At 72.0% G+C, this 57,671-nt stretch carries 40 protein-coding genes (1 of these 40 running past the window's edge); 21 read left to right on the top strand and 19 right to left on the bottom strand.

The window, feature by feature from the left end; all coding sequences use genetic code 11:
* A protein-coding gene (locus tag AB0I83_RS22825) for a discoidin domain-containing protein (protein ID WP_363305914.1) crosses the window boundary here: on the bottom strand, positions 1 to 2,871 show its 5' portion. It extends 1,416 nt beyond the left edge of the window; 2,871 of the gene's 4,287 nt are visible here — the first part of the coding sequence; it begins with the start codon at positions 2,869 to 2,871; its stop codon lies beyond the left edge, outside the window.
* A 397-nt stretch (positions 2,872 to 3,268) separates the two neighbouring features.
* Positions 3,269 to 4,453 carry a S8 family peptidase gene (locus AB0I83_RS22820; RefSeq protein ID WP_363305913.1) on the bottom strand — a complete coding sequence of 395 codons (1,185 nt, stop codon included), beginning with the start codon at positions 4,451 to 4,453 and terminating at the stop codon, positions 3,269 to 3,271.
* A gap of 348 nt (positions 4,454 to 4,801) precedes the next feature.
* On the opposite strand from AB0I83_RS22820, the gene AB0I83_RS22815 reads away from it, so the two are divergent.
* Positions 4,802 to 8,002, top strand: a complete 3,201-nt coding sequence (locus AB0I83_RS22815; protein WP_363305912.1) for an alpha-L-rhamnosidase — start codon at positions 4,802 to 4,804, stop codon at positions 8,000 to 8,002.
* 68 nt (positions 8,003 to 8,070) lie between these two features.
* Here the strand turns inward: AB0I83_RS22815 and AB0I83_RS22810 are convergent, their stop codons facing one another.
* From AB0I83_RS22810 to AB0I83_RS22795, 4 genes are all read right to left on the bottom strand, one after another.
* Positions 8,071 to 10,167: a beta-galactosidase gene (locus AB0I83_RS22810; protein ID WP_363305911.1), complete on the bottom strand. Its 2,097-nt coding sequence runs from the start codon at positions 10,165 to 10,167 to the stop codon at positions 8,071 to 8,073.
* A gap of 93 nt (positions 10,168 to 10,260) precedes the next feature.
* Complete coding sequence (locus AB0I83_RS22805) at positions 10,261 to 11,601, bottom strand: sugar ABC transporter substrate-binding protein (protein ID WP_363305910.1); 1,341 nt, start codon at positions 11,599 to 11,601, stop codon at positions 10,261 to 10,263.
* 162 nt (positions 11,602 to 11,763) lie between these two features.
* Positions 11,764 to 12,705: a carbohydrate ABC transporter permease gene (locus AB0I83_RS22800; RefSeq protein ID WP_363305909.1), complete on the bottom strand. Its 942-nt coding sequence runs from the start codon at positions 12,703 to 12,705 to the stop codon at positions 11,764 to 11,766.
* Between the two features lie 3 nt (positions 12,706 to 12,708).
* Positions 12,709 to 13,629 carry a sugar ABC transporter permease gene (locus AB0I83_RS22795; RefSeq protein WP_356532209.1) on the bottom strand — a complete coding sequence of 307 codons (921 nt, stop codon included), beginning with the start codon at positions 13,627 to 13,629 and terminating at the stop codon, positions 12,709 to 12,711.
* A 492-nt stretch (positions 13,630 to 14,121) separates the two neighbouring features.
* Between AB0I83_RS22795 and AB0I83_RS22790 the strand changes: the two genes are divergently transcribed.
* The gene (locus tag AB0I83_RS22790) at positions 14,122 to 15,108 is read left to right on the top strand and encodes a LacI family DNA-binding transcriptional regulator (protein ID WP_363305908.1); all 987 of its coding nucleotides are present in this window, start codon (positions 14,122 to 14,124) and stop codon (positions 15,106 to 15,108) included.
* 57 nt (positions 15,109 to 15,165) lie between these two features.
* Here the strand turns inward: AB0I83_RS22790 and AB0I83_RS22785 are convergent, their stop codons facing one another.
* From AB0I83_RS22785 to AB0I83_RS22770, 4 genes are all read right to left on the bottom strand, one after another.
* Complete coding sequence (locus tag AB0I83_RS22785; RefSeq protein ID WP_363305907.1) at positions 15,166 to 16,539, bottom strand: condensation domain-containing protein; 1,374 nt, start codon at positions 16,537 to 16,539, stop codon at positions 15,166 to 15,168.
* Positions 16,536 to 17,537, bottom strand: a complete 1,002-nt coding sequence (locus AB0I83_RS22780) for a beta-ketoacyl-ACP synthase 3 (protein WP_363305906.1) — start codon at positions 17,535 to 17,537, stop codon at positions 16,536 to 16,538. Before AB0I83_RS22780 ends, AB0I83_RS22785 begins: the two co-directional genes overlap by 4 nt.
* Before the next feature lie 98 nt (positions 17,538 to 17,635).
* Positions 17,636 to 18,142 carry a flavin reductase family protein gene (locus AB0I83_RS22775; protein WP_363305905.1) on the bottom strand — a complete coding sequence of 169 codons (507 nt, stop codon included), beginning with the start codon at positions 18,140 to 18,142 and terminating at the stop codon, positions 17,636 to 17,638.
* Entirely contained in the window at positions 18,139 to 19,146 is a 1,008-nt protein-coding gene (locus AB0I83_RS22770) for an LLM class flavin-dependent oxidoreductase (protein ID WP_363305904.1), read from the bottom strand. The genes AB0I83_RS22775 and AB0I83_RS22770 overlap by 4 nt, the downstream gene beginning before the upstream one ends.
* Positions 19,147 to 19,374: 228 nt before the next feature.
* On the opposite strand from AB0I83_RS22770, the gene AB0I83_RS22765 reads away from it, so the two are divergent.
* The 3 genes from AB0I83_RS22765 to AB0I83_RS22755 all read left to right on the top strand — a co-directional run bounded on the left by AB0I83_RS22765 (position 19,375) and on the right by AB0I83_RS22755 (position 24,450).
* Complete coding sequence (locus tag AB0I83_RS22765; RefSeq protein ID WP_363305903.1) at positions 19,375 to 20,622, top strand: condensation domain-containing protein; 1,248 nt, start codon at positions 19,375 to 19,377, stop codon at positions 20,620 to 20,622.
* A 103-nt stretch (positions 20,623 to 20,725) separates the two neighbouring features.
* Positions 20,726 to 23,188, top strand: a complete 2,463-nt coding sequence (locus AB0I83_RS22760; protein ID WP_363305902.1) for an ATP-grasp domain-containing protein — start codon at positions 20,726 to 20,728, stop codon at positions 23,186 to 23,188.
* Complete coding sequence (locus tag AB0I83_RS22755) at positions 23,185 to 24,450, top strand: ATP-grasp domain-containing protein (protein ID WP_363305901.1); 1,266 nt, start codon at positions 23,185 to 23,187, stop codon at positions 24,448 to 24,450. The genes AB0I83_RS22760 and AB0I83_RS22755 overlap by 4 nt, the downstream gene beginning before the upstream one ends.
* Positions 24,451 to 24,522: 72 nt before the next feature.
* Here the strand turns inward: AB0I83_RS22755 and AB0I83_RS22750 are convergent, their stop codons facing one another.
* From AB0I83_RS22750 to AB0I83_RS22725, 6 genes are read right to left on the bottom strand one after another with little or no spacing between them, the layout of a single operon-like run.
* Positions 24,523 to 29,157 (bottom strand): condensation domain-containing protein, encoded by a 4,635-nt coding sequence (locus AB0I83_RS22750; RefSeq protein WP_363305900.1) that lies wholly within the window; start codon positions 29,155 to 29,157, stop codon positions 24,523 to 24,525.
* Positions 29,157 to 32,627: an amino acid adenylation domain-containing protein gene (locus AB0I83_RS22745; protein ID WP_363305899.1), complete on the bottom strand. Its 3,471-nt coding sequence runs from the start codon at positions 32,625 to 32,627 to the stop codon at positions 29,157 to 29,159. Before AB0I83_RS22745 ends, AB0I83_RS22750 begins: the two co-directional genes overlap by 1 nt.
* Before the next feature lie 3 nt (positions 32,628 to 32,630).
* Positions 32,631 to 32,852 (bottom strand): MbtH family protein, encoded by a 222-nt coding sequence (locus AB0I83_RS22740; protein ID WP_356532231.1) that lies wholly within the window; start codon positions 32,850 to 32,852, stop codon positions 32,631 to 32,633.
* Positions 32,853 to 32,907: 55 nt separating this feature from the next.
* Positions 32,908 to 35,061, bottom strand: a complete 2,154-nt coding sequence (locus AB0I83_RS22735; protein WP_363305898.1) for an amino acid adenylation domain-containing protein — start codon at positions 35,059 to 35,061, stop codon at positions 32,908 to 32,910.
* Positions 35,058 to 35,846, bottom strand: coding sequence for a thioesterase domain-containing protein (locus AB0I83_RS22730; protein ID WP_363305897.1), 789 nt, complete (start codon positions 35,844 to 35,846; stop codon positions 35,058 to 35,060). The genes AB0I83_RS22735 and AB0I83_RS22730 overlap by 4 nt, the downstream gene beginning before the upstream one ends.
* Complete coding sequence (locus AB0I83_RS22725; protein ID WP_363305896.1) at positions 35,843 to 36,958, bottom strand: thioesterase domain-containing protein; 1,116 nt, start codon at positions 36,956 to 36,958, stop codon at positions 35,843 to 35,845. The genes AB0I83_RS22730 and AB0I83_RS22725 overlap by 4 nt, the downstream gene beginning before the upstream one ends.
* A gap of 201 nt (positions 36,959 to 37,159) precedes the next feature.
* Here AB0I83_RS22725 and AB0I83_RS22720 point away from each other — a divergent pair, with 201 nt between their 5' ends.
* From AB0I83_RS22720 to AB0I83_RS22705, 4 genes are all read left to right on the top strand, one after another.
* On the top strand, positions 37,160 to 38,155 hold the full coding sequence (locus AB0I83_RS22720) for a TauD/TfdA family dioxygenase (RefSeq protein WP_363305895.1): 996 nt from the start codon (positions 37,160 to 37,162) through the stop codon (positions 38,153 to 38,155).
* Positions 38,156 to 38,377: 222 nt separating this feature from the next.
* The gene (locus AB0I83_RS22715) at positions 38,378 to 40,294 is read left to right on the top strand and encodes an ABC transporter ATP-binding protein (protein ID WP_356532240.1); all 1,917 of its coding nucleotides are present in this window, start codon (positions 38,378 to 38,380) and stop codon (positions 40,292 to 40,294) included.
* Complete coding sequence (locus AB0I83_RS22710; RefSeq protein ID WP_363305894.1) at positions 40,287 to 42,077, top strand: ABC transporter ATP-binding protein; 1,791 nt, start codon at positions 40,287 to 40,289, stop codon at positions 42,075 to 42,077. The genes AB0I83_RS22715 and AB0I83_RS22710 overlap by 8 nt, the downstream gene beginning before the upstream one ends.
* The gene (locus AB0I83_RS22705; protein WP_363305893.1) at positions 42,074 to 43,402 is read left to right on the top strand and encodes a helix-turn-helix domain-containing protein; all 1,329 of its coding nucleotides are present in this window, start codon (positions 42,074 to 42,076) and stop codon (positions 43,400 to 43,402) included. The genes AB0I83_RS22710 and AB0I83_RS22705 overlap by 4 nt, the downstream gene beginning before the upstream one ends.
* 31 nt (positions 43,403 to 43,433) lie before the next feature.
* On the opposite strand, the gene AB0I83_RS22700 is transcribed toward AB0I83_RS22705, so the two are convergent.
* A complete protein-coding gene (locus AB0I83_RS22700; protein WP_356532243.1) occupies positions 43,434 to 44,267 on the bottom strand; it encodes an aminoacyl--tRNA ligase-related protein in 834 nt (277 codons plus the stop codon).
* Positions 44,268 to 44,365: 98 nt separating this feature from the next.
* Positions 44,366 to 46,021: a condensation domain-containing protein gene (locus AB0I83_RS22695; protein WP_363305892.1), complete on the bottom strand. Its 1,656-nt coding sequence runs from the start codon at positions 46,019 to 46,021 to the stop codon at positions 44,366 to 44,368.
* A gap of 165 nt (positions 46,022 to 46,186) precedes the next feature.
* Here AB0I83_RS22695 and sbnA point away from each other — a divergent pair, with 165 nt between their 5' ends.
* The 12 genes from sbnA to AB0I83_RS22635 are packed head-to-tail and all read left to right on the top strand — an operon-like array spanning position 46,187 to position 57,258.
* The gene (gene sbnA, locus AB0I83_RS22690) at positions 46,187 to 47,182 is read left to right on the top strand and encodes a 2,3-diaminopropionate biosynthesis protein SbnA (protein WP_356532246.1); all 996 of its coding nucleotides are present in this window, start codon (positions 46,187 to 46,189) and stop codon (positions 47,180 to 47,182) included.
* Between the two features lie 3 nt (positions 47,183 to 47,185).
* Positions 47,186 to 48,220 (top strand): 2,3-diaminopropionate biosynthesis protein SbnB, encoded by a 1,035-nt coding sequence (sbnB, locus tag AB0I83_RS22685; RefSeq protein ID WP_363305891.1) that lies wholly within the window; start codon positions 47,186 to 47,188, stop codon positions 48,218 to 48,220.
* Between the two features lie 37 nt (positions 48,221 to 48,257).
* Complete coding sequence (locus AB0I83_RS22680; RefSeq protein WP_356532249.1) at positions 48,258 to 49,208, top strand: ornithine carbamoyltransferase; 951 nt, start codon at positions 48,258 to 48,260, stop codon at positions 49,206 to 49,208.
* Positions 49,192 to 50,133, top strand: coding sequence for a ketoacyl-ACP synthase III family protein (locus tag AB0I83_RS22675; protein WP_363305890.1), 942 nt, complete (start codon positions 49,192 to 49,194; stop codon positions 50,131 to 50,133). Before AB0I83_RS22680 ends, AB0I83_RS22675 begins: the two co-directional genes overlap by 17 nt.
* Before the next feature lies 1 nt (position 50,134).
* Positions 50,135 to 51,550: an ATP-grasp domain-containing protein gene (locus AB0I83_RS22670; RefSeq protein WP_363305889.1), complete on the top strand. Its 1,416-nt coding sequence runs from the start codon at positions 50,135 to 50,137 to the stop codon at positions 51,548 to 51,550.
* Entirely contained in the window at positions 51,547 to 52,839 is a 1,293-nt protein-coding gene (locus AB0I83_RS22665) for a type III PLP-dependent enzyme (RefSeq protein WP_356532253.1), read from the top strand. Before AB0I83_RS22670 ends, AB0I83_RS22665 begins: the two co-directional genes overlap by 4 nt.
* Positions 52,840 to 52,873: 34 nt before the next feature.
* Positions 52,874 to 53,149 carry an acyl carrier protein gene (locus AB0I83_RS22660; protein WP_356532254.1) on the top strand — a complete coding sequence of 92 codons (276 nt, stop codon included), beginning with the start codon at positions 52,874 to 52,876 and terminating at the stop codon, positions 53,147 to 53,149.
* A 3-nt stretch (positions 53,150 to 53,152) separates the two neighbouring features.
* On the top strand, positions 53,153 to 54,016 hold the full coding sequence (locus AB0I83_RS22655) for a hypothetical protein (RefSeq protein WP_356532256.1): 864 nt from the start codon (positions 53,153 to 53,155) through the stop codon (positions 54,014 to 54,016).
* Positions 54,013 to 54,636 carry an acyl-CoA dehydrogenase family protein gene (locus AB0I83_RS22650; RefSeq protein WP_363305888.1) on the top strand — a complete coding sequence of 208 codons (624 nt, stop codon included), beginning with the start codon at positions 54,013 to 54,015 and terminating at the stop codon, positions 54,634 to 54,636. The genes AB0I83_RS22655 and AB0I83_RS22650 overlap by 4 nt, the downstream gene beginning before the upstream one ends.
* A complete protein-coding gene (locus tag AB0I83_RS22645; protein ID WP_356844366.1) occupies positions 54,633 to 55,787 on the top strand; it encodes an acyl-CoA dehydrogenase family protein in 1,155 nt (384 codons plus the stop codon). The genes AB0I83_RS22650 and AB0I83_RS22645 overlap by 4 nt, the downstream gene beginning before the upstream one ends.
* Complete coding sequence (gene acpS / locus AB0I83_RS22640; RefSeq protein WP_356532261.1) at positions 55,784 to 56,152, top strand: holo-ACP synthase; 369 nt, start codon at positions 55,784 to 55,786, stop codon at positions 56,150 to 56,152. Before AB0I83_RS22645 ends, acpS begins: the two co-directional genes overlap by 4 nt.
* 17 nt (positions 56,153 to 56,169) lie before the next feature.
* Complete coding sequence (locus AB0I83_RS22635) at positions 56,170 to 57,258, top strand: MupA/Atu3671 family FMN-dependent luciferase-like monooxygenase (protein WP_356532262.1); 1,089 nt, start codon at positions 56,170 to 56,172, stop codon at positions 57,256 to 57,258.
* 93 nt (positions 57,259 to 57,351) lie between these two features.
* Here AB0I83_RS22635 and AB0I83_RS22630 read toward each other — a convergent pair.
* On the bottom strand, positions 57,352 to 57,671 hold a 320-nt coding region (locus tag AB0I83_RS22630; RefSeq protein ID WP_363305887.1), incomplete at its 5' end, for a peptidoglycan-binding protein.

Genomic DNA, 57,671 nt, shown 5'->3' with positions numbered 1-57,671 from the left:
TCCGTCCACGTAGACGTTCAGCTTGGAGTCGATGCCTCCGCCGCCCGCCGAGTCCGGGATGGAGAACCGGGTGACCAGGGTGTTGGCGGTCGCCCGGGTGGTGAACTCGACGTATTGACCGGTGCTGTCGAGGGTGACCGCCTTACGCCCGGAGGCTTCGCCCGCGACGTCGCCGACGGTCCGGTTGGGGCCGACGGCCTTCGCTCCGCCGCCCGCGACGCCGTCCTCCGCCTCGTACATGTCGTAGGGCATGTCGGCGCCCCGTCCGACGAAGAAGGACTCCGTGCTGGTGTTGTTCGCGCGCTTCACCGGGAGTTCGTTGGCGTCGTCGGCGAGGACCACCTTCACCGTGTACGAGCCGTTCACGGCCGTCCAGGAGCCGAGGGAGACAGGTGCCGTCGTCGCACCGGCCGCTATGGCCCCGCTGTGCGCGCCGGTGAGCGTCTTCACCGTGGCGCCCTTGGAGTCGAGCAGGCTCAGGGTGACGCCGTGGCTGCCGCTCGCGGAGGCCACGGAGCCCTGGTTCCTGACGGCGACGGAGAACGTGACCGTGTTTCCGCTCGAAGGGGCCGACGGCGAGGTCGTGACCGCGCTCGCCACCAGGTCCGAGCTGGAGACCGGCTTCACGACCAGCGGGGAAGCGGCGGTGAAGCGGTTGTCGGTCTCGTTCTGCTCGATGATCTCACCGGCCGGGTCGACGACCGCGCCCAGCGTGTAGCTGCCCGCGTCGCGGGCCCCGAGGGACGCGGAGACCTGGGTGGAGGCGCCCGCGGCGAGAGCGCCCACCGAGGCGGTGGCCACCTTGGAACCGCCGAGCTCGAAGTCCAGCTTGCCGGCGGGAGAGCCGACCGCGCCCGAGTTCCGGACGGTGGCCGACAGGGTGATGGGATCGGATTCGACGGGTGCCGCGGGCGAGGCGCCGACCGCCGTGACCTGGAGGTCCGGGTTCGGAGCGGGAGCACCCAGCACCTGGAACTCGGCGACCTGGCCCGCGCCGGATCCGGTGTTGGAGGTGAACTTCAGCTGGACGTCGGCCACCCGGGCGGTGACCGGGATCGTCACCGTGTTGCCCGTGGCGGGATCGAACGCGTAGTCCTTGGCGGCGGCCAGGCTGGTGAACGCCGTGGCGTCCTGCTCCCTTCCGAGCACCTGGATGTTCTGGGTGCGCGCGCCCCAGCCGCTGTCGGGGTTGAGCTTGACGACGACCCTCTCGGTGTCGGCGTTGGCGCCCAGCTTGACGGTCAGGGTGTTCGGGTAGCTGCCGCCGGCCCCTTCCCAGTAGGTGGTGGGGGAGTTGTCGTTGGCGTTGGCCGCGACGAAGGTGTGGACCACCGAGGACGCGGTGATCGGCTTGGAGACGGCGAGGTTCGAGGCGGCGCCGACCGAACCGTTGCGCGTCACGGTGTTGCTGGCGCCCGACGTGTTGCCCGCCGCGTCCTTGGCCCGCACCACGTAGCTCACGGTGGTGGCCGCGGGCTGGGTGTCGGTGTAGGTGGTGACGTCTCCGGCCACACTCTTGCGCAGCACGTTGTCGGCGTAGACGTCGTAGCCGGTGACGCCCTTGTCGTCCGATGACGCCTGCCAGGTCAGCCTGATCTGCCCGCCGGCCGGCTCGGTGAAGGCCAGGCCGGAGGGAGCGGTGGGCGCCTGTGTGTCACCGGAGTCGCCCTTGCGGGTCACCGTGTTGCTGTTGCCGGACACGTTGCCCGCCGCGTCCTTGGCTCGCACGTAGTAGGAGACGCTCCGGCCCGCGGGGCGGGTGTCGGTGTACGTGGTGACTCCGCCGGCCACGGTGGTCAGCAGCGCGTTGTCCGCGTAGACGTCGTAGCCGGTGACCCCGGTGTCGTCCGATGACGCCTGCCAGGTCAGCCTGACCTGGCCGGTGGCCGGCTCGGTGAAGGCCAGGCCGGAGGGAGCGGTCGGCGCCTGCGTGTCACCGGTGGTGGGGCCGTAGACCTCCAGCTCCGACAGCTGTGCGGCCGACTGGACGGAGTTGGCGGTGACGAGTACGCGCAGGTGGCGCGTGGTGGTCGGGTCGAAGGAGATCGTCGCCGACTGGCCGCCCGCGGCACCGAAGGTGTACGCCTTGGAGGCCGTCAGATCCTGGAAGTCCGAGCCGTTGGCGCTGCCCTGGATCTTCAGCGTCTGGGTCCGCTGCTCCCAGCCGTCCGGCAGCCGGAGCACGACCCTGTCGACCCGCACCGAGGAGCCGAGATCCGCCTGGATCCACTGCGGGAGCGCGTTGTTCCTGCTCTCCCAGTAGCTGGCGCGGTTGCCGTCGTTGCCGTTGGCCGCGGCGTACGTCTCGGTGTAGCTGCTCGCCGTGAGCGTCCTGCCCGCGGCCAGGTCGGCGGACGACTCCCCGGCGGCGCGCACTTCGAGCTCGGAGAGCTGTGCATTCTGCCAGCCCGTGTTGGCCGTGATGTTCACCCGCACGAAGCGGGTCTGCGTGGCCGGGAAGGGGATGCGCACCTCGTTGGACGCACCGGGGCCGAAGGTGTACGCGGCGGAGGTCTTGAGGGTCGCGAAACTCGTGCCGTCGGCGCTGCCCTGGAGCGAGAGGGTCTGCTGCCTGCTCTCCCAGCCCGCGGGGAGCTTCAGCCTCACCTCGTCGACGCGGGCGGTGGTGCCGAGGTCGGTCTGCACCCACTGCGGCAGCGAGCCGCCCGTCCCCTCCCAGTACGTCGCCTGGTTGCCGTCCGTGACGTTGCGGGCGACGTACTCGCCGGCGCTGCTCGCCGCCGCGGACCGGCCCGCGGCGATGTTGGGTCCGTCGGCTGCCGAGGCGCTGAGCGCCGGCCATCCGATCATCAGGAGACTCGTGGTGACCACTGCGGACAGGGCCCGCCATCTCCAGCGTTGGGCTCTCATAACTCCCCGATCTTCGGCCCCGGCGCGGGACGCGCCGGGAGTGCGGCTCTGTCTGTACGGTTCCGTGGCGCCTGTTTCTGCACTCACTGAGCCGTGTTTTGCGTTGAGCGGTCAGAGAATTACAGAGAACTGCGAGAGCGTCCACCGTTCCGGCAGAAACCGAAACACAGAAGAACGCCGACGGCTGCCGACAAAGCCCTGTCAGAACAAGGCACTTGCTGGGCCGAACATCAGGATCTGATGCGTGAAAGGCGCCCGAAAGCAACGCAAGCCAGTTGCGCGAAATCGCAAGGCGCCGGAAAGTGGCAGCTCCACGGCGCGGCGAGAAGCGGGGCCCGCACAGCGAGAAGCGGGGCCCGCATGCCGCGGGCCCCGCTCTGCTCGTACCTGCCGGAGGTCAGAGGCCGCCGGTGTACAGGAGCCGGTCGGGCGAGCCGGAGCCCAGACCGGTCAGGACGTCCGGGGTCGCCTCCGCGGCGAGCCAGTCGGTGACCTCCTGCGGGGTCGCGTCCGGGTTCTGCCCCTTGTACAGGGCGGCGACACCGGCGACGTGCGGACTGGCCATGGACGTACCGCTCAGCGTCGTGGACCCGCCGCCGAGCTTCGCGGACAGGATGTCGACGCCGGGGGCGTACATCCACACGCAGGTGCCCCAGTTGCTGAAGGTCGCCTGCCTGTCCCGGCCGTCGCTCGCACCCACGGCGAGCACGCCGTCGGCGCGCGCCGGGGAGACGTCGCAGGCGTCCTGGTTCTCGTTGCCCGCCGCGACGACGGGCAGGGTGCCCTCCGCCGCCAGCGCGTCGAACGCGTCGTCGACCGCGGAGGACGCGGGCCCGCCGAGGGAGGCGTTCACCACGGCCGGCTGCTCGGCGTTCTGCGCGATCCAGTCGAGGCCGGCGATGATCCCGGCCCAGGTGCCCGAGCCCTCGCAGTCGAGGACACGCACGGGCACCAGGGAGGCGTCCGGGGCGAGACCGTAGGTCGCGCCGGCCACCGTCCCGGCCACGTGGGTGCCGTGGCCATTGCAGTCGCCACCGTTGCGGCCGTCGCCCACGGCGTCGTAGCCGGAGGCGACCCTGCTGCCGAACTCGGTGTGGTCGGCCTCGATCCCGGTGTCGAGGATGTACGCGGTCACGCCCTCGCCCCGGCCGGCAGCGGTGTACGTACCGTCCAGCGGGAGCTTCCGCTGGTCGACGCGGTCCTGCCCCCAGCTCCCGGCCGCGACGAGGCCCCCGGTCGCGGACGCGGCCCCGGGCGGCGGAACGGATGCCTCGCTGTTCTCCTCGACGGCCGAGACGCCCGCCGCGCCTCGCACCTGCTCGAGCTGCGCGGGCGTGAGGGAGGCCGCGAAACCGTGCAGCACCTTGCTGTACGTGAACAGGGTGCTGAGGCCGAACTGCTCGGCCATGGCGTCCGGTGCCTGCTCGGCGGAGAGGGTGACGATGTACTGGCCGGGCACGGCCCGGGCCGACTTCTGCACCGGCACGAGAGCCTCGCCGGTGTCGGCCGTGGCCGTGGTGGTGCCGATCAGGGGGGCGATCAGCAGTAGAGCGGCTGGTGCCCAGCGGGCGCGCAGGCGCATGCGGTCTCCCTTGGGTGGAGGCGGATCGCGGACCGCGTCGGGCCCGCGACGTGCGAACACCTGACCTTTCGTCAGCATCTCGGGCGGGCCTTGAGCCACGTCAGCCGGACAGCGCAACGATCGGTACGGGGCAGACCCATTCGGCCGATGGGATGAAAGGTTTCAACCTGGCGCCGCGACCGAAGATAGACCCGCCACGGCGAGGGCGTCAATGCCGCACACAGCGGTGTTTCAACAGGGCGTCCCGAAAGAGCTCCATCACGACAGAAGCCTTGACAGGGATAGGACAGGGCCCTAACTTCTCATGACTGAAACGATTCATTGTCGCGTCGTTACGGAGCCCCCCTCGTGATCAGCAGAAGACGACTGCTCAGCACCACCGCCGCCACGGCCGCGCTCGCCGCGGTGTCCGCCCCCGCCGCGGGTGCGTCGGAGCTCACGGCGCGGGCCGCGGCCGGCCGGGCTCGCGTCACCGTGCCCACCGTCGAGTACGTGAGCCGGCCGCTCGGCCTCGGGACCCGGCGTCCACGAATGAGCTGGCCCGTGGCCTCGGACGGCACCGACCGGAGCCAGACCGCCTACCAGGTGCGCGTCGCCACCTCCCCCGACCGCCTCGGGAAGCCGGACGTCTGGGACAGCGGCAAGGTCGGGTCCAACCGCTCGGTCCTGGTCCCGTACGACGGCCCGGCGCTCGCCTCCCGCACCCGCTACCACTGGTCCGTCCGGGTCTGGGACTCCGACGGCCGGGTGTCCGGGTGGAGCGAGGCCTCCTGGTGGGAGACCGGTCTCCTGGAGGCCTCGGACTGGTCGGCGGACTGGATCGGCGCACCCGCCGCGCTGACGGGTACGCCCGCCCTGGACACGGCTTCGTGGATCTGGTTCCCCGAGGGGGATCCAGCCGTCGAGGCGCCCGCCGCCACCCGGTGGTTCCGCGGCCGGGTGGAGATTCCGGAGGGTGTCACCCGTGCCCGCCTCGTCATGAGCGCCGACGACGGTTTCACCGCCCGGGTGAACGGCGTGCGGGTGGCGCACACGGAGGCGGACGGCCCCGCCGAGAACTGGAAGCGCCCGGTCCTCGTGGACGTGACGGAGCACCTCTCCCCCGGCGTCTCGGTGATCGCCGTGTCGGCGACGAACGCGGTCGCCGGACCCGCCGGACTGTTCGGGGTGCTGGAACTGACCACGGCGGACGGTGTGAGCGCCGCCGTCACCGGCGCCGACTGGCGGGCCTCCGACGAGGAACCCGCGCAGGACTGGGACTCGGGCTCCTTCGACGACTCCGCCTGGGCCGCCGCGAAGGTCCTCGCCCCGCTGGGCTCCGGCCCGTGGGGCAAGGTGGCGGTCGCGTACTCCCCCGCGACCCAGTTGCGCCGGGAGTTCCGGCTCGGCCGCAAGCGCGTCGCACGGGCCAGGCTCTACTCGACGGCGCTCGGCCTGTACGAGGTGTCGCTCAACGGCAGGACCGTCGGGGAGGACCGGCTCGCTCCCGGCTGGACCGACTACGACAAGCGGGTCCAGTACCAGACGTACGACGTCACGGGCCTGCTCGCAGCCGGCGGCAACGCACTCGGGATCACCCTGGCCGCCGGGTGGTACGCGGGCAACATCGCGTGGTTCGGGCCTCACCAGTACGGCGAACAGCCTTCGGCTCTGGCCCAGTTGGAGGTGACCTTCACCGACGGGACGACCCAGCGCGTGGTGTCCGGGGCGGACTGGCACGCCGCGGCCGGGCCCGTGACCGGGGCGGACCTCATGGCGGGCGAGGAGTACGACGCCCGGCTGGAGACCGACGGATGGGACCGGGCCGGGTTCGACGCCTCCGGCTGGCTCGCGGCCGACCGGGTCGACGGGGTCACCGCCACGCTCGTCGCCGAGGTGGACGGCGCCTGCCGGGTCGAACGCGAGCTGACCACCCGTGAGGTGACCGAGCCGAAGCCCGGAGTGTTCGTCTTCGACCTCGGCCAGAACATGGTCGGCACCCCCCGCCTCACCGTGTCCGGCCCGGCCGGGACCGCGGTGCGGCTGCGGCACGCCGAGGTGCTGAACCCGGACGGGACGGTCTACACGACCAACCTCCGCACCGCGCGCGCCACGGACACGTACACGCTCAAGGGGGGCGGCCGGGAGACCTACGAGCCCCGCTTCACCTTCCACGGCTTCCGCTACGTCGAGGTGACGGGGTATCCGGGCAGGCCCGGGCCTGAGGCGATCGTGGGCCGCGTCATCCACACCTCGGCGCCGTTCACCATGGACTTCACCACCGATGTGCCCATGCTGAACCAGCTCCACAGCAACATCACCTGGGGGCAGCGCGGCAACTTCCTCTCCATTCCGACGGACACCCCGGCACGCGACGAGCGGCTCGGCTGGACCGGTGACATCAACGTCTTCGCGCCCACCGCCGCGTACACGATGGAGTCGGCGCGCTTCCTGACCAAGTGGCTGTACGACCTGCGCGACGCGCAGACCTCCGAGGGCTCCTTCACCCACGTCGCGCCCGACCTGCCGAACGTCGGCGACGGGGCGGCGGGCTGGGGGGACGCCGGGGTCACCGTGCCCTGGGCCCTCTACCAGGCCTACGGCGACGTCCGGGTGCTGGAGCAGTCCTGGACGTCGATGGTCCGGTGGCTGGAGTACCTTCAGGCGCACAGCACCGGACTGCTGCGCCCGGCCGACGGGTTCGGTGACTGGCTCAACATCGAGGACGAGACGCCGAAGGACGTCATCGCCACGGCCTACTTCGCCCACAGCGCCGACCTCGTCGCCCGGATCGCGAAGGTCCTGGGCAAGGACCCGGCACCGTACACCTCCCTCTTCGGCCGGGTACGTGACGCGTTCCGGACCGCGTACGTGTCGGCCGGCGCACGGGTCAAGGGCGACACCCAGACGGCGTACGTGCTGGCCCTGTCCATGGACCTGCTGGCGGAGACCGACCGCGGACCGGCGGCCGACCGGCTGGTCGCGCTCATCGAGGCGAAGGACTGGCACCTGTCCACGGGCTTCCTCGGCACCCCGAGGCTGCTTCCGGTGCTCACGGACACCGGCCACACGGATGTCGCGTACCGGTTGCTGACCCAGCGGACCTTCCCGAGCTGGGGGTACCAGATCGACCGGGGCGCCACCACGATGTGGGAGCGCTGGGACTCCATCCGTCCGGACGGGAGCTTCCAGGACGCGGGGATGAACTCGTTCAACCACTACGCCTACGGCTCGGTCGGGGAGTGGATGTACGCGAACATCGCGGGCATCGCACCCGGTGCCCCCGGCTTCCGGGAGATCCTCGTACGGCCGCGTCCCGGCGGCGGGGTGACACAGGCCGAAGGCAGGTTCGACTCGCGGTACGGGCCGGTGACCACCCGCTGGAGCAAGGACTCGGCGGGCTTCGCGCTCAGGGTCGTGCTGCCACCCAACACGACCGCCGAGGTGTGGGTCCCGGGCGGCGACGAGCGGAGCGCCGGGCAGGGCACCGCGGGCTTCCTCCGGCTGGACGACGGGTGCGCCGTGTTCTCCGTCGGGTCGGGGACCCACCGGTTCACCGCCGCCGCCTGACGGATGCCGTGGGGCTCCCCGGGGACGGATCTCCGTCCCCGGGGAGCCCCACGGCGTGAGGACCGCTCCTACTCGACGGGAGCCGTGCCCGGGACGCGCGGACCGAAGGGCGAGGCTCCGGCCGCCACCCGCAGCACCGCGACCCCGCGCGGGGGCAGCACCAGACCTTCTTCCGCGGCCTCCTGGTGGCCCGTCATGAGCTGTCCGGCCACCGTGCCGAACGCGACGGGGCCGTCCGTGCGGTTGACGAGGAACCAGTACGCGTGGACTCCGTCGGTCCGCACGGTGAGCTCCACCCGCCCGCGCACCTCGGCAGGCAGCTCGCTGAGCACGCCCGCGCCGGACAGCAGGGAGCCGAGCACCTCGGAGAGGCCCTCACCGCCCAGCCGGGTGGAGACGTAGGCCGCTGAACCGCCGCCCGCAGGGACGCGCCGGGTGATGGCGGGCCGCCCTGCCTGGTCCCCGCTCCCGTAGCGTGCGAGCACCGTGACCTCGGGGTCGGTGACCTCGACCCGGTCGGTCCAGAGGCCGCCGGTCAGGCCGTTGTCGAGTCGTACCTCCACGCCTTCCAGCAGGGGGCCGAACTCCTCGACGCGGATACCGAGCAGCTCGCGCAGCGCTCCCGGGTACCCGCCGAGGTGGACGTGGTCGTTCTCGTCGACGACACCCGAGTAGTAGGTGGTGGCGAGATGGCCTCCGCCGCGCACGAAGGCTTCCAGCCGGCCGGCGAGGGCCCGCGGGACGACGTGCAGGAGGGGCGCGGCGACGAAGTCGTACCCGGTGAGGTCGGCCGAGGTGGTGACGACGTCGACCCGCACGCCCAGGGAGAGGAAGGCCGAGTACCAGTCCAGCGCCTCCTGCCGGTAGTCCAGCAGGGACGAGGGCTGGGAGTCGCGCTCGACGGCCCACCAGGACTCCCAGTCGTACACCAGGGCCGCACGGGCGGGTTCACGCACGGAGCCGACGACCGGGGTGAGCGCCTCCAGTGTCCGGCCGAGGGCGGTCACCGCCCGGAACACCTCGCTGTCGGGACCGGCGTGGGGCACCATCGCCGAGTGGTACTTCTCCGCGCCCGCGGCGGACTGGCGCCACTGGAAGAAGCAGACCGCGTCGGCGCCGTGGGCGACGTGGACCAGGGAGTCGCGGGCCAGTTCACCCTCCCGCTTGGCGAGGTTGACGGTCTGCCAGTTGACCGCGCTGGTCGAGTGCTCCATGAGGAACCAGGGCCTGCCCCCCGCGATGGAGTGGGTGAGGCCGGCGGAGAAGGAGAGCTCGTCGAGGCGCTGCGGACCGGGGTGGGCGTAGTGGTCGTTGGAGACGAAGTCGATCTCCTCGGCCCAGTCCGGGTAGCTCATCCCCTTGGTCCCGCCCATCACCATGAAGTTGGTGGTGACGGGGATTGCGGGGGTGAGCCGGCGCAGGACGTCGCGCTCGGCGCGCAGGTAGTCCTTCAGCGCGTCGGAGGAGAAGCGCTTGAAGTCGAGCTGCTGGGTGGGGTTGGCGTGGCTGGCGGCCAGCCGCGGCGGCTGGATCTCGTCCCAGTCGCCGTACCGCTGCGACCAGAAGGAGGTCGCCCAGGCGTGGTTGAGCCCGTCGAGGGTGCCGTAGCGGGTGCGCAGCCAGTCGCGGAAGGATCGCGCGGCGTCGTCGGAGTAGTCGTAGATGTTGTGGCAGCCGAGCTCGTTGGAGATGTGCCAGGCGACCAGGGCCGGATGGTCCGCGTAGCGGGTTGCCATGGCCTCGACCAGCCGCAGGGCGTACTCGCGGAAGACCGGAGAGGTCGGCCGCCAGTGCTGGCGCGCCCCCTGGGCGAGGGTCTCACCGGTCCGGGTCACCGGCAGGATCTCCGGGTGCAGGGTGGTGAGCCAGGGCGGCGGCGAGGCGGTGGCGGTCGCGAGGTCGACCGTGATCCCGTTGCTGTGGAGGAGGTCGAGCACCTCGTCCAGCCACTCGAAGTCCCATCGGTCCTCGGCCGGTTGCAGCCGGGCCCAGGAGAAGATCGCGACGGAGACGATGGTCACCCCGGCCTCGCGCATCAGCCGGACGTCCTCCTTCCACACCTCGCGCGGCCACTGCTCCGGGTTGTAGTCGGCCCCGTAGGCGAATCGCGCGGGGCTGCCGTCGGCGGGCGGGCGCAGCCAGTGGTGCGCGGGGGCGGGGGTCATGATGATCCTTTCGGACACGGGGTGCGAGTACGGCACAGGGGCGGCCGCCCGTCGGACGGGCGACCGCCCCTGTGCCGGTTCAGCGGCTGGACGTCACTTGTTGACGGTGAAGCCCTGGTCGTTGCCGTAGGTGACGGCGGCCTCCTGCCACTGCTTCAGCCCGTCGGCCAGCTTGGTGTCGGAGACGTACGCCTTGCCCACCGAGTCGTTGAAGACGGAGTTCGCGTACACCTGGAAGGGGAGGTAGGACCAGTTCTCGGGCACCTGGGTGGCGGAGCGGGCGAAGATCTCGTTCGCCTTCTGGCCGCCGAAGTACGGGAAGGGCGTGTCCAGGAACGACGGCGAGGACAGGTCCGCCGTAGTGGCGGGGAAGGCACCGGCCTCGATGCGCGCCTGGACGCCCTCGGCGTGGTTGGCGTACTGGTTGAACGCGTAGGCCAGGTCCTTCTTCTTGCCGGCCTTCATGAGGGCGAGGGAGCTGCCGCCGTTCTCGGAGCTGACCTCGGCGCCCTTCTTCCACTGCGGGAGCGCGGCGGCGCGCCAGTCGCCCGCGGCGGACTCGACGCCGGAGGCGAAGTTGGCGGGCATCCACGCGCCGATCGGGAGGGTGGCGATGGTGCCGTCAGCCAGTCCCTTGTACCACTCGTCGCTCCAGGGGCTGATCGGCGCGAGGAGCTTCTCGTCGATGAGCTTCTGCCAGATGTTCGTGAAGGCGGCGACTCCCTTGTCACCGGTGAGGTCGACCGTCACCTCGGTCTCACGGGTCTTGAACGGAGTCCCGCCGGCCTGCCAGATCATGCTGGTCGTGAAACCCGCGTCACCGGTGTCGTTGGTGATGTACGCCTTCGGGTCCGCGGCGTGCAGGGCGCGGGCCGCCTCCAGGTACTCGTCCCAGGTGGTCGGCGTGGCTATCGAGTGCTTGTCGAGCACCTTCTTGTTGTAGAAGAGCGCCATCGGGCCGGAGTCCATGGGCAGTGCGTACACGGCGTCACCGACGGAGACCGAGCTCCACGGTCCGGGCGAGTAGTCGTTCTTCAGCGCCGCGGCGCCGTACCGGCCGAGGTCCTCGAGGGACTTGCCGAGGGCGAACTGGCCGAGGGCGTAGTACTCGATCTGCGCGACGTCCGGCACCCCGGAACCGGCCTGCACGGCGTTCTGCAGGGCGGTGTACTGGTCGTTGCCGGTGCCGGCGTTGACCAGCTTGACCTTGACCTTCGGGTACTCCTTCTCGAAGTCGCTGACCACCTGCTTCAGCGTCGGTTCCCATGCCCACACCGTGATCGAGCCGCCCTCCTTGAGGGCCGCCCTGAGGTCACCACCCGTGACGGTCGTGTCCGAACCGGCGTCGTCGGACGACCCGCACGCCGTGAGGCTCAGCGCCGCCGCACACAGCAGGCCGAGACCGCGCATCGTGCGCCTGGTCATGGTTCTCATATCGCTTCACTCCGTTGTGGTGATGGTGGTTCACGAACCGTCGAGCGCCCGCACTCGGGGTGGTGCGGGAGATGGAGAGGGTGGTGCGCCGCGCGGGCCGGGGGCCGGGTGGACCGGTTCCGGGGCACGGGGATCGAGGGGCCGGCCGGGGCCGGGGTGCGGTCAGCCCTTGACGCTGCCCGCCGCCAGTCCGGACTGCCAGTAGCGCTGGAGCAGCAGGAACGCGACGATGAGCGGCACGATGGTCATCAGCGAGCCCGTGATGACCAGGTTGAAGACAGGCGTGCCGCCCGCGGTCGACGCCTGCGCGTTCCAGGCGTCGAGGCCGAGCGTCAGCGGGTACCAGTCCGGGTTCTTGATCATGATCAGGGGCAGGAAGTAGTTGTTCCAGGTCTGCACCATCGTGAAGAGGAGGACCGTCACGATGCCGGGGCTCAGCAGCGGGAGGGCGACCTGGAAGAAGGTCCGCAGCTCGCCGGATCCGTCCATCCTGGCCGCTTCGAGCAGTTCGGTGGGAACGGCCTCCGCGGCGAACACCCACATGAGGTAGAGGCCGAACGGCGAGATCAGGGACGGGATGATCACGGCCCACGGAGTGTCGGTGAGACCCATCTTGCTGAACATGAGGAAGGTGGGGACCGCCAGCGCCGTGGCCGGGACGGCCACCGCGCCGATGACCGTGGCGAACACGGCGCGCTTGCCGGTGAAGTCGAACTTGGCCAGGCCGTAGCCGCCGAGGACCGCGAGGAAGGTGGCTCCGCCCGCGCCCACGACCACGTAGAGCAGGGTGTTGAGGAACCAGCGGACGAAGATGCCGTCGTCATAGGTGAGCGTCTGCGTGATGTTGTCCCAGAGCGCGAAGTCGCCGCTGAACCAGAGGCCGAAGGAGTCGAGGAGGCTCTTCTGGGTCTTGGTCGCGTTGACGAAGAGCCAGGCGAGCGGCATGAGCGCGTAGAGGGAGGTGAGCCCGAGGAGCGCGGTGAGCAGGATGCTGCGTCGCGGTCGGCCCGGCGAGTGGTGTCTGCGCGCGGCACGGCGGGGCGCCGGGGCCCGGTGGGTGGTTCGGCGGGGCTTCGGTTCGGCGGTGAAGGAAGGTGCGCTCATCGCTCACGCCTCCTTTCGCATGCCGCGCAGCTGGACCGCGTACGCGATGATCATCGTGACGACACCCATGACGAGGGAGACGGTGGCGGCGTAGTTCTGCTGCCGGCCGGAGAAGGACAGCGTGAAGGTGTAGAGGTTGGGCGTGAAGTAGGTGGTGATGGCGTTGGGCGCAAGCTTCTGCAGGATGCTCGGCTCGTTGAACAGCTGGAAACTGCCGATCACCGAGAAGATCGTGGCGATCACCAGGGCCCCGCGGATCGCGGGGATCTTGACCGCGGTGACGATTCGCCACGGTCCCGCGCCGTCGATCTCGGCCGCCTCGTAGAGGGACTTGGGGACGACGCGCAGGGCCGAGTAGAAGATCAGCATGTTGTAGCCGATGAACTCCCAGGTGACGATGTTGCCGATGCTCGCCAGTACCAGGGACGGCGAGAGCGGGTCGGGCAGCGTGACCCCGAAGGTGTCGTTGATGTTCGCGACCAGCCCGAACCGGGTGCCGTAGATGAAGCCCCACATCAGGGTGGCGACGACGGCGGGCACGGCGTAGGGCAGGAAGACGGAGATCCGGAAGAAGCTCTTCCCGTAGATCCTGCCGCTGTCCAGCGCCAGGGCTATGAGCAGGGCGAGGCCGAGCATGACAGGCACCTGCACCGCGAGGAAGAGCGTGACCCGGCCCACCGCCGCCCAGAACTGGTCGTCCGCGAAGGCGCGTTGGAAGTTGTCCAGGCCGACGAACGACGTCCCGCCCACCAACTGGTCGCGGAAGAAGCTCAGGTAGAGCGAGTAGGCGATCGGGGCGAGGAACACCAAGGCGAAGACGGCCATGAACGGCCCTACGAAGACCCAGCCGACCTGCCCGCGCCGCGCGCGGGAGCCTCGCGCTGGTGGGCGGCGTCCGGTCGTGAGCGGCGTGACGGCCGTCATGGGTACTCCTACTGGTCCGGCGTCGAGCATGGCCCCGGCCGGATGGGACACCGGACTTCGTGGAGGCGCTGTGCTCGGGAGGGTCGATGTTCACGTAAACACCCAGCTGCGATGTTTACGTAAACATTTATCGGTGAGGTGATGTCTACACGCCTGCTCCCTCATGGTCAAGGCCTGGATTCAGGCCGTCCCCGCGCCGGGTGGCGCAACGGCGCCCGCACACCGGGCCCGAGTGTCGGCAACGCGTGTCCGCAAGTGGTAAAAATGCCGGTGGCCCGGCCCCTCGGCCCGCACACGGTACGACCCGCAGACCGAGCGGAGCCAGGGCGCGTCCCCGCCCGGCATCCCTTCGGGGCACCTGCGGGAAAGCGCCCCCGCGGCCGGAAGAACGCCTCCCGCACGGCGAAAGGCGCACGGGAGACCACGACGGAGGCAGACGCAGTGCAGGGAAAGGAACAAGCCACGGACCGGCCTCCTCACAAGGAGGCCTCCATGGCCGACGTCGCGCGTCTGGCCGGAGTCTCCTCGCAGACCGTCTCCCGCGTGTCCAACGGGCACTCCATGGTGTCGGAGGAGACCCGGACACGCGTCCTCAGCGCCATGAAGGAGCTGAACTACCGGCCCAACAGTGCGGCGCGCGCCCTCAAGAGCGGGAGGTTCCGCACCCTCGGCGTCATCCTGTTCACCCTGGCCACCACGGGCAACGTCCGTACCCTGGAGGCCATTTCCGCCTCAGCGGCCGACGAGGGCTACGCCATCACGCTGCTCCCCGTCGCGACACCCACGAGCACCGGGGTCAGGGGAGCCGTCGCCGTGCTGGGCGAGCAGGTCGTGGACGGCATCATCGTGATCATGGAAGTCCGGCTCCTGGACGCCGCCATATCGCTGCCGCCGCACACCCACGTGGTGGTGGCCGACTCCGACGCCGGCGACCGCTACAGCGTCGTGGACACCGACCAGTCCGGGGGTGCCAGGGCGGCCGTACAGCACCTGCTCGACCTCGGGCACCGCAGCGTGGTGCACGTCGCCGGGCCCGCGGAGTCGTTCGCCGCCCAACGCCGCGCCCATGCCTGGCGGCAGACGCTTCGGGACGCCGGACGCCCGGTTCCGCCCCCGGTGGGTGGCGACTGGTCGGCCGCCTCGGGGTACGAGGCCGGGCTCGTCCTCGCGGCGGACCCCTCCTGCACCGCGATCTTCGCGGCCAACGACCAGATGGCGCTCGGCGTGCTCCGGGCCCTGCAGGAACACGGCAGACGGGTGCCGGACGACGTGAGTGTGGTGGGGTTCGACGACATCGCCGACTCCTCGTCGTTCCTTCCGCCGCTGACCACCGTCCACCAGGACTTCGCCGAGATCGGCCGGCTGTGCGTGGACGGTGTCCTGCGGCAGATCCGCGACGAGACGACGGAGCGCGGCACCACCCTGGTCCCGACGCGGCTCGTCGTCAGGGCCAGCACGGCTCCGCCGCCGCCCGCCTGAACGTACTCCCGTCGTCCCTGGCGGCGGGACACGTCGCCGGGCGACCCGAGCCGCGGCTCAGCCGCCGTAGCGGGGCACCTCGGCACCGGGCGTGGCCTCGTGGGTGATGAGGTCCACCAGGTAGCGGACCATCGGCTCGGCGGCGTGCTGCCAGCTCGTGTCCTCGCGCCAGCGCAGTGTCAGGGTCACCCGGTCCTGCCGCAGGACGACCATGAACATACGCGCGGCGGCGGTCGCACGGGGCGGCATCGGTTCCAGGACGTCGAACGGGGCGAGCCGGGCGATGTCCGGTACGCGGTCGCCCCGCAGGGCGGCCTCCGGCATGAAGTTGAAGACCGCGCTGGTGACGGCGCTGTCCCGCAGGTCCCCGAGCACCTCGTCGGCGATACCCCCGGTCAGCCGGTGATCCGCGTTGGCGTACCGGAAGGCCTGGGTCTGCTGGGCGGCGGCCCGCACCACGGTCTCGGCGAATCCTCCGGGCCGTGACACGGCCAGGACGACCGGCGCGCTCATGACGGCGTTGCGGACCGAGCGCATGGCCGCCGGCGTGAGCCTGTTGGCCGAGAGCATCAACGTACCGACGACACCCACTCGTTCGGCGGCACCGACGGCGCTGCTGAAGGCGGCGAGGTACACCGCCGCGACCGGCACCTGCAGCCGTTCGGCGACCGCGTTCGCCGCTTCGGCGAGCCGGACGGAGGTCATCGTGCAGCCCGGGAAGCACAGCGGGGCCCGGCCGGGCGGTGGCTCCTCCACGGGCGCGGGCCGGTAGTCGGCGAGGTCCCGTGCCAGCCGCTCGAACTGCTGCCGCCAGTAGGTCCTGGCCCGTCCGAGGTGCGCGGCCCCCGCGGGTGTCGCCGACTCCCAGAGGGCGAGGTCGATCGGCTGCTCCACCGGTCCCGCCGTCACCCAGTCGGCGCCCCGCGCACGGGCGTCGAGCGCCGACGCGAGGTCGTCGAGCAGCGCGAGAACGCCCAGGCCGTCGGATGCCCAGTGATCGACCACCACGGCGACCCGGCGGACCTTCCCCTCCCGGGTCCCCGTCAGCACCTTGAGCGGCCATTGCGAGGCGAGCCGGAAGGACGTGCGCCGGGCCTCGGACACGGCCTCCTCCCACCCGTCGAGGTCGACGCTCCGCAGCACCTGTTCGTACCCGGGTTCGACGGCGTCCACGGCCTGGAGGGCCTCGGCTCCGAGGCCGACGATGCGGCTCCGCAGGACCTCGTGACGGGCGAGGACCTCGCGCACCGCCCGGCGCGCGCTGCCCGGTTCCAGGGGGACGGCGAGGGACAGCTCGCGGAACTGGTTGTCCTCGTGCGAGGCGATCTGGCGGTCCGGGGCGTCGGGCAGCCACAGCCGCTGGACCCAGGTGAGCGGTCCGGTCCGCTCGGGCGGTGCCTGGGCCGCCCGGCCGGCCCGGTCCGTGGTCACGGGAGGATCACCACCTGGGCGCAGTGGCCGAGTCCCGAGCCGAATCCGAGCAGCAGTGCCGGGCGCCCCGACATCTGCCCTTGTGCCAGGAGCGATTCGAGGGCCAGCGGGATCGACGCGGCGGAGGTGTTGCCTGCCTCGACCACATCGCGCGCCACGCGTACGTGCTCGGGCAGGGCGAGCGCTCTCACCAGGGTCTCGATGATCCGCAGGTTGGCCTGATGCGGTACGAACGCGGCGAGGTCCTGGACGCCCAGGCCCGCACGCTCCAGTGCGCCTGTCGCGACTGCGGGGACGGAGTCGGTGACCCAGCGGAACACCTCCTGTCCGTGCATCCTCAGGTGGCGGTCGGCGGATTCCGGCTGCCCGGGTCCGCAGTGCCAGGCATCGGGCTGGGCGATGGCGTCGGCGCCCGCCGGTTCGCTTCCCCACTCCGGGGGGAAGATGCCGGTCTCCCGCGACGGTGCGACCACCACGGCCCCCGCACCGTCGCCGAAGAGGAAGGCGGTGGACCGGTCGGCAGGATCGATGATGTCGGACATCCGCTCGGCACCGACCACAACGACGTGGTCCACGCTGCCGGAGACGACCAGGGTGCGGGCGAGTTCAAGTGCGTGACCGAACCCCGCGCAGGCCCCCGACACGTCGAACGCCGCGCCGTGGAACCCGTCGAGCAGGGCGCCGATGCGGGTGGCCAGCGGAGGCGCCTGGTAGAGGTAGGACATGGTGGCCGCGATGACCACCCCGACCTGGGACGGGGCCACTCCTGCCTCGGCGAGCGCCTTGTCGACGGCGGCCGCCGCCATCGCCTCCAGCGTCTCGTCGGGCCCGGCGAAGCGCCTGGTCTCGATCCCGGTCCTGCGCCGGATCCACTGGTCGGTGGAGTCGAGGTCGCGGCAGACCTCCTCGTTGGCGACGACGCGGCGCGGCCGGTATCCGCCGACCGCGGCGATCCTCGCCTGCCGGGGGCGTTCCCCCGCATGTGTGTACTGCGGCATCAGTCTGCCTTTCGTTGCGAGTGTGCTGCTTCCCGGTGCCGCCGGGGGGATCGCGGGCCGACGGAGTCATGGTCCGGCTGCCCGTACCTCGGCGGGAGTCACTGCCCGGCGAGTCTTCGGTACCGGCTGCCGTGGAAGACCAGGGGCGGAACCCGCGGATCGACGCCCATGGAGTGCACCCGCAGGATGACGATCCGGTGGTCCCCGGCGGCGATCTCCCGCTCTGCCGAGCAGTCGAACCACGCGCCGGCGCCGCTGAGCAGGACGGCGGTCCCGGCGGTCCGGTACCACGCGAGTCCGGCGAAGCGTTCGGGACCGGGGGCGGCGAGCTGTCTGCTGGCCGCTTCCTGGCTTCCGCCCAGGACGCTGATCCCGAGGCGTGCGGCGCCGCGCAGTCTCGGCCACGTGGTCGAGGTGAGCGCGGTGCAGAAGGAGACCAGCGGCGGGTCGAGCGACACGGGGACGAAGGAGGACGCGGTCATGCCGACCGGTTCCCCGTCGACCAGCGCCGCCAGCGCCGTCACCCCCGTCGGGAAGGCCGCGAAGACCCGGCGCAGGGCGACCGGATCGGCTGCGCCGACGGCGAGGCCCGCATCGGCGCTCACCGCTTCAGCGCGCGGTCGAAGACCGCCGCGATCACGGCGTAGTCGTCGTCCGCGCGCGCCGTGTCCAGGATGAACGTCCCGCATCCGGCGTCCAGGTAGCCGCTGATCTCCTTCTCCACCTTTTCGTGGCTGCCCACCAGGTAGGGGCAGTACGTCGCGTAGTTCAGGAAGGGCCCCATCCAGTACGGGCTGTCGGGCCCGCCGGGGAACTCGTCCGCGACGGAAAGGCGCGCCACCCACTGGGAGTCCGAGACCCCGCGTGCCGCCCGCTGTGCGAGGCGCCCCGCCCGGCTCGCAGGGAAGCGCTCGTGCGCCACGGCCCAGGCCTCCTGGTCGGTGTCGCGGGCGATGACGCCGATCCGGACACCCGTGCCCCTTCGGTCACCGTCGGCTTCCGGATCCGCGACGCCCGGCGGTTCCGGATAGCGCACCGGTACCGCTCCCAGCGTCTGCCCGGCCCGGCGTCCCGCCTCGGAGGAACCGGAGATGAACAGCTCGGGCGCCAGACTCCGGGGCAGCGCCGGTGACAGGGGCAGAGCACGCACCCGGTAGTAGTCGCCCTCGAAGGTCACCGGGCCGGGGCCGGTCAGCAGCAGCCCGATCAGCTGTGCGTACTCCGTCAGGCGCCGGTACCGGTCGTCGTGTGCGCTGTTGGCGTCGCAGAGCGCCGCGATGTCACCGACGGAGCCTCCCGCAACCAGGTTGAGGGCGATGCGGCGTCCGTAGAGGGACGCGTAGGTGGCTATCCTCTTCGCCACCGTGTACGGGTGCATGTAGAGGGGTTGCAGGGCCACCAGCGGTACGAAGCCCTCCGTGGCCGCGAGCACCTCCTGCGCGACGACCCACGGATCGACGGTGTTGTTGTCGGAGTAGACGAGAGCGCCCGTGAAGCCCGCCGACTCCGCGTACCGCGCGGCCTGCCTGACGGTCCGCACATACCCGCCGGGACCCGTGGGGGGTGGGATCGTCGCGAACAGCCGGAGGCCCGGCGCTTCGTCGGCCACAAAGCCACCTCTCGTCATCTTCTCCGCCCCGCCGTCCGGGACCGGGGCACCCACGATGGGCGGGGCGGACGCGATGCGTCCAGGTAGCCCGCAGGCAACTTTGCTGCCTGTCGTCCGGAGCGCCGAAGCTGCCGCCCGCTTGCCTGTTCCCGCGCCGGGCGGCCCTCCTAGGCTGACGCGACGTCACCGGTACCGGCGACAGCGTCGTGCGAACGAACGGAGCCGTCCGTGAATGAGCCCGCCCCCCTTTCCTACGGCCAGCTCTCCGTCTGGCGCGACGTCCGGGAGCTGAGCAGGGGCCGATGGCACGAGGCCAACACCCAGTCGCTCTGGCGGCTGCCCGAGGACGAGGACCACAGCGCGCGGGAGGTCGAGAACGCCGTGCTCACGCTCGTCGGCCGGCACGAGTCGCTGCGTACCGCCTACGACCTGACGGACACGTTCGCACCGGCACAGCGGGTGCTGCCCTTCCTCGACCGGGTGGACTCCGGTGTGGTCGAGTGCCGTCCGGAGGAGTTCGACGCTCTCGTCGACGGACTGGCGTCCGAGCCCTTCGACCTGCGTGTGGCGCCGAGTTGGCGGTTCCGTGTCGTCACCCGGCACGGCCGTCCCAGGGTGGTCGTGATGATCCAGCACCACATCACGGCGGACGGCTGGAGCAACGGGGTGCTGGAGGCCGACTTCCGGGCCGCGCTGGCAGGGGCGGCGCCGGCCGGCGCCGCCCCGGCCACCACTCCGCGGGGGCTGGCCGCGTGGCAGCGCTCCGAGGGCCGGAGCGCCCGCCGCGCCGCGCTGACGGCGTACTGGGAGCGGATCTTCGGGCTCTCCGCCGCGTCGCTCTCGGCGACCGGCCCCCCGGCGCCGCCCGGCTCGGCGTTCCAGTACTCCGTCCGCTCCCGGCAGGTGTACCGGCGGGCGCGGGAGTTCGCGGACGGGCTGTCGGTCCCGGTGTCCAGCGTGGTGCTCGCCGCCTTCGCCTGGAACGTGGCGCGTACGGCCGGACCGGGCGCCGCGGTCGTGCAGCTGATGTCCTCCAACCGCTTCGTCCCCCCGTGGAACACCGTGGTCAGCTCGATGAACCAGTGGACGGCGGCATCGGTGGACCCCGCCCCGGACGACTTCGCGGCGTACGTGGGCCACGTCCACACCCAGAGCCTGCTGGCCTACCGGCACGGGATGTACGACGTGGACGAGATGGACGCCCTGCGTGACAAGGTCCGCGCCGGACGCGAGCCGTACGAGGCGTCCCTCGGTTTCAACTTCCTCACCGGTGCCGCGCCACCGCCGGGCTCCGCGCACGGGGCGGAGACGGTCAGGGAGTCGCCCTTCTCCCGCATCGGGCACCCCTGCTACCTGCGGGCCACCGCCGAGGGGGGCGAGTCGCTCCAGTTGCGGCTCCGCACCATGGGGCTCGCGGACTCGCTCACCCGGGAGCTGCTGGAGGGAACAGTGGCCCGCCTGACGGACGCCACCTGATACGGGCCGCCCGAGCGGCCGGGCCGGCTCCGCCGTCGGGTCCGTCTCCTGATCCGGCTCACCTCCCGATCCAGACCACGACCTTCCGTTCATGGAGTCTCCTGTGCCTGCCCATGTGATCGTCCTCCACCGTTGGACCGACTCCTACGCCGACTACGCCTCCTACCTCGACCACCGCGCGCTCCGGGTCAGCTACGTGACCACGGCGCGCGCCAGGCCGGTGCTGCCCGACGCGGCGGCCGGCGTCGCGGTCGTGCGGAGCACCGAGGACCGGGGAGCGGTCCGCGCCGCGGTCGACGGGCTGATCGAGGAACACGGCCGGCCCGAGCGCGTCATCGCCCTGCACGAGGTGGACCTGGACGTGGCCGCCGAGCTGCGCGAGGAACTCGGGGTGCCCGGCGAGACCCGGGCCGGCCTGCACCCCTTCCGCGACAAGCTGGCCATGACGCGGAGGCTGGCCGCGCGGGACGTCCCGGTGCCCGCCGCCGAAGCGGCCCCCGACCACGCGGCGGTCGCCGGGTTCGCGCGGCGGCACGGCTGGCCGGTGATCCTCAAGCCGGTACGCGGTACCGCGAGTTCGCACGTGTCGAGGCTCGACGGCCCCGCGGAACTCGACGCGTACGTCTTCCCCGCGGGCGTCCCGCTCATGGCGCAGTCCTACCTCCCGCACGAGATCCTGCACGTCGACGGCGTGGTCGACGGTGGTGACCTGCGGGTCTGGCGTGCGTCGCGGTACGTCAACACCTGCCTGGACTTCACCCGGGGCGAGGCACTCGGCTCGGCCGAGATCGACGACCCGATGCTGCTCAAGAACATCGAGGAGTTCACCCGGCGGGCCGTGCTGGCGATGTCGTCCGACCCCTGGGTCTTCCATCTGGAGCTCTTCGCCTCCGACAACAGCCCCGACCCGGTGCTCCACGTCCTGGAGGTGGGCGCCCGCCCGGGCGGCGCAGAGGTCCCGTTCGTCTGGCGCGAGGTGCACGGCGTGGACCTCATGGCGGCCGCCGTCGACGTGCAGATGGGCAGGCCGCTGCCGGCGTACTCGCCCTGGAGGGAGCCGGGCGGGGACGAGGGGGCGTACGCCGGCTGGCTGCTCGTTCCGACGCCCGCCGCACGCCCGTGCCGGGTCACGGCCGCGACATCGCAGACACCCCTGGCGGACGGGCCGTACGCGGAGCGTCTTCCCGCTCCCGGGGGCTATCTGGCCGACCTTCCGGGATACGAGCACTCGGGCGCGCGCTTCCGCTTCCGGGGCCGTTCCTCCGCGGAGGTGGAGCGCGCGATCAACCGCACGCTCGAACGTCTCGACTTCCGCTGCGAGCCGGTGGACCCCGCCCGCCCGGCGCGTGTCGTCGTCGTCGGCACCGGTGGCCGGGCGTACCGGGAGTACGCGCTCCAGGACGCGGCGGCGCACAGCCGGGTGATGACGGTCGACGGCACCTCCGCGGAATGGGAGTTGCCGTACCTCACCGACCATCGGGTCGTGGACACCGGCGACGTCGGCGCCCTGACCGACGCGGTGACCGAGCTGCTGGCCGGGGACAGCGGGCCGGCCGGTGTGCTGACCTGGAGCGAGGTGCTTCTGGAGCGGACCGCCGAGGCGGCCGAGCGTCTGGGGCTGCCCCACATGACACCGGAGGCGGTCGGCAACTGCCGGGACAAGCTGCGCACCCGGCGGCTGCTGGAGCGGGCCGGACTGCCGTCCGCCCGCTACGCGGTGGTGCACTCCCTGGAGGAGGCCCACGAGGCGGCGGGCCGGATCGGCTATCCGGTGGTCGTCAAGCCGCGTGCCCTGGCGGGCAGCAGCGGCGTGGTGCTGGCCCGCTCCCCCGACGCTCTCGACGAGGTCCACCGGCACGCGGAGGGGGCCGCGTTCGTCGGCCTCGACGCACTGGAGGGTCTGATGATCGAGGAGTATCTGGACGGCCCGGAGATCAGTGTGGACAGCGTGGTGCTCGCGGGTGAGGTGCACTGCGTCAACGTGGCACGGAAACGGATCGGTTATCCGCCCTTCTTCGAAGAGGTGGGGCACCTGGTGTCACCGTGGCGCCAGGAGCCGTGGGCCGATGAGCTGATCGACACCGTCACCCGTGTCCACGCGGCACTCGGGGTCACGTCCGGGGTGACGCACGCCGAACTCCGGCTCACCCCGAGCGGACCGCGCGTGGTGGAGCTGAACGGACGGCTGGGCGGCGACTTCATCCCGCTGCTCGGCCGGCTGGCCACCGGCGTCGATCTGACCGCGGCCGCCCTGGACGCCGCGCTCGGCACCGTCCCCGATCTGCGGCCGACCCGGGACCGCTGCGCCGCCGTCCGCTTCCTCTACCCCGAGCAGGACGGCACGGTCGAACAACTGGACGTGTCCGCCGCGCGCGGGGTGCCGGGCGTCGAGCGGGCGGTCGCCCTGGCGGAACCCGGGCAGCCGCTGCTGCTCCCGCCGCGCGGGGTCGTACCGCGGCTCGCCGCCGTCATCGCGACCGGCGACGACGCCGCCTCGTGCGACCGCGCCCTGGACGAGGCGGTCAGCCGGATCCACGTCCGTGTCAACCCTGCCGAGGAGCGATGAGCGCTTTCATGGAGTCCCCCGGAATCTCCCATGTCGTCCTGGGGTTCAGCGTCGGCCTGCTGAACCAGTTGGAGCGGGTGCTGCCACCGGGTTCGGTGCTGGTGGTCGAGGAACCCGCGATGTGCGCGGCCAGGGACGTGGCCGCGCAGCTCAAGCGGTTCCGCTGCGCCGTGGGCATGGTCGAGGCCCCGGTGCAGGACGAGGCGAACGCGGCGCGCCTCGCCGGCCACGTCGATCGGCCGGCCGCGGTCCGCGCCGTACTGCCGGGCCTGGAGTACACGGTGGTGGCGGCGGCGGAACTGGCCGAGGCGTGGGGGCTGCCCAACGGCAGCCCCCGGGCCGTCCGCGCGTTCCGTGACAAGTCCCTGCTGCGCGAACGGGTGGAGCGGCAGGGCATCGCCCAGCCGGACTGGGTGCGGGTCGACGGCCCGCAGGACGTGGCGCGCTTCCGCGACGCGCACGGCGGTGAGTGCGTGCTCAAGCCGACGCACCTCCAGGGCAGCGTCGGCATCCAGCTCCTCGGCTCCGGGGACGACACCGCCGAGGCGTGGCGGCGGACGGCGTCCGCGGACGAGGCGCACCTGCGCACGGAACGCGCCGGGGCCGCCCGGTACGTGGCCGAGGAGTGGCTGCACGGCGACGAGCTCAGCGTCGAGGCGTTGGTGCACGAAGGCCGGGTGGTCTTCCTCAACACGACCGAGACACAGCTCTACCCGGGAGCCCATCCGGTCGAGCGCGGGCATGTCGTACCCGCCGCGGCCGAGGGCGTTCCGGCCGCCGAGAAGGCCATGCACACCCTCGTCGCCGCCACGGGCTTCCGCAGCGGCATCCTGCACGCCGAGTGGATCCTGCGCGACGGCACGCCGCATCTGCTGGAGTGCGCCGCCCGGCTGCCCGGGGACTACATCCCGCTGCTGATCGCGCTCGCCTACGACAGCGACCTCGTCCGCGGCCTCCTCGACGTGCTGGAGGGACGGCCGCCCACGATGGCCGCCACCCCCGTCCGGGGGGCGGCGGTCCGCTTCCTCGACGCGGTGCCCGGCACCGTGCGGGAGATCCGCGGCCTCGACGCCGCTCGCGCCCTCCCGGGGGTCGTCGACATCTGGATGTCCGTCGAACCGGGCGGGTCCGTGGTGCCCCTGACCAGCTCCTGGTCCCGCGCCGGCGAGGCCGTGGCACTCGGTTCCGACCGGGCGGAGGCCGCCGCCAACGCCTTGGCGGCGGCCTCCGCCGTGGAGATCGTGACCACCGCGTCCGCGTAGCGCGCACACGCCAGGGGGCCGGTGCCGACGTACATGTCGGCACCGGCCCCCGTGCGTCGCGGGACCGTACGGTCAGGCCTGCGCGGCGCGGAACTCGCGGATCTGCTCCCACAGCATCCGCGGGGTACGGAACATGTCGACGATCTGGAAGTCGTCGGGGATGACGAGGTCGTAGTGCTGCTCGATGGCCACGATCAGGCCCACGGTCGCCATCGAGCTGAGCCCCGCGTCGGCCAGGGGTACGTCGGGATCGAGTCCGCGGCCCTGGGGACCGTCGGTCAGTACACCCCGCAGCAGGTCGTCGAAGTCGTCGTCCCACGGCTTCGCGGGCTGCTCCGCGGGCAGTTCGGTGCCGGGCGGCTCGGGGAGCAGGTCCAGGTCGACCGTGCCGGCCGCGGTCAGCGGCCAGTCCTCCAGGGGCACCAGGACGTCCGGGATCAGATGGCGGGGCAGTCTGCGCCCGGCCAGCGCCCGGCGGATCTCGTCCGGGGAGAACTCCTCGGCGGGCGCCGGCCTGACGTATCCCACAAGTTGCCGCCCGCCCCCGTCGGCGTGCGGGTGCTCGACCACCCGGCAGTCCAGGACAGAGGGGTGCAGGCCGAGCAGCTCGCGGGTCCGGTGGGTAGTGGCCGGGCCCATGGGCTCCAGCCGTCCTGATGTGCCGACCCGGGCCGGCAGGCCCGTGCGGCGGGGGCCTGCGGCGTCGCAGGCGGGGTGGACCGTCCGGTCGTCGTGTGCGCTGTCGACCCGCAGTTCCCCGACCACGCCGACGGGCACGCGGCGTCGCCGGGTGTCGACCACGTCGAGACCCGTGCCGCGCGGCGGTACGCCGTCGTAGGCCACCGGCGCGATCAGGCCGTCGGCCATGAGCGTCTCGATCACCCGGCCCCGGGTGCGCAGGGCCTCGGGCAGGGCCGGTCCGGCCTCGTCGTCACCGCTGAGGACCGCCGTGAACGTCCGGGGCGGGCCGACGACCACGCGCTCGGCCACCAGCGGTGTCGTGACCAGGTGTGTCACCTCGCCGGCGGCGATCAGGCGGCGCATCTCGGGAACGGCATCGGGCAGCGGGACGGACGTCATGACGACGGTGGCGCCGGTCGTCAGCGCCGTCAGGATCCCGATCACGTGCGCGGTGGTGACCGGCGGACCGGCGCACAGCCAGGACGATCCCGGCGCCGAGACGGCGCCGCGCACCGCGAGTTCGCTGTGGTACTCCCCCAGCGCCTGGGCCAGTGCTCGGTGCGACACATGTGTCCCGGATGTGCCGGGTCCGGTGGCCGCTCCCGGTGTGCCGGGCAGGACGCAGGCCACGTCGGGGGCCAACGCCTCCGGGCGGGCGAGGGCCGGCGGACCTTCGCCGGGAGAGTCCGCCGTGGCGAGGGTGAACGCGGCGCCGGTCCTCATCACGGCCAGCAGCGCGGCGACCGTGTCGGGGCCGCGCCCGGGCGAGAGGGCGGAGATCCCCACCAGGGCGCCGGGACCGGCCCCCCGCTCCTCCAGTCGCCGGGCCGTCCGGTCGGCCAGGGCGTCGAGTTGCCGGTAGCTGAGCTCGTCGGAGCCGTACCGCACCGCGATCGCGTCCGGTCGCTCGGACAGCACCCGGGCGAAGCCCTCGGCGACGGAGCGGCTCTCGGGCACGGGTTCGGCGGTGCGGTCCAGGCGGACCAGGCCTTCCCGTTCGGCCGCGGGGAGGCAGGCCGCACGGGCGTCCCCCTCCGGACCGAACGACATCCGCTCCAGCACCTCGCGGTAGAGGGCCGTGAGCCGGACCGCGGCCTCGCGGCTGAGGCGGTGGCTGGTCGTGTTGAGCTTGAGGACGCCGGAGATCGTGAAGACGTGCAGCGCGAACTCGTTGTCGTTGTCGTTGTACGTCACGTCCTCGTCGATCAGCGACTTGTCGACCTGGCGGAAGTCGAGGTAGTTGAAGAACACGTCCAGCAGACGGCCGCCGGGGCCGAACTCCTGCTGGATGACCTGCATGGGGAAGACCCGGTGCGGCCACATGGCCGTCAGGCCGTCGTAGACCGCCTTGACGAGGTCGCCCCAGGTCTCCGCCTCGGCCGGCATGGCGAACGGCAGCGTGTTCAGGTACATGCCGAGCACCTGGTCCGCACCCTGGACCTCGGGGCGTGCGTCGCACACCAGCCCGGTGTAGAAGTCCTCCGTGGCCGCGACCATGCTCATGACCTTCATGTGCGCGGTCAGCAGCACCGCCTTCATCGAGGTGCCCGTCCCGGTGGCCAGCCGGCGCAGGTCGACCTCCAGGTCCCGGAAGTCCAGCGTGTGCTGGTACCTCTCGCGGGCGAGAGCCCGGTCGCCCTGCCAGGCCGAGGGCAGCGCGGTCCCGGTGCGGCCCTCGACGACACCGCGCCAGAAGTCGCGGTCTTCCTGGGACTCCCGGGCAGCGGCCTCGGCGGCGACGTAGTCCGCGTACCGGAAGGGCACCGGCTCGGGCCGCGCGGGCGCCCGGCCCGCCCGGATCTCGCCGTAGCCGGTGAGGATCTCCATCAGCATCGTGTGGAAGCTGAACCCCTCCAGGATGGGATGGCACTCCGTGATGGTGATCCACCACTCCTCGGTGTCCCGGGCGGTGTGTGCGTGCACCCGGATCAGCGGATAGCTCGTGATGGCCATCGGGGAGCTGCGCTCCCCCGCCGCGTACTCCTCCAGCGCCGGTCGCCAGCCCTCCGGGCCGAGCACTCCGTGCTCGGTCGACCCGACGTCGATCCGCGCGCTCCGGTGCACCAGTTGGAGGGGTTCGGAGTAGCGGTTGAGTTCGAAGCTGGTGCGCAGCACCTCGTGCCGGTCGACGACCGTCTGGGCCGCGCGCCGCAGCGCCTCGACGTCCGGCCTCCGGCCGTCGCGGATCAGGTACGAGGTGGTGTCCTGGTAGGTGTTGACGTCGGGCCGGGCCCGCAGCTCGATGATCATGCCGAGCTGGGTCGCGGTGAGCGGGTAGGCGTCCACCACGTCCGTCGGCAGGGCGGCCCGGTCCTCCGGACCCAACAGCGCGAACGGTGCCACCGCTTCGGGGAGGCCGGCGCCGCCGGGGCCCGCCTCGGACAGCTGGCGCGCACACCACTCGGCCAGTTCCTCGACGGTCTGGTGGGCGAAGATGTCGGTGGCCGACACCTCCAGGCCCTCCGCGCGCAGGCGGCCGGCCAGGGCGACGGCACGAAGCGAGTCCCCACCGAGGTCGAAGAAGTTGTCCTGGCCGCCGATCCGGTCCGTCTCCAGGACCTCTGTCCAGATCCGGTGCATCATCCCGGTCGGCACGGCGGTGGCCGGTACGTGGTCGGGCGCGGACTCCGTCCCGGCCGGCTCGGGAGGAGCGGGCCGGGCGGTACCGGGCGCGATCGGCTCGTGCGGGCGGCCGACCAGGGTGGCCAGCAGTGCCTCCCACTCCGCGGCCCACGCCCGTACGGTCTTCTCGTCGATGACCGCGGCGGCGAATTCGATTCGCGCGTAGAGGCGGCCGTCCGCGGCGACGGCCGTGTGCAGGGTCAGATCGAACTTGGCGTCCGGCGCGACGTCCGTCGCGATCCTCTCGACCAGCAGGCCGGGGAGCCGGAAGCCACCCTCCTCGCCGGCGTCCTCCATGTCGAAGGCCACCTGGAAGAGGGGGTTCCCGTCGAGCCCGCGGGCCGGGTTCACCGCGTCGACCACCCGCTTGAACGGGACGAACCGGTGGTCGAAGGCGTCCAGCACGCCTTCCCTGACCCGCGCCAGCACGTCGGTGAACGGCAGGCCCGCGGTGCCACGCGAGCGGACGGCGACCGTGTTCACCGTGTAGCCGAGGAGCCCGTCCAGGTCCGGGGTCCGGGTCGAGACGGGTATGCCCACCGTCACGTCATCGCTGCCGGTGGTCCGGCCGAGCATCACGTGGTACGCCGCGAGCAGCACCATGTACGGGGTGGCGCGGTGCGCCGACGCCAGTGCGTGGACGGCCTCGGCGGTCTCCGCTCCCACGGTCAGTTCGACGAGGCCGCCGCGGCGGTCGGGGCGCGCGGGGCGGGGCCGGTCGAGCGGCAGCGCCAGGTCGGTCACCCCGTCGAGCGCGCCACGCCAGTAGTCCAGGTGCGGGCGGAGCGCGGCGTCCGTGGTCCGGGCCCTCTCCCGCACGGCGAAGTCGGCGTACTGGGCGGGCGGTTCCCCGAGTGCCGCCGGAACCCCTGACGTCTGCGCCGCGTAGAGCGCTTCCAGCTCCGCGGCGATGATCCGGTAGGAGTCCTCGTCGCAGGCGATGTGGTGGATGTTGACGACCATGAGGTGCAGCTCCGGCCGGATCCTGACCAGGGTGACGCGCAGCGGCTGTTCCAGGGTCAGGTCGAAGGGCCGGCTCCGCTCCCAGTCGGCGATCTGTCCGGCCCGCGTCTCACGGCGACCGGCGGGTTCGTCCGCCAGGTCGACGACGCGGAGGGCGAACGGCCGGGGCGGGTCGACGATCTGGTGGGGTACGTCGTCGGTCTGCCGGTACCGGGTGCGGAGGATCTCGTGGCGTTCGACCAGTGCTCCCCAGGCGCCGCGCAGGGCGTCCGTGTCCAGCCGTCCGGAGATCCGGAGCGTCCAGGTCATCAGATAGGCCCGCCCGGCGGGGGCGAGTTGGTGCAGCAGCCACATCTGCTGCTGGCCGGAGGACAGCGGCAGCGGTCCGGTACGGTCCGCCCGCTCGATCGTCCGTGTCTCCTGGGTCCGGGCGGCCGGCATCAGGCGTCCCTCTCTGTCGAATCTCCGTACGGGACCGGGTTGTCCGGCCGCGGCTGAACCAGCTTCCCGACCTCCTGGGCGAGGGCGCTCGCCGTCGGGCGGTCGAAGAACACGCGCATGGAGACCTCCACGCCGAAGGCGCTCTGGATGTTCCACAACAGGCGGGCGGCGAGCAGCGAGGTGCCGCCGCGGGCCATGAAGTCGTCGTCAGGACCCACGTCCGTCTGCGCGAGCAGTTCGCGGACGAGGCCGAGGACGGTGTCCAGGTGCGTGGCCGGGTCGTCGGCCGGCAGCAGTGCGGTCCCCGCCTCGTCGTCGGTGCTGTTGTCGTGCACGACCTCACCCTCGTCCTCGTCCTGATGGGCCGCGCCGATCGCCAGGTCGGGATCGGCGGCGAACTGTTCGGCCAGGTCGCGCATGCGCCGGGCGAGGCCTGTCGCGACCTTCTCGTCGTAGAGCGCCGAGGAGTACTCCAGAGCTCCCCCGTACCCCCCGTCGGGGCGGGGCCACATGGTGAGCGCCAGATCGGTTCTGGCCACCGTCCACGCCCGGCCGAGCAGTTCGAGATCGCGGTCCCGGGGGACCTGTCCGATGGTGTCGTCACCGGTCAGCGCGAACAGGTTCTGGAACAGTGCTGTGCGGGAGAGCTCGCGCGCCGGGGCGACCGCGTCGACGACCGCCTCGAAGGGCACCGCGTGCCGGGCGAAGGCCTCCCGGCACGTGTGCTCGACGGCGGTGACCGCCTCGGCGAAGCTCAGGTCCGGTTCGAGGCCGGGCCGCAGGACGAGCGTGTTGAGGAACAGCCCTACCAGGCCGTGCAGTTCAGGGCGGGTACGGCCGGCGTGCGGGGAACCGACGCCGAAGTCCCACTGGCCGGCGGCCCGGGCGAGGGTGATCGTCCAGAGGGTCAGCAGGACGACGTAGGGGGTGGCTCCGGCCCGGCGGCCCAGCACGAGCAGTGCCTCGGCCGACCGTGCGGGCAGGTCCACGACGACCGCGGCACCGTCGATGCCCCGCCGGCCGGCGCGTTCGCGGATCTGCGGGAGTTCGAGTGCGGGCAGGTCGGCGAGTTGCCCGCGCCAGTAGGCGATCTGCTCGGCCGACTGCTCCTCGGTCACCTGCATCCTGAGCCACGCCACGGCGTCGACGTAGCGCAGTGCGGCTTCCGGGACGGCCGGTTCGCGGTCCTCCCGGATCGCCGCGACCGTCTCGTGCAGCTCCTGTTCGAGCAGCCTGGACGACCAGCCGTCGCCGATGATGTGGTGGCACACCAGGAGCAGCAGCTGCTCGGGCCCGCCGTCCCGTACCAGGGCCGCCCGGAACATCGGCGCGGCCGCGAGGTCGAAGCCTTCGGCCAGCTCCTCGGCGAGGGCCTCGGCCGCCCGCTGGGGCGTGGTCTCGGCGACCCGCAGGACGACCGGGACCCGGTCGGCGGGCTCGACGACGGCGGCCAGGCCCTGCGCGTCCATCTCGTAGCGGGTGCGCAGCACCTCGTGCCGTTCGACGAGTCGGGCGACCGCGTCCCGTACCACCGGAGTGGGTACCTCGGAGGGGAGCCAGACGAGGATGGGCAGCAGGTACTCGCGGCTGCCCGGGTTGATCCGGTCCAGTACCCAGAAGCGTTCCTGGGCGTGGGAGAGCGGGAGCCGGGCGCCGGGCGGCAGCGGCACGATCGGCTGCGCCTTCGAGGCCGTGCTCAGCAGTTCGGCCTGCTGGCGCACGGTCGACGCGTAGTGCAGGTCGCGCAGCGGCACGGCGAGCCCCGATGCGCGGGTGAGCTGGGCGGAGAGGCGGGTGAGCATCAGCGAGTGGCCGCCGAGCCGGAAGAAGTCGTCGTCGGGGCCGATCTCCTCGGCGTCGAGCAGCTGCCGCCAGGCCGCCATGACGATGCGCTCCTCGGGGGTGCGCGGCGCCCCGGTGGTGGCGGTGCCGGCCGCGCGGGACCAGTCGGGGTCCGGCAACCGTGCGCGGTCGGTCTTGCCGCTGCTGGTCCGGGGCAGCGTGTCGACCTCGATCACGACGGCCGGGACGAGCGCGGGGGGCAGCCGGTCACGCAGGTAGGCGGTCAGGCTGCCGGCCGCGCCGGGGCGTGTGGTGACCGCCCAGGCGGCCAGCCGCCTGGCGCCTTCGGGGCCTTCGGGCCCGTCGACGGCCCGCACGACGGCCTCGACGACCTCGGGGTGGGCCTCCAGGGCCGCCTCGACCTCGCCCGGCTCGACGCGTACGCCGTTGACCTTCACCTGGGCGTCGGCCCGGCCGACGAACTCCAGGGCTCCGTCGGGGCGGTGGCGTACGAGATCCCCGGTGCGGAACATCCGGGAGCCGGGCGGGCCGGCGGCGTCGGGGACGAAGCGCTCGGCGGTCCGCGCGGCGTCTCCGTGGTAGCCGCGGGCTACTCCCGGCCCGCACAGGTAGAGCTCCAGCGGGTCGTGTTCGCCAGGCCCGTCGCCACCGCCCTCCTGGCCGGTTCCGTCGTCGGCGGGGAGTGCCAGGACGCGGGCGTTGTCGATGGGCCTGCCTATCGGGACGGCTCCGGTGAGCTGCGCCGGGTCGAAGCGCTGCGCCAGCACGTCGATCGAGCACTCGGTGGGACCGTAGGTGTTCCAGATCTCCACCTCGACCTGGCTCAGCACGCGTTGGCAGAGTTCGGCGTGCAGCGGCTCGCCGGCGGAGCAGATCGTCCGGAGGCTCTTGCACGAGGCCAGGTCGGGTTCGGCGGCCAGCAGGCGCAGCATCGTGGGCACGACCTGCACCACGGTGGCCTCCTGCTCGCGCAGCGAAGCGAGCAGTTCGGCCGGGTCGCGCCCCGCGTCGGGCCGGCCGAAGGTCACCGGCGCCCCGCAGACGAGCGGGCCGAAGACCTCCCAGCCGGCCGCGTCGAAGGTGAGCGGGGTCTTCTGCAGCACCCGGTCGTCGGGGGTCAGTCCCAGGGCCCGCACGCCCCACCGCACCCGGTTGGCGATGCCCGCGTGTTCGACTACGACGCCCTTGGGGACCCCCGTGGAACCCGAGGTGAAGATCATGTAGGCGGCCTGGCGGGCGCCGGTGGCGCGTGGCGCGGTGTCCGGGTCCCCCGCCTCTACGAGCCGGTCCACCCGGTGGGCGGTGGTCAGCGGGGAGAGTTCGGCCCCCCGCGTGGACCACTGCTCGTCCACCACGGCCAGGCGCGCGCCCGCCGCTTCGACCGTCAGCCGCGACCGGGCGGGCGGGGCGTGGGGGTCGAGGGGGAGGTAGCAGCCCCCGGCCAGCCAGATGCCGAGGAGTGCCGCGACCAGGTCGGGGCCCGGTGTCATCAGCACGGCGACGACCGACTCGCGTTCGACCCCGAGCCCGGTGAGGGCGTCCGCCACCCGGCGGGCCGAGCGCTCGAGCTCGCGGTAGGAGACCTGGTCGGGGCCCGAGACGACCGCCGGCGCGTCGGGGTGTTCGCGGGCCCGGTCCAGAAAGAGTTCCGGCAGCAACGCGGTCATGGGCTACCTCGCTCCGGTCTGCGCGGGACGCTGTGCGCCGCGGACGCTGAGCGGACGCATGTCCGACCAGACCGTGGCGATGTGGTCCAGGCACTGCTGCCGGTCGCCGGTGAACCCGTGGGCGCGCCAGCCGGCCGGCGGCTCACGGTGCGTGTCCCAGATCGAGTACTGCTCCTCGTGGTTGACGACCACCTGGTACGTCCTGTCCGCGGCCGTATCACTCACCGGGTCCTGCTTTCCTGAGGTCTTCGGATGCGTGGGGTCTCATGGCGGCGGCCGGTCACAACCGGGTCCGCAGCGCACGGGTGTCGACCTTGCCGTTGGCGGTCAACGGGATCTCGTCGACGGTGCGGAAGTCGGCGGGGACCATGTACTCGGGCAGGTCCCCGGCCAGTTCGGCCCGTACCCGGAGGGGATCCAGGGCGGTGCCGGGGGCCGGGACGACGAACGCGGCCAGCCGCTGCGCCCCGGACGGGGACGGGTAGGCGATCACGACGGCCTCGGCGACCTCGGGGTACCGCAGCAGCGCGGCCCGGATCTCGCCCGGCTCGACGCGGTAGCCGCGGATCTTCACCTGATGGTCGGTGCGGCCCATGAACTCCAGGTGGCCCTGGCGCCACCGCCCGCGGTCGCCGGTGCGGTACAGCCGGGCCCCCGAGGCCCCGTAGGGGTCGGGCACGAAGCGCTCCGCGGTGAGCGCGGGGGCGCCGAGGTAGCCGCGGGCCACTCCCGCGCCGCCCACGTACACCTCTCCGGGGACACCGTCGGGAACCGGTTCGAGGTGGTCGTCCAGGACGTACATCGCGGTGTTCGGGATGGGCAGGCCGAGCGGGACGAGGCCGTCGGCCGGCAGCCGGGTGATCACCTGGCCGGAGTTGCCGACCGTGATCTCCGTCGGGCCGTACTCGGTGGCGACCGGGGTGCCGCCCGGACCGGTCAGCTCGCCCCAGCGCTGGGCCAGCTCCACCGGGAAGGCGTCCCCGGCGGCGATGACCAGCCCGGCGAGGCCGTGCGCCTCCTCCGGTTCGAGGTCCGTGCTGAGCAGGTTCAGGTGACCGGGCGTCATCTTGATGAAGCTGTACGGTGCGCCGTCCACCAGGTGCGCGCCGAGATCGGCCGCGTCGAGCGGGTCGGGCAGCAGGTCCACCCGCTGCCCGACCACCAGGGGGGCGAACAGGCTCGGGACGCCCAGGTCGAAGCCGATCGAGCTGAAGTGCGGCGAGCCGCCGGTGCCGCGGGCCGCGTACTCCAGGGCGGTCCAGAGCACGTAGTTGGCCAGGCCGCCGTGGTGGACCATGACTCCCTTGGGCGCGCCGGTGGACCCGGAGGTGTAGATGACGTAGGCCAGGTGCGTCGGGCCGACCGGGACGTCGACGGGGGTGAGGCCGGCCGCGTCGATCTCGGCACGGTCCCGGTCCATCAGGACGTACTCGCCCTGGTCGAAGGGGCCGAGCAGGGGCAGGTGCTCGGACCGGGTGACGACCAGGGTGCAGCCCGCGGCGGCCATCATGAGGCGGAGCCTCGGTACGGGGAGGTCGGCGTCGAGCGGCAGGTAGGGCGCGCCGCACTTCCACACGCCCAGCAGCGTCGGCAGCAGTTCCGGGCCCCGCCTCAGACTGACGCCGACGGGTACTTCGGGGCGCGCGCCGCGCGCGAGCAGGTGGTGCGCGAGGCGCGTCGAGGCCTCGTCGAGTTCGCGGTAGCTGAGCGTCCGCCCGGCCGCGCGGACGGCGGGCGCTTCCGGGGTCCTGGCGGCCTGGTTCCTGAAGAGTTCGAGCACGTCGGCGGGTTCACGGGTGACGGTGCGCCCGACCGCCCACCGGCGCAGTACGGCGTCACGTTCGCCGTCGGGGAGGACTGCGGTCACCGCGTCGCCGTCCGGCGCGGCGGCCATGGCCTCCAGCACACGGCGGTACATCGCCGCCAGCCGGTCCAGACCGGCGGCTCCGAGGCCATCGGCGGCGTGCAGGGTCAGGGTGTGTTCTCCTGCCCCGACGCACAGCCCGTACCGGCTCGCGGCGGGCGAGGCGCCGAGTGCGGCGGCGTCCGCGGCGAAGAGCGCGAGGTCGGCTCGCGGCGACGAGCCGTCCCGCGGGGCGGACGCGGGCGGCATGGCGCTCATCGCGTGTCCGACCTGGGCGACCAGTTCCCGCCAGGTGCCCGCGGCGCCCGGCCGTACCGCCATGCTGCGTACGTCGCGGCCGTCGCCGGCCGGCAGGACGTCGGTGCGGAACGCCGACTCCTCGACCAGTGTGTTCAGCACCTTGACGTGGGCCGCGGCCGGTACGGCGAGCGGTCCGGTGCCCGCGGCGGCGGCCAGCCGGTCCAGTCCGCGGGTGAGATCGGCGTACTCGACCTCGACCGGGCGGCAGGCCCCCTCCCGGGGGTCCGCGCACCGCCAGGCGCCGGGCAGTCGGAAGTCTCCCGTGCTCACCCGCCACCCCCTCGTTCGAGCAGCCGTCGTGCGATCTGTCCCATCCGTGCCCCCGCCTCGTTGAGGATGTAGTGGCCTGCGTCCAGCAGGTGCAGGGAGAACTCCCTGGTCGTCACGGCGCTCCACGCGGCCATCGCCGGGGCGCTCACGAACTCGTCCCGACGGCCGCCGATGACGGTGACGGGCAGCTCCAGTGGCGCGCCGGTGGAGTATTCGAGGGTTTCGACGACCTGGTAGTCCGCCCGCAGAATGCGTTCGAACATGGCCATCAGATCGGGATCCTCCAGGACTTGTTCCGCCATGCCGCCGTACCCGACGACCCGGGTGATCAGCTCACCGTCGGGCAGCCGGTGCAACGGCGGGTCCTCCACGACGCGCACCGACGGCCCCTCGGAGGAGGAGACCACCAGCTCGACCGGTTCGGGACCTCCCTCGGTGCGGAGCCGCCGCGCGAACTCGTAGGCCAGCACGCTGCCGGAGCAGTGGCCGACCACGGCGAACGGCACGTCGAGCAGGGGTGCCACGTGCGGACCGGCCTCGTCCAGCAGGGTCCGCCCGTCGGTGAGCAGGGCTTCGCCGATCCGGTTCTCGCGGCCGGGCGGCCGGACCACGCAGAGGTCGACCTCGGGCGGCAGGTGTTCCAGCCAGGTCCTGAAGACGCCCGCGCCCGCGCCGACGTGCGGGAAGCACAGGATCCGCAGCCGGGCGTCGTCGGTGGGCCGCAGCCGGGCGATCCACCGGCTGGTGACCGGGCGGGCGGCGGGCGGGGTGGTGGCGGCGTTCATGCTTCGAGCACCTTCCTCATCAGGTCGCCCACGCGCGGGTCGCCGATGACGGGCAGGGAGGAGGCGAGCCCGAGGTCGAGCCGGTGGACGGTCAGCCGTTCCGGGGCCTCGCTCCAGGCGCGCTCGGCCGGGTGGGGCGTGGGTCCGTCGGCGACCAGCACGGCCGTGCCGTCGTACGGCGGGTAGTCGTACTCCCGGACGGCGCGGTCGATCCGCGCCCAGGCGCGTTGGAGTCCGGGAAGGTCCTGGGGCCGGTCCACCTCCTCGTACCAGCCGGCGTCGTGGAACCTGGCGTGGATGTCATCGATGTCCTCGTCGCCGGTGAGCGCGAACCGTCCGGCGAGCGTCGCCAGCCTTCCGGTCAGCAGCTCGTCCAGGCCGGCGGCCGTCTCGCCGGGCGCCGGACCGGCCGGTGGGGCGATCAGGGCCAGCAGAGCGACGTCGGCGCCGAGGCGGCGCAGGCGGTGGGCCATCTCGAAGGCGACCACCGCGCCGTGGCCGAATCCGGCCAGCCGGTAGGGGCCCGTGGGCCGGTGTGCCAGCAGGGCCGCCAGACAGCGCTCCGCCGCCTCCGCCACAGTCGGCTCCCCGTCGGTCACGCCGGTCCCGTCGGTCGAGACGGGGCCGCCCGCGCCGGGCAGTGACAGCCCCACGACCGCGCGCCCTTGCGCCCAGGAGGCGACGGCGTTCCGTTCGGCCAGGACATGGCTCTGCGAGTGCACCACACAGAGGAGCCCGTCCTCGCGGCCGTCGGCGACGGGGAGCACGCGGACCCCGTCCACGGCCGGCGGCGGCGCCGCGTCCGGGTCCAGGGCGTGTGGCCGCACCCTCGGCGCGGTGCTTCGCGGCAGGGTCAGGTGCTCGGCGAGCCGGGCAGGCACGGGGAACCGCAGGACCTCGGAGCTGCGGACCGGCAGGCCGCGCTCACGGGCGGCGGTGGCGATGCCGATGATGGAGAGCGAGTCGCCGCCCAGCTCGAAGAAGTCGTCGTACGGCGAGACCGCACGCCCGAGACGCGCGCCGCCGATCTCGCACAGCAGCCGCTCGACTGCCTGACAGGTGAACGGAATTCGGTTCCGCGGGTTCGAGTGCACGGCGGGGCTCCGTCTCATGAATCGAGCTTCCCGGAAAGCTTCGTTTCCGGGCCCCGCCCCGGTACAGGCATCCGGCAGGCAAGTTGTCGGAAGCCAATTGCCGGTTCGCTGCCTGGAGATGACACCCGGCCGCCGTAAAGACTCGCCAAGGGTCGCCGAGACGGCGATGTGTGCAATCGCCTCATGGATACATGGATATTCGCAGGAGGAGAGGCAAGCGTGACCTCAACGACGGCGAGCGCGAACGCCGGGTACAGCAAGGAAACCTCAACTCTCGAACTCACCGGTGAGGAGCGGACCACGCTGGAGGCGCTGGCCCAGCGGCTGGCGCGCGTCGAACCCGCGCTGGTGGACGATCAGGGATGGCGGACCCGGGTCCGGCGGGAGAGCTGCCGGGTGCCCTCCCGGCTGAGCAGCGCCCTGCGGGACTTCGGTCACGACGCGGGCACCGACGGGACCCTGACGATCAGCAACCTGCCGCTTTCGGCCGGGGAACTGCCTCCCACCCCTGCCGTACGGGACTCGGTGGAGCGCGCCGCCACCGTCCCGGCGACGCTGGCGATGCTGCTGGGCAGCGAACTCGGGGCGGTCGTCGCGTACCGCGAGGAGAAGCAGGGCGCGCTCGTGCAGAACGTCGTCCCCGTTCCGGCGCTCGCGGAGTCGCAGAGCAACGGCGGTTCGGTGCGCCTGGAGTTCCACACCGAGAACGCCTTCCACCCGCACCGTCCGGACTTCGTCGGGCTGTTGTGCCTGCGGCCCGCGCACGAGGACCAGGTCGGCACCCAGGTGGCGTCGGTCCGCCGGGCCCTACCGCTGATCGACGAGCAGACCCGCGCGGTGCTGCACGAACCGCGCTTCCTCACCGAGGCACCGCCCTCCTTCGGCTCGAACGGTCTGTCGGACCCGAAGCCGGTGCTCGACGGCGCCCCCGAGGACCCGGACATCTGCGTCGACTTCCACGCCACCAGCGGGCTCGACGAGGGGGCCGAGAAGGCCCTGGTGCAGTTGCGGGAGGCGCTGTGGGCCGTCCGCTCCGACGTGGTGCTCCGGCCCGGTGACATGATCTTCGTGGACAACCGGCTCGTGGTGCACGGGCGGGTCGCCTTCTCGCCCCGCTACGACGGCAACGACCGCTGGCTGCACCGCGTCTTCGTCCATCTGGACCACCGCCGCAGCCGCGGATACCGGCCGGGCAACGGAGCCGTCCTGCTCTGACCCGGCCCACGGGGGCCGGCCGGGGCGTGCCCGCTTCCGTGCTCCGGCCCGCGTCGGTCACCCCGCGCACACGCCCGGCATCCGGCCGGCGGTGTGGTGGGAGCACATCGAATCCATACCGCCGGCGAACCGTCCTCGAACCGGGCCTCCATAGCTTGGGGGCTGTCGGCGCCCCCTCCCACCACGGCATCACCTCGACCGGACAGGAAGTGTGCCCCTCCCATGCCCCTTCTGCGCATCCCCCTGAGCCGAAGGCCCAAGATCCCTCCCACGGTCCACGGGATTCTCACCCTGCTGCGCCTGCTCCCCCAGGTCAGCCGCACCAAGGCCGTGCTCGGCCTGTTCGGTGTGCTGGTGGCCGCGTTGCTCCCGATGGCGGGTGCGGTGGTGACCGGCCTGCTCATCGGCTCGATCAAGGACGCGCTCGACGCCGGGCTGTCCTCCCCGGCCGGCCGGCACACCTTCCTGCTGCTCGGCACGGCCGGGGTGCTGGTGCTGGTGCAGCAGACCGTCGCGCCGTTCCTGACGGCGCTCGGCGAGACCCTGGGGCGTGAGGTCGACCGGGATCTGCAGCAGCGGGTCATGTCGGCCGCGGGCCGCCCGGAGGGCACAGCTCACCTGACGGACCCTCACGTGCTGGACGCCCTGAGGGTGGTTCGCGGACTGGGCACCACGGAGACCGACCGGCCGAGCCACGCCGTGGCAGCCCTGTCGGTGGTACTTCCGGCCTGGCTGCGGGCACTGGCCGCGGCGGCCCTGCTGCTGGCCTTCCACTGGTGGGTGGGGCTGCTCTGGCTGCTGGCCTGGCCGGTGATCGTGCACTTCATGCAGCGCGAGTACTTCCGGGTCGGCCAGGTGGGCGGCGGGCGCAGCACCGCGCTGCGCCGGGCCGAGTACCTGCGCGACCTGGTGCTCACCCGTTCCGCGGCCAAGGAGGTGCGGATCTGGGGCCTGCTGGACTGGCTCGTCGAGCGGTTCGGCCGTTCCTGGCAGGAGGCGACGGAGCCCGTCTGGCGGGAGCGCAGACCGCGCACCCGCGTCGTGCTGGGCGCCACCGGATCGGTCGCACTCATCAACCTGGTCTCGTACGGCGTGCTCGTCTGGGCGGCCGTCCACCAGGAGATCGGGCTGGGAGCCGTCGCCGTGTACACACAGGCGCTGGTGCTGGCCAACAACTACACGGCCTTCGACGACAACAACGCCTACCTGTCGTTCGCCGGCGCCGCTGTTCCCCGCGTCCTGAGCCTGGACGAGCGGCTGTCCGCCGCGGAACCGCCCCGGCAACGGCTGCGGGAGCTGCCCGCCGGTTTCCCCGAGGCGCGGATCGAGCTCGCCGGGGTCCGGTTCCGCTACCCCGGGACCGAACGGGAGGCGCTGAGCGGTATCGACCTCGAGATAGCCGCCGGCCGCTCGCTGGCCGTCGTAGGGGACAACGGCGCCGGGAAGAGTTCGCTGGTGAAGCTGTTGTGCGGTCTGCACACCCCGACCTCGGGCGTCATCCGCGTCGACGGGCACGATCTGCGGGACCTCGACCCGGCGGCCTGGCGTGAGCGGATCGGCGTGCTGTTCCAGGACTTCACGCGCTACCACCTGACCGCCGCCGAGAACATCGCCATGGGAGCACCGCAGTGGACCGGTGACCGGGACCGGCTGCGGGAGGCGGCCCACCGGGCGGGCGCGTTGCCGCTGATCGAGGGACTGGCCGACGGCTGGGACACCGTGCTCTCGCCGGAGTACACCGGGGGCACGGACCTGTCCGGCGGGCAGTGGCAGCGCATCGCCCTCGCGCGCGCCCTGTTCGCGGTGGACGCGGGCGCCCGGGTCCTCATCCTCGACGAGCCGACCGCGGCGCTCGACGTACGGGCGGAGGCGGAGATCTACGAACGCTTCCTGGAACTGACGGCCGGACTGACCACGATCCTGATCTCGCACCGCTTCTCCACCGTACGGCGCGCCGAGCGCATCGTCGTACTCGAAGGGGGCGTGGTCGTGGAGGACGGCGCTCACGAGGAACTGCTGGCCGGGCGGGGACGGTACGCGGCGATGTTCGACCTCCAGGCGGCTCGTTTCGTCGAGCCCGGACGGGGCGGGGAAGCCGCCCACGGACTGCGGACCGCGGCGGAGGCGGGACATGCGTAGGACACTGCGGGGCTACCGGGAGCTGATGCGGATCGGTGTCGGGGCGGCCCCCTGGCACGCGGCGATGCAGTTCCTGACCGGCATTCTCTTCGAGGTCTCCGTGCCCCTCGGCGGGCTCGGCGCGAAGATGATCGTGGACGCGGCGGTCTCCGGCGACACCGGGCTCGGCATCGGCGCCGCGGTCCTGCTCGCCCTCGCCACCGGTGTCGCGCTGGCCTCGGTCTTCTACTACGTGCACTGCCTGTTCACGGTCCAGGAACGCGCGACGGCGGCGGCCAGCAGGCGGCTGATGCGGCTGATCGGCGGCGCCGACGGGCTGAAGCACTACGAGTTCCCCGAGTACCTCGACCAGGTGCAGCGCATCCGCGAGCAGCAGGGCCAGCTCTCCGGCATGGTGAACGCGACGGCCGGCGTGCTGCGGGTCGGGGCCACCCTGATCGTCAGCGCCGTTCTGCTGGCCGGGGTGGACCCGCTGCTGCTCTGCCTGCCGGTTCTCGCCGTCGTGTCCTTCTGGCTCGGCAAGCTGAGCCGCGATCTGACGGTGCGGGCGCAGGAGGCGACGAGCGAACAGGAGCGGCTCCGGCAGCACCTGTTCGAACTGGGTACGTCCACCACCGCTGCGGGCGAGCTGCGCGTCTACGGTCTGACGGGGCTGCTCGGCGACCGCCACCGGAAGGTGTCGGGCGGTGTGATCGGGGAGCGCAACCGGGCGAGCTGGCGCGGCGCGAGCCTGGCGGCGGTGGACGCGCTGGTCACCACCCTCGGGTACATCGCCGCGATCACGCTCGTCGTGGTGCGGGCCGTGCACGGCGAGGCCACGGCCGGCGACGTCGTACTGGTGCTGGGCCTGGCGGCCCAGCTCACCATGACGGTCAGCACGGCCGTGCGCTACGGCACCTATTTCCTGGTGGTCCTGCGGGTGGGCCTGCACCTGGTGTGGCTCCAGGAGTACGTGGCCGGCGAGCGGCGCGCCCGGACCGGTTCGGCTTCCCTGCCGGACACTCTCGGCCAGGGCATCGAGCTGCGGGACGTCGGGTTCGCCTATCCGGGAGCGGAGGACGGGCGGGGAGTCCTCGACGGGGTGGACCTGCACCTGCCGCCGGGCGCGGTCGTCGCCCTGGTCGGGGACAACGGGGCGGGCAAGACGACGCTGGTCAAGCTGCTCTGCGGCTTCTACCGGCCGGACTCCGGGGCGATCCTGGTGGACGGGGTGGACCTGGCGGACTGCGACACCGCCGAATGGCGGGAGAGGTGTTCCGCGACCTTCCAGGACCACGCCCGGCTGGAGTTCCCCGTCGTGGAGACGGTGGGGGTCGGCGACCTTCCGAGGATCGAGGACCGGGCCGCCGTGGGCGCCGCCCTGGAGCGGGCCGACGCCACGGGTCTCGTGGAACGGCTGCCGCAGGGCCTTGACACCCAGCTCGGCACGCGCTGGGACGAGGGTGCCGAACTCTCCGGCGGCCAGTGGCAACGTCTCGCGCTGAGCCGCGGGCTCATGCGGAGCGCCCCGCTGATCTCCGTGTTCGACGAACCCACCGCCGCGCTGGACGCCCACACCGAGAACGCGCTGTTCGAGCGTTTCGCCGCGGCGGCACGTGCCGGGCGGCAGCGCAGCACCGTCACCCTGCTGGTGTCGCACCGCTTCTCCACCGTGGGCATGGCCGACCTGATCGTCGTGCTGGATGGCGGCAAGGTCCGGGAACAGGGCAGTCACGAGGAACTGATGACCCGGGGCGGCCTCTACGCCGAGCTGTTCGAACTTCAATCCCAGGGGTACCGATGACGCTCGACTACACCGACGGACTGGCCCTGCTGGGCGGACACCTGCCGGTCTGGAACTCCCGGCGGATAGCGGCGCTGAGAATGCAGCGCGGCTGGACCCAGGAGGAACTCGCGGAGTACTCCGGCCTGAGCGTGCGCACCATCAGGAATCTGGAGCTCGGCCGGGTGCAGAACCCGCGCCGCTCCTCGGTGGACCTGCTGGTGAACGCGCTCGGGGTGAGCGGCGAGCAGCAGCAGAGCAACGAGAGCCCCGAGCCCGCGCGGTGGCGCGGGCTCCAGGCCCCCGACTCGGCCCTGGTCGGCAACCCCTCGGCGAACCAGCAGCTCGTGCACACCGTCCGCACCAACCGGCTGACGATGTTCCTGGGCCCTGGCGGGGTCGGCAAGACCCGGATGGCGCTGGACGTGGCCGCCCAGGTCAGCCACCTGTTCCGGGACGGCGTGGAGGCGGTGGAGCTGGGTGACCTCGACCCCGAGGACGGCACGCGCGGGGAGCAGACCGCGGCGGTCCTGGACCGGGTACGCCGGCAGATGGCCCGGGGGCGTACGCCCGGGCGGCCCGGGGCTCCGGAGATCGGCCCCGAGACCAACATGCTGCTGGTGCTGGACAACGCGGAACACGTCCCCGCCGGTGTGATGGCGGCGGCCCGGGAGCTGCAGGCCACCTTCCCCGCCGTCCACATCCTCATCACCACGCGCCGGCGGCTGACCGAACGGATGGGCGCCAACCGGGAGATCCAGCCGCTGACCCTGGAGCATCCGCCCGGCGAACCGCTGTCGCACGCACCGGCCGTGGAGCTGTTCCTGCGGCATGTCGGCAGCGGTTCCCCAGCGGCGGCGGAGCTGGAGAAGGACCTTCCGCTGGTCGCCGAGCTGTGCCGGCGGCTGGGCTGCCTGCCGCGCTACATCGAGTTCGCCGCGGAGTGCCTGCGGGCGATACCGATCCGGCTGATGCTCTCCTACGGGCCCACACCGGAGATGCTCTGGTCCAACGACCACGCGCTGCTGCGCCACCAGCGGTCGGTGACGGACAGCATCCTGTGGAGCGTCGACCTGCTCAGCGACGACCACCGGCTGCTGCTGGAGCGCATCGCCGCGCTGCCCGCACGCCGTTTCGTGCTCGACGAGATCAGCACGCCGTACGACCGGTCGGGGCGCGCCACGGGGCCGAATCCGCTGACCCTCGTCTCGGATCTGCTGGACACGTCGCTGCTGCTTCCCGACCCGGCCCACCCCTATCACTACCGGCTGGCGCCCTTCGGCGCCGAGGTGCTGCTGCGCGCGGGCCGTCCGACACCGGAGCCCGGCGGTCCAGCGCTCGGCTGAACCACCGGGCCCGGCCGGCCCGCGGACCGGCTCAGCCGATCTCGGGCCAGTCGTCCAGGTTGTCGCCGTGTGCGTGGATCAGGGCGGAGACGGTCCGTTCGAGGCCGAAGGCCATGCAGGAGCTGTGCGCCGGGCCCTCGTCCGCGAAGCCGATGGCGAAGTGCTCGCCCAGGTGGTCCTTGTGGCAGTTGGCCGAGGCGATCGCGGTGCCGGGGTCGCCGTCGTAGACCTCGGTGTGGAACTCGTACTTGAGGTCCTGCTGGATCTGGCTGGTGCGCATGAAGCGGTCCCCGGGCCCGAAGAAGGGGTCGCTGGCCTGCTGGACCGAGATCTTCAGCCCGAGCCTGGTGAACAGTTCCTCGGTCCGCGCGATCCAGGCGTCCCGCCACTGCCAGGCCTCCTCCTGCCCGGCGACCACGACGAACTCGCGCATCCGGAAGGACCGGAAGCGGCCGTACTCGCTGGTCGCCTCGTGGCGGTAGCAGTGTCCGACCGCGTCGAAGAAGCGGGCCTCGGTGACGGTGCTGTCCGCTATCTGCGGATAGACGCTGTAGCAGATAGCGGGGGCGAGTACGACGTCGGTCTCCGCCCGGGCGGCGGCGGGGTCCTGGGGATCAGGAGTGCCGCCGGTGCGCAGCGCGTGGACCGAGCCGAGCAGTTGGGGGAAGGACTCGGCGTACTGGGCGCGGTCGATGTTCGCTCGCGGAACGACCGGCGCGTAGAAGGTCGGGCCGGGCGATGCCGAGGGGTCCGTGGCGGTGAGCGCGGCCTGGAGGTTCGTCAGGACCTTCTCGAACTTCGGGGTGAAGCTGAGCAGCCCGGGTACCCCGGTGGGCAGCACCCAGCCGGCCTTCGTCGTTGTCATCGGGACAGTCACGCTCCTTGGGAGAACGGGTGGGCGGGGATGAACGGGGAGTGCGTGGGGAGCCGGTCAGGCACCGGCCGCCCGGGAGGAGCGGACGGCTACCAGCCGGCGCTCTCGGCGACCGTCTCGTAGGCGCTGTCCAGGCCCGCCATGAGCCTGGGGATCTGGTCGACGTGCAGGGGGACGCCGAACACCCTCTCCAGCTCGACGACGAACTCGACGGCGAGCAGGGAGTCTGTGTCCAGGTCCTTCTCGAAGTCCTCGGCCGCCTCGACCGCGGCGGGCTCGGCGGAGAACACCTCGGCCGCGACGTCCCGGATGCGGGCGAGTCGGGCGGCGCGGTCGGTGTCGGTTCTCGTACTGTCCATCGATCCACTCTCACTTCTGGGGATCAGCTCGCGCAGAGCAGGGGGAAGGGTGTCGCCGACTGCCGAGCGCAGCAACTCCAGGTACTCCTGGGCCAGTTGTCGGGCGGTGCGCTCGGTGAACAGGGAGGTGTTGTACTTGAGCTTCGCCTGCACGCTGCGGGCGCGCCGGGTCATCTGGAGGGCCAGCTCGAACTGGCCCTGCTGCTGGGGCAGGTAGTACTCCGAGGTGCGCAGTCCGGCGTGTTCCACCGTGCGGCCGGGTTCCATCGCCGCCGCGATGGGGTCGTCCTCGTCGAGATCGTTGAGCGCGAACAGGACGGTCACCGGTCCGGGCCGGCCGGGGTCGCGTGGCAGGTCGACGAGCCCGGAGAGCAGGGCGAACGGGAAGTCGCGGTGCATCAGGCTCCGCCACAGTCCGGCCGCCGTCCCGCGGAGGAGCGCGTCGAACCCCTCCTCCGGGTCGATCTCCACCCGCAGCGCCAGGGTGTTGACGAAGTAGCCGATGGCGTCGCGCGTGCCCACGCCCTGCCGCTGTGTCACCGGGTAGCCCACGACGAAGGCGGTCTGACCACTGAACCGGTGGACGAGCAGTTCGAAGACCGTGAGGAGGTAGGCGAACACGGTCACGTTGCGCGCGGCGACCGCGTCGTCGAGTGCCGCCACCAGGTCGGGTGGCAGGACGAGGTCGATCTCCGCGCCCTGCGGGCGGTAGACGGCCGGCCTCGGCAGGTCGGCCGGCAGCGCGGTGTACTCCGACACGCCCTGGAGTTCGCGCTGCCAGTGCCGCCGGGCCCGGTCCGCCCGCGGTGAGTCCAGATACGCGCGCTGCCGCCGTACGAACCGGTCGAACACCGCGCCCGCGTCCTGGGGGACGTGTTCGCTCCCCGCCCGGAGCGCCGCGTACCTGGAGAGGATCTCCTGGCAGATCAGCAACTGCGAGATGTTGTCGGCCACGATGTGGTGGGCCGTGATCAGCAGGATGTCCGAACCGCCGCGCGGCCGCAGCAGTGCCACCCGTACCGGCGGCTCGCGGTCGAGGCCGAACGGGCGACGCGTCAGACCGAGTGCGAAGGCGCGCAGTCCGTCCTCGTCGAGGTCCGGCTCGTACCGTTCGAAGAGTCCGGCAGCCGCCGCGGCCGACGCCGGGTGGCGGCGGACGCGGCCGGCGTCGTCGCAGCCGAACACCGAACCGAGCAGGGTGTGTTCCAGGACCGTGCTCCGGACGGCCGACTCCATCGACGCGACGTCCACCGGGAAATGCAGGCTGAGCGCGGCGGTGACGTTGTACGCGACGCAGTCGGGGTCGAGATTCTGGATAAGCCAGAGAGCTTCCTGACCAAGGGTCAGCTCGCCGCCGACCACGGGCACGGAATTCCTCTTCGTCATGGGTCAAGTACGGCACGGCCCGTCGGGCCGCGACAAGGAATCGGAACGGCAACTTTCCTGCCTGTCGAAAACTGCCGGGCACTTGCCTGTCCCCCGTCCGGAGCGACTCCTAATCTGAGCTCGTGATAATCGTCCTTGAATTCTCCGATGCGGGGTTGACGAGAATTGATATATGAGAACGCGTACGAGATGGTCCAGGACGATGTCTTCCTTCATCTCGACGGCGCGGCCGCGAATATCGACCTCTATCTGAAGATAGAAGGTCTCAACCCTGCTGGGTCGATCAAGATGAAGACGGCGCGGAGCATGGTGGAGGATGCCGAGCGCCGGGGCGTCATGCGCCGGGGCTCCCGGCTCATCGAGTCCTCGTCCGGCAGCCTGGGCATCGCCCTGGCGGTGGTCTCCGCCGCCAAGGGGTACCGCTTCCTGTGCGTCACCGACCCCAGCACCTCGGCACTGAGCGTCGAGATCATCAGAGCCCTGGGGGCCGAGGTGGTCACGGTGAACCGGCTGGACGACAGCGGCGGTTATCTGGGCACCCGGATCGCCTACATCCACGACCGGTTGGCCGAGGACCGTGATCTGGTCTGGCTCAACCAGTACGCGAACCCTGCGAACTGGGCCGTGCACGACCGGTGCACGGCGGCGTCGATCAGCGCCGCGATCCCCGACCTGGACTACCTGTTCGTCGGCACCGGCACCTCCGGGACCCTGATGGGCTGCATCCACCACTTCCGCCGGCACTCGCCGGACACCCGGATCATCGCGGTGGACGCGGTCGGCTCGGTCAACTTCGGCCATCCCGCCGCGCGGCGGTTCATCCCGGGCATCGGGACGAGCAGGCGCCCGGAGATCCTCCGTACCGAGCTGGTCGACGACACCGAGCTGGTCGCCGAGACCGACACCGTACGGACCTGCCGCTGGCTCGCCCGGCGCTACGGGCTCTTCGCCGGCGGTTCGACCGGCTCCGTGGTGCAGGCGGTGCTGCGGCGTGCCCCCGAACTCCCGCCCGGCTCCCGGGTGGTGGCCATCTCACCCGACCTGGGTGAGCGCTATGTCCACACGATCTACAACGACGACTGGGTCGCCGACACCTTCGGCCCCGAATGCCTCAAAGAGTCCGACGACGAGCTGTTCGAGCTGACGAGGGCGAGGAACTGACCCATGTTCTCTTTCCAGGTGATGGGCGGAAAGAGCGTCCGCGCCATCATCGAGACCTCCCGACCGGAGATCTTCGCGCAGGTCAGGGAGACCTACCTGGCGCACCACCGCGGCGCGACGATCAATCCCAACAGCTACTTCCTGCGCTTCCCCGACAGGCCCGACGCACGGATCATCGCCCTGCCCGCGGCCCTGCCCGAAGAGGCGCAGGGGGACGGGGACGCGGCCGGGGCGGGGGGCGTCGCCGGCATCAAGTGGATCGGCAGCTTCCCGGGCAACCTCGCCCGCAACGTCCCGCGCGCATCGGCCGTGCTCCTGCTCAACGACCTGGAGACCGGCTACCCCTTCGCCTGCCTCGAAGCCGCCCAGATCAGCGCGGCTCGCACGGCGGCCTCGGCGGTGCTCGGGGCCGAGCAACTGCACGGGTCCCGCCGGGCGGCGAAGCTCGCTGTCGTCGGCGCGGGCGTCATCTCCCGCAACATCCTCGAGTTCTTCCACGCCCTCGACTGGTCCTTCACCGAGACGGTGGTCCACGACACGGTGGAGGAGTACGCGAAGAAGTCGGCCGGACATGCCGACGCCCTCGGGTTCCGGGCCCGCACCTCCACCGGCCTCGACGACGCGGTGGACGGTGCCGACCTGGTGGTGCTGGCGACGACCGCCGGCGCGCCGTACATCCTGGACCCCGGTGCGCTGGCCGCCGGCCAGAGCGTCCTCAACATCTCGCTGCGCGACATCGGGCCCGAGTTGATCGCCGCCTCCCACAACGTCCTCGACGACGTCGAGCACTGCCTCAACGCAGGAACCTCGCCCCATCTGGCGGTGCAGAAGTTCGGGCACCGCGACTTCATCGACGGGACGGTCGCGCAACTCGTCCTCGGCGAGCTGCGCCTGGGGCGGGACCGGCCGCGGATCTTCTCGCCGTTCGGTCTGGGGGTGCTCGATCTCGCGGTCGGCCGGGAGATCCTGCGGATCGGCCGGGAGCACGGCCGGGTCCAGGACGTGCCGGACTTCTTCGCCGAGGTCGAACGATGGTGAGGCCCGGCACCCACTGGAGCGAAAGGAGGTTGGTCTCATGACGAAGCACACCAGCAGGCACCTGATCTCCCTCGACGACCTCGCCGACTCGGAGGTACGGGACATCGTCGGGCACGGCGCGGCTCTGGCCCGACGGGCGGCCGACGGGGACGGCGTCACCGGCACCGCACTGGCCGGCGACGTGGTCGGCGTCTACTTCCGCAGGACCTCGACGCGTACCCGTACGGCTTTCTCCGCCGGCGCGCTGCGGCTCGGGGCGGGGCTGGTCACCTACGGCCCCGACGACCTGCAGCTCAACACCGGGGAGACCACCGAGGACACCGGCCGGGTGATGTCGCGGATGCTCGACGTCCTGGTGGCCCGCACCGCGGGGGACATGCGGGAGATGCGCGCCTGGGCCGCCCAGCAGCGGATGGCCGTCGTCAACGCGATGAGCGCCGAGGAGCACCCGACCCAGGGACTGACCGATCTGACCACCCTGACCGGGCGGTTCGGCACGGTGGACGGGCTGACCGTGGTGTACGTCGGTGAGGGGAACAACTCGGCCGCGGCGCTCGCCCTCGGCCTGAGCCGCTACCGCGGGGTCCGGCTGGAGCTGCGTACGCCGCCCGGCTACGGGCTGTCCGGCACCGTGCTCGCCCGGGCCCGGAAGTCGGCGGCCGAGCACGGCTCGGCCGTGAGCGAACGGCACGACCTGCACGATCTGCCGGCCGACATCGACGCCGTCTACACCACGCGCTGGCAGACCACCGGGACCAGCAAACCGGACCCGCGATGGCGCACCGTGTTCGCCCCCTTCCAGGTGACCGCGCGGTTGATGGAGGGGTCGCCCAAGGCCGTGTTCATGCACGATCTTCCGGCCCACCGCGGCGAAGAGGTCACCGCCGAGGTGCTGGACGGACCCGCGAGCATCGCCTTCGAGCAGGCGGAGAACAAGCTCTACAGCGCCATGGCCGTCCTGGAGTGGTCCCGTGCTCTATCTGCGTAAGGTCGTGCCCTTCGTACCGGAGCACAGCGCGGCCATCCCGGACCTGCGCGAGCAGCTGGAGATCTCCCGGTCCGAGGTCAGGCTGCTGACCCGGTTCCTGGGGCTCGACCGGATCGTCGTCGCCGAGGGACTCTCCACGCTGGACATGCTGCTGGCCATCGGCCAGGAGGCGCTGGCGGAGACCGACCGGTCCCAGGTGCGCTACCTGATCCACGCCCATACGGTGCAGCACCTCGCACTGCCGGGCCTGCGCTGGATGGATGTGCTGCGCGCGAAGTTCGGTCTGGACGGTGCCACCGCGTTCTCGATGTCCCATCAGGGCTGCGCGATCGGACTGTCCGCGCTGAAGGTGGCCGAGAGCCTGCTCGCGGGGGAGCCCGCGGGGAGTACGGCGCTGGTCCTCATCGGCGAGAAGGCCCTGTCCTCGGTGATGCAGCACCTGCCGGGGACCTCGGTCCTCGGGGACGCGACAGCCGGCGTGGTGGTCGGCCTGGACGGGCCGGGAGACGCGCTGCTGAGCGTCGCGCACCGCACGTGCGGCGAGTTCCACCAGGCCATGAACATGCCCCCGGACCTGCAGCACCGCTACCGCCTGGCCTACTCCCCGGAACTGGCGGCCGTGATGCTCGACGCGATCGACGCCGCGGGCCTCGGACTCGACGAGATCGACCTGGTCCTGCCGCACAACGTGAACCGCTACTCGTGGACCACCACCGCACGGAGGCTGGGTCTCCCGCTCGACCGGATCTATCTGGAGAACGTTCCGAAGACGGGTCACTGCTTCTGCGCGGACCCGTTCATGAACCTCTCGACCGCGCGCGCCGAGGGCGTGGTGCGGCCGGGAGCCAACGTGCTGATGGTCTCCGCGGGTCAGGGCGGGACCTTCGCCGCCGCTGTGGCCAGAACCTCTACCGGACAGGAGTGAGATGTCTCCCCCACCCGAGTCTCCCGCGCACGGCGCCACGGCGGCCGAAGGGTTCACCGCACGGCTGAAGTCCGCCCTGGTCGGAGATCCGACCGCCCGATTCGTCTACGTCAACAACTTCGAGGTCGAGCGTGTCTGGGGCCGGGACGAGCCGGGGCTGCCGGGCGCGGGCCTCTCCTTCTCCTCGGCCACGGTGAACCGGATCGAGGAGGTCGGCGTCCTGCTCGCGGACGAGCACGACGCCGTGGTCCTCAAGGAGGCGGTCGATCCCGGCTACGCCGCCTACCTCGACGCTCTCGGCGCGGCCGACGGCGCGCGACTGACGGTCGACCGCAACGTGCCGGACCGGTCGGTCACCGCGGACGCGCTGGACTCACCCGCGCTGCTCGGTGCCCTGCGCGCGCTCGCCGACGGCCGTACGTACCTGATGCCGCTCGGGATCTCCCCGGACGAGGAGCGCCTGGCCGAGGCCGCGGGGCTGCCGCTGGCCGGTCCTTCCGCGGCCGTCTGCAAGGAGGTGAACGGGAAGATCTTCAGCCGGGAGCTGGTGGACGCCGCCGGCCTGACCGCCGTTCCCGGTGCCGTGTGCAGGACGGTGGAGGAGCTGGCGGAGGCGCTCGACGTCCATCTGGTGCAGACGGGCTCCCCCGTCGTCGTCAAGGAGTCGCTGGGCGTGTCGGGGCGCGGCATGGTCGTGATCGAGGACGCGAAGCGGGGCGAGCGGCTGCTGCGGATGATCGAGCGGCGGGCCGGGGCGGACCGGCGTGTGTCGGTCGTCGTCGAACGCTGGATCGACAAGCAGGCCGACCTCAACTACCAGTTCGTGGTGGGCCGTGACGGTCAGGTCGGGTTCGAGACGGTGAAGACCGCGCTGACGGAGAACGGCGTGCACCGCGGTCACCTGTTCCCTCCGGCGCTGCGGCCGGACCAGGTCGAGGAGCTGCGGGTGGCGGCCGACGTCATCGGCAAGGAGCTCGCCGCGGCCGGCTACTTCGGGCTGGCCGGCGTCGACGCGCTGCTCGCCGCGGACGGCACGCTCTACCCCTGCCTGGAGATCAACGCGCGGTTCAACATGGCGACCTACCAGAACCGGATCGCCGAGCGGCTGATCGGGGAAGGACGGTACGCGCTCGCCACGACCTTCGACCTCCGCCCGAGCCGCGTGCACGGCTTCGACGAGGTGCGTGCGGCGCTCGGCGAACTGCTCCTGGACGGCACACCACGGGCCGGGGCGGATACGGGCAGGCCGAACGGCGTACTGATCAACAACTTCGCGACCCTGAACGCCATGCTCCGGGCCGAAGGAAAGCCTTACGGCCGCCTCTACGCGATCTGTGTCGGCGACGACGAACAGGACGTACGGCGGACGAGAGAACGGGCCGAGACCCTGCTGAACGAAATGGTGGCCAAGCCGTGAGTGAAGCCGTGCGGGAAGACGTCGACTGGAACGGCATCGCCGCCCGGTACGGAACCCCGACCTATGTGTACGACGGCGACTGGCTCGCCGCGAACCTCCAGGCCCTGCGCTCCACCCTGCACCCCTCGCTGGAGGTCTTCTACTCGCTCAAGTCGAACCCGAACAGGGGCGTCTACGACGTCCTGCACGCCGCGGGGGCGCGCGCCGAGGTCTCGTCCCTCGCCGAACTGCGGCTGGTCCTCGACGCGGGGACCGATCCGGCCGACATCGTCTTCCTCGGCCCCGGCAAGAGCGGGGAGGAGATCGAAGCCTGCGTGGAGGCGGGCATCTACGCGATCGTCTGCGAGTCGTTCGCCGAACTCGAGCTGATCGACGCGGCGGCCCACGCGCGCGAGGTGCGCCAACGGGTGATGCTGCGGGTCAACCCGGCCCTTTCCATCGCGGGTTCGCGTCTGACCATGGGCGGCAAACCGCGCCAGTTCGGCATCGACGAGGCCGAGATCCTCGCGGCGGGCCCGGCCCTGACCGCGTTCCGGCACGCCGACGTGGCCGGAGTCCAGGTGTACCTGGGCACGCGCATCCTCGACGCCGGAGTGATCGTCAAGAACACCACCTACATCCTGGACCTCGCCGAACGGATCGCGCAGGCGACCGGAATCCGCCTGGAGGCGGTGGACATCGGCGGAGGACTGGGTGCGGCCTACTTCGACGGAGAGGAGGAGCTGGACACGGCCGTGCTGGCCAAGGACCTCAACCCGCTGCTGGACCGGTTCGCCTCGGCACACCCGGAGACCCGGCTCATCATGGAGGCCGGCCGGTACCTGACGGCGCTCGGCGGCACCTACCTGATGCGGGTGCGGTACACCAAGAAGTCCATGGGCGAGAACTTCGCCGTCGCGGACGGCGGCACCCACCACCACATGGCCGCGGTGGGCATCGGGTCCTTCGTCAAGCGCAACTTCCCGATCGGCCTGCTCTCGCGGACGGCCGAGCCGTCCGAGGAAGCCGGCCGCTGGAACATCGCCGGTCCGCTGTGCACCCCGAACGACACCGTCGCCAAGGGGGTGGCCCTGCCCGAACTCAGGCCGGGAGACCTCATCGGTGTGCTGCGGTCGGGGGCCTACGGGCCCTCGGCCTCGCCGGTGTACTTCCTCAGCCACGGCTACCCGGCCGAGGTCGTGCTGCGGGGCGGCCGGTCGTTCCTGGTGCGCCGCCGGGACACGGTCGACGACGTCCTCGGCAAGCAGAGCACCTACCCCGAACTGCGCGACGCCGACCACCTCGGCTGATCCGCCCACTCCCCCTCGTAACGGAGCTGAGACCATGGTGAACACCGACAACGCCACGACAGCCGACGCGCTCCATGAAGCGCTCGCCGCGGTGCTGAACAAGGAACTGCCCGAGCTGACGCCGCAGACAAGGCTGTTCAGCGATCTGGCGCTGGACTCCACGAGTGTGATCGAGCTGCTGATGGAGCTGGAGGACACCCTGGGGCTGCAGATCGACCCGGACGAGCTGACGCCGGAGGTCTTCGAGACGGTCGGCAGCCTGACCGCGTACGTCGAGGCGTGCACGTCCGGGCAGGAACAGGCCTCCTGACCGATGCGGCAGACTACGCAGGCGCCGCCGCGTGACGCCGCGCGCCCGGACGGCAGCAGGACTCTGCGGCTGGGCCGCCCGGCCGCCCGGGACTTTCCCGGGCGGCCGGCCACGCTGGCAGGGGTCGACCTCAGGTTCATGACGCAGTTCCTCGCCTCGTTCGGCGAGGAACCCGACCACCAGCGCTACTCGGGCGGGGGCGGCAACTCCTTCATAGGCATGGCGCGGGAGCTGCTCGACGGCCTGGACCGGCCGCTGCCCCCGCTGGACAAGGTCGTGCTCGCCTATCACGTACCCGACATGAGCATCGTCGAGGTGGCGGGCTGCTACCTGGCCGAGCGGTGCCCCGGGAATCCTCAGGTGTTCTCGGTGGCGGGGCAGGGGGTGGGCGCCCCGTTCACGGCGCTGCGCGTCCTGTCCCGCATGTACGCGGCTGACGAGCTGGCCGAGGGCGCCGTGCTGGTGCTCGACCAGTCCACCCTCCCCTACTTCGACGCGGACACGCACACCGGGCCCAGCACCGACTGCGCCGTGCTGCTGAGCACCGACAGCGGGGGCGGGCAGCCGGCCGTGGAGGTCGACTTCGTGGACGAGCGGGTCGCCGGCCCGGACGCGGTGGCCCGGCTGCTCTCGGGACACGGGCCGCGGGCCAGGGTCGTGGTGGGCAGGATGCTCGCCGACCTGCTCGATCCGCGGCTGCGCACGGGGCTCGACCTGGTCGAGGGGGCACGCGACCGGCTGTGCACCAGCGCCTGGGCGGCGCTCGCCGCGCACTGGGCACCGGACCGGTACACGGTGGTGGCCGACTACGATCCGCACTCCGGCCGGCTGTTCAGGGCCGGGCTGCGTCCGGGAGCGGCCTCGTGAACGGAGCCGCCGCGGACGACCTGCGGCGCTGCCGGGACCTAGGGCGCGACGGCGGCCTGGCCGCCGGCCTCGCAGCGGTGCTGGAAGGACTCGACCCGGCCGCCGAGGCACCGGGCGGCGCGGCGGTCCTGCCCGCGGCCGCGGTGGGCGCGGGTGGGGCCGGAAGTGCGGAGGTGCTGCCGCACCCGTTCGCGGCTCTCGAAGGACTGGCCGTGGTCCGCTTCGGCGGCTCGGGCGCCGGCCCGGGGCTCACCGGGCGGCGCGCGGCCCGCCTGGCCGCCGTACGGGCCGGTCTGCTCTCCCGCATGCTGGACACGGCGGTGGAGCGGCTGACGGACCGCCGCTTCGGCGGCATCCCGCTGATCGACCATCAGCTGGTGGGCGGATCGGTGGCCGACGTGGTCACCGAGATCGCCGTCACCTCGGCCGCGCCCGAGAGCGACTCCGCCGAGGCCGTGTGGGACCGGCACGAGCGGCTGACCGAGGCGGGCTGGGTGACGACCCGGCTGTTCGGCGCCGAGGGGTACATCACCGACCATCCGGTGCGCGCGCTGTACATGTCCGCGCTCGCCGCGGACCTGTGGCTGGCCCGGCCGGACGTCCCGGAAGGAGCACGATGACCGTGGCCGAACTCGGCGAACGACTCCTGGCGCTGCGCGGCGCCGCCGCCGAGAGCGCGGGTGAACTCCGCGACCACGCGGCGGCGCTCGACACGGCTCCCGGCGACATGAAACCGCACCTGGGTGTCAGCGGTTTCGACCTGATACGCCGCTGCACGACTCCGGAGCGCTACGGCGACCCGCTGCGTGTCGGGCGCTTCACGTACTCGGCGGGTTCGTGTCTGGACACACTGGTGTGGATGCTCGAACTGGCCTACGGGGACGCGGGGATGGTGCTTGCCGCACCGGGCCCGAGCCTGGCCGGGATACTCCTGGAACGGTTCGGCGACGAGACGCAGCGGGAGCACTTCTACCGTGCGGTCGCCGGAGAGGCCGTCTGGACGTTCTTCGCGGTCACCGAACCCGGCCGGGGCAGTGACGCAAGCGGTCTGGAATGCGCTCTGCGCCGCGAGGCTCCGGGGTCGTACCGGCTGGACGGGACGAAGAAGTACATCGGCAACGGGGCCCGCGGTGACATCGGCGTCGTCTTCGCCCGGACGGGCGGCGGACCGCTGTCGATCCGGGCCGCGCTCGTCGGGGCCGACGACCCCGGCTTCCACGCACGGGAGCTGGACATGGTGGGCCTGCGCGGCACGGCCCTCGGCGAGATCAGGCTCGAAGGCGTCGCCGTACCGGAGGAACGGCTGCTGGCCCGGCATCTGCCGCCCACCCGTCGCGGCCTGTGGGGTGCCGTGCACGTGTTCAACACCGTACGGCCCCAGGTCGCCGCGCTCGCGGTCGGCACCGGGCTCGCCTGTGTGGACCTGGTGCGCGCCGAGCGTCCGCACGCACCGGGCCTGGAGGCCGTCGCGGCCCGGCTGGAGAGCTGCCGTCACCTCGTCTACGAGGCCGGGGCCGCCCTGGACCACGACCGGGACGCGGGTTCACTCTCCAGTACGGCCAAGATCGCGGCGGTGGCCGCGGCGCGGGAGGCATCGCGCTGGGCGGTGCGGTCACTCGGCCCTTCGGCGCTCATCGACCACCCGCTGCTCGAGAAGTGGACACGCGACGTGGGCTCCTTCGAGTTCATGGAGGGCACCAGCGACATCCAGCGCCTGCACGTCTCGCGTGCGTGGGTGAGGGGGCAGGTACGGAAAGGCGGGGCGTCATGAGAGTGGGCATCGACCTGCTGGAGATCGCCCGGTTCGCGAAGATCGCCGCGCATCCGGGCGGACGGCGGATCGTGTTCTCCGCCGCGGAGCTCGCGCACGCCGAGACCCTGGGCGCGCCGCGGCGTGAGGAGTACCTGGCGGGACGGTTCTGCGCCAAGGAGGCCAGCGCGAAGGCGCTCGGCCGGGGACTGGGCCAGGGCCTGGTCTGGCGGGAGATCGAGGTGCTGGCCGACGCGCACGGGGCACCACGGGTCCGGCTCGGCGGCGGGGCCCTGGCCGTCGCGGAGCTGGCCGGAGTCGAACGGATCGACCTGTCGCTCAGTCACCACGGCGGCCTGGTGGTCTGCGTGGCCGTAGCAACCTGAATCCGAGGGATGGACCGATGGACCTGAGCCTCTTCTTCTTCGCCGACACCGCGGCCGACAGCTCCGTGGAGAGCGACGGGGACCTGTACCGCCTCCTGCTGGAGAGCGCCCGTTTCGCGGACACCCACGGCTTCCGTGCGGTGTGGACCCCCGAACGGCACTTCCACAACTTCGGAGGGCAGTATCCGAATCCCTCGCTGACCGGAGCGGCCCTGGCCGCGGTGACCGAGCGAGTGGCGATCCGGGCCGGCAGTGTGGTCGCCCCGCTGCACCATCCGGTCCGGATAGCTGAGGAGTGGTCCGTCGTCGACAACCTCTCCGGGGGCCGCGCGGGTGTCTCCTTCGCCTCCGGCTGGCACGCCGGGGACTTCCTGCTCCAGCCGGAGAACTACAAGGACCGCAAGAACATCATGGTGGAGGCGATCAGTACCGTACAGCGGCTCTGGCGCGGCGAGGAGGCCGAGTTCGACGGTCCTGAGGGCGAGCAGCGGCGCGTCCGGCTCTTTCCCCGCCCGGTCCAGGCGGAGCTGCCGGTGTGGATCACGGCCGCCGGCTCGCCGCAGAGCTTCCGGATCGCGGGCACACTCGGCACGGGCATCCTGACCCACCAGCTCGGCCAGGCGGACGACGCCCTGGAGCGCAACATCGCCACCTACCGGGAAGCGCTGGCGGAGGAGCACGGGCCGGAGGCCCGCGGGCACGTCGTACTGATGCTGCACGCCATGCTCGGCGAGGACCGCGAGCAGGTGCGCGAGCTGGTGCGCGCGCCGCTCACGGGGTATCTGCGCAGCTCGATGGAGCTGATCGCCGCGTCCCCGGCGGCTCCCGGATCCGACGGCTTCGATCTGAACCGGATCTCCGCCCAGGACAGGGAGTTCATGCTCGCCAGGCAGTTCGACCGGCTCTTCACCAGTGCGGGCATGTTCGGCACCGTCGAGGACGGTGTCGAGGTGGTCCGCAGGGTCGCGGCGATGGGCGTGGACGAGATCGCGTGCCTGGTCGACTTCGGCGTGGACCGGGACGAGGTGCTGCGTTCGCTGCACCATCTCGACGCGGTGCGCGCCCGGGTCGCCGCGACCGCCGGGGATCCGGCCCCCGGCGGTTGAGGCCGGGCGCCGGACGGCACGGTCCGCGGCGTCGTGCGCGGCCGGGGCGACCGGCTCGCGCCTGCCGGCGGAAGAGGCGGTGGTGGTGGGGGGTCAGTTCCAGCGGTCCTGGTTGATGAAGTGGCTGAAGGCGCGCCAGGAGTTGGGTCCCATCACGCCGTCGATGGGGCCGGTGTAGCCGTTCGCGGCGGCCAGGCGTTGGACGGCGGCCCAGGTGTTGGGTCCGGGTACGCCGTCGGTGGGTCCGGTGTAGCCCCAGTTGCGCATGTTCCGCTGGAGCGCGGTGTAGGTGCCGGGTCCTGGTACGCCGTCGATGGGGCCGGTGTAGCCCGACTCGATCCGCAGCCAGTTCTGTGTGCGCTGCCACATCACGGGGCCGGGAACACCGTCCTGCTCCGTCGACGTCTTCGGCA

Source organism: Streptomyces sp. NPDC049970, assembly GCF_040660235.1.
GTDB lineage: Bacteria > Actinomycetota > Actinomycetes > Streptomycetales > Streptomycetaceae > Streptomyces.
Note: the sequence above shows the minus strand (reverse complement) of the source record. Positions and strands in the feature narration are given on the sequence as shown.

Bases quoted from the DNA above. Each gene is read 5' to 3' on its own strand.
- AB0I83_RS22750 (WP_363305900.1), bottom strand. From the start codon at position 29,157: ATGCCGGCCGCCCGGACCCAGGAGACACGGACGATCGAGCGGGCGGAC.
- AB0I83_RS22745 (WP_363305899.1), bottom strand. From the start codon at position 32,627: ATGACCGCGTTGCTGCCGGAACTCTTTCTGGACCGGGCCCGCGAACAC.
- AB0I83_RS22715 (WP_356532240.1), top strand. From the start codon at position 38,378: ATGCCCCTTCTGCGCATCCCCCTGAGCCGAAGGCCCAAGATCCCTCCC.
- AB0I83_RS22780 (WP_363305906.1), bottom strand. From the start codon at position 17,537: ATGCCGCAGTACACACATGCGGGGGAACGCCCCCGGCAGGCGAGGATC.
- AB0I83_RS22795 (WP_356532209.1), bottom strand. From the start codon at position 13,629: ATGACGGCCGTCACGCCGCTCACGACCGGACGCCGCCCACCAGCGCGA.
- AB0I83_RS22660 (WP_356532254.1), top strand. From the start codon at position 52,874: ATGGTGAACACCGACAACGCCACGACAGCCGACGCGCTCCATGAAGCG.
- AB0I83_RS22635 (WP_356532262.1), top strand. From the start codon at position 56,170: ATGGACCTGAGCCTCTTCTTCTTCGCCGACACCGCGGCCGACAGCTCC.
- AB0I83_RS22655 (WP_356532256.1), top strand. From the start codon at position 53,153: ATGCGGCAGACTACGCAGGCGCCGCCGCGTGACGCCGCGCGCCCGGAC.
- AB0I83_RS22700 (WP_356532243.1), bottom strand. From the start codon at position 44,267: ATGACAACGACGAAGGCCGGCTGGGTGCTGCCCACCGGGGTACCCGGG.
- AB0I83_RS22790 (WP_363305908.1), top strand. From the start codon at position 14,122: ATGGCCGACGTCGCGCGTCTGGCCGGAGTCTCCTCGCAGACCGTCTCC.
- AB0I83_RS22755 (WP_363305901.1), top strand. From the start codon at position 23,185: ATGAGCGCTTTCATGGAGTCCCCCGGAATCTCCCATGTCGTCCTGGGG.
- AB0I83_RS22705 (WP_363305893.1), top strand. From the start codon at position 42,074: ATGACGCTCGACTACACCGACGGACTGGCCCTGCTGGGCGGACACCTG.
- AB0I83_RS22805 (WP_363305910.1), bottom strand. From the start codon at position 11,601: ATGAGAACCATGACCAGGCGCACGATGCGCGGTCTCGGCCTGCTGTGT.
- AB0I83_RS22680 (WP_356532249.1), top strand. From the start codon at position 48,258: ATGACGAAGCACACCAGCAGGCACCTGATCTCCCTCGACGACCTCGCC.
- AB0I83_RS22810 (WP_363305911.1), bottom strand. From the start codon at position 10,167: ATGACCCCCGCCCCCGCGCACCACTGGCTGCGCCCGCCCGCCGACGGC.
- AB0I83_RS22710 (WP_363305894.1), top strand. From the start codon at position 40,287: ATGCGTAGGACACTGCGGGGCTACCGGGAGCTGATGCGGATCGGTGTC.
- AB0I83_RS22800 (WP_363305909.1), bottom strand. From the start codon at position 12,705: ATGAGCGCACCTTCCTTCACCGCCGAACCGAAGCCCCGCCGAACCACC.
- sbnB (WP_363305891.1), top strand. From the start codon at position 47,186: ATGTTCTCTTTCCAGGTGATGGGCGGAAAGAGCGTCCGCGCCATCATC.
- AB0I83_RS22820 (WP_363305913.1), bottom strand. From the start codon at position 4,453: ATGCGCCTGCGCGCCCGCTGGGCACCAGCCGCTCTACTGCTGATCGCC.
- AB0I83_RS22645 (WP_356844366.1), top strand. From the start codon at position 54,633: ATGACCGTGGCCGAACTCGGCGAACGACTCCTGGCGCTGCGCGGCGCC.
- AB0I83_RS22670 (WP_363305889.1), top strand. From the start codon at position 50,135: ATGTCTCCCCCACCCGAGTCTCCCGCGCACGGCGCCACGGCGGCCGAA.
- AB0I83_RS22725 (WP_363305896.1), bottom strand. From the start codon at position 36,958: ATGAGACGGAGCCCCGCCGTGCACTCGAACCCGCGGAACCGAATTCCG.
- acpS (WP_356532261.1), top strand. From the start codon at position 55,784: ATGAGAGTGGGCATCGACCTGCTGGAGATCGCCCGGTTCGCGAAGATC.
- AB0I83_RS22730 (WP_363305897.1), bottom strand. From the start codon at position 35,846: ATGAACGCCGCCACCACCCCGCCCGCCGCCCGCCCGGTCACCAGCCGG.
- AB0I83_RS22695 (WP_363305892.1), bottom strand. From the start codon at position 46,021: ATGACGAAGAGGAATTCCGTGCCCGTGGTCGGCGGCGAGCTGACCCTT.